The following is a 49,214-nucleotide window of genomic DNA, read 5'->3' as shown; positions in this document are numbered from 1 at the left end:
ATCCAGGAGCTGCGCCGCCAGCGCGAGCTGCGCCGCCAGCAGCAGCTGGAGCAGCAGGGCGAAGCGCCTGCGCCAAGCGCCCCCTCCAGCGGCGGCGGCAGCTCCGGCTTCGGCGGCGTCTTCGACCCCGGCAACCTCTCGGGCGGCAGCGAAGATGGTGCTGAGGCGGAGCAGGACCCGCAGGGCAATTCCTCCGGCTTCGGCAACGTCTTCGACCCAAACGCCCTGACCGGCGGCAGCGAAGACAGCAGCTCAGGCAACTGACACCAAAGCCAAAACGCGAAAAGGCGGCCAAACAGCCGCCTTTTTTGCCGGAATTGCCTGATGTCAGGCGACAGAGCCGGCCGGGTGACGGTCTGCATAATATTGTTTGCGGAATGCCTGCGGGCTGGTCTTGTACTCGCGCTTGAACCATTCGGTCAGGCTGCTGCGGGAGCCAAAACCGGTTGCGGCGACGATCTCCGCCAGCGGCAGGGTGGTGTGCAGCAGCAACTGGCGCGCCTTCTCGATGCGCAGCTTGCGGTAGGCGGCCAGCGGGCTGGTGCGGGCCTTCTGCTGAAACCGGCGCTCCAGCTTGCGCGGTGAAACACCGGCCTGCTGGGCAATGTCGCGGATCAGCAGCGGCTCTTCCAGGTTCTGCTGCATCAGGTCGAGGATCTTGACGATCAGCGCGTCGCCCCCAGCGGTCTGACGCAGCTGCAGCGAGACCTTGGACTGCTCCGACACAGGGCCAAAGGCGAGGCCCAGGTAGTCGCAGACCGCATCGGCAATAAACGGGCCGCGGTCGGCGCGCAAGAAGCCTGCAAGCACGCGCAGGGCAGCAAAGCTGCTGACGGCGGTGCTGATCCGGCCCGACGTTGTGGTCAGGGTGCCCGCCGGGGCGCAGGTGAGCTGCTCTTCCTCTGCGGCGGCGGCAAAGTTGGAATGCACGGCACTTTCAACCGGCGCATTGATCCCGGTCTCGGGCAGCAGGAAAATGGCGCTGCCGGCAAACAGGCAGCGCTGCGCCTGGCGGCAGATCCGCTGCAGGCTGGCCTTTTCTCCGGAATTCAATGGCCAGCGGCTGGCAATGCCGCCGAGGAATATGACCGTCTGCGGCTTCCAGCCGGCGGGCACCGCACGCATCTGCGAGCTGAGGTTGCGCACGGCGGTGCGGTAGCCGCTGTCGGGAAACAGATCGTTGGCGGCGCGGAAGACTTCGCAAATCATCTGGGCCGCGGCAGGAGGCTCCGACTGCGGCAGAATGATCTCGACGTCGTGGAGGCGGGCCTGTGCCGCGCTGTCAGCGGATCGCCGGGACGCTGGCACGGTCAGCGGTTCGAGACGGGACATCATTCTCTCCTCCGAGCGGGTCATGCGGGGATGCAGCGCCAGGGGGGCTGCGGGGGTGCCCCGCCGGGCAGGCCGGCGGGGCGGGATGCCTGACGGGTCAGGCTTCGCTTTCTTCGTAGTCCGACATCGGCGGGCAGGTGCAGACCAGGTGACGGTCGCCATAGGCGTTGTCGACCCGGTTCACCACCGGCCAGTACTTGTCGACACCGAGGTTGCCCGGCGGGAAGCAGGCCTGCTCGCGGCTGTAGGGACGGTCCCATTCGCCCACCAGGTCGCGCACCGTGTGCGGCGCGTGCTTGAGCGGGTTGTTTTCGGGATCGATCTTGCCGTCGATGATGTCCTGCGCCTCCGAACGGATCGACAGCATGGCATCGCAGAAGCGGTCCAGCTCGTCCTTGGGTTCGGATTCGGTCGGCTCCACCATCAGCGTGCCCGCCACCGGCCAGGACATGGTCGGGGCGTGGAAGCCCGAGTCGACCAGGCGCTTGGCGATGTCGTCCACGGTGACGTTGCCTTCCTCCGCCAGCGGACGGGTGTCGAGGATGCACTCATGCGCAACCCGGCCCGTTTCCGAGGTGTAGAGGATCTTGTAGGCCTCTTTCAGGCGCGCCGCGATGTAGTTGGCGTTCAGGATCGCCACGCGGGTCGCCTGGGTCAGGCCCTCGCCGCCCATCAGCAGGCAGTAGGCCCAGCTGACCGGCAGGATCGAGGGCGAGCCGAACGGCGCAGCCGAGACCGGACCCACGGCGGTGCCGTATTCCGGGTGGCCCGGCAGGTGCTCTGCCAGATGCGCCTTGACGCCGATCGGGCCCATGCCGGGGCCGCCGCCGCCGTGCGGAATGCAGAAGGTCTTGTGCAAGTTCAGGTGGCTGACGTCGCCGCCGATGTCACCTGGACGCGACAGGCCCACCATGGCGTTCATGTTGGCGCCGTCGATGTACACCTGGCCGCCGTGCTCATGAGTGATGCCGCAAACCTCCTGGACAGTGGTTTCGAACACGCCGTGGGTGGACGGGTAGGTGATCATGCAGCCTGCGAGGTTGTCAGAGTGTTTCTCTGCCTTCTCGCGGAAGTCCGCCAGGTCGATGTTGCCCTTGTCGTCCGCCTTGATCGGAACAACTTTCCAGCCCACCATCTGCGCCGACGCCGGGTTGGTGCCATGTGCCGAGGTCGGGATCAGGCAGACGTTGCGGTGACCTTCGCCGCGCGACGTGTGGTAGTTGCGGATGGTCAGCAGGCCTGCGTATTCGCCCTGCGCGCCGGAGTTCGGCTGCTGGGAGATCGCGTCGTAGCCGGTGATCTTGCACAGCTTGTCGTTCAGATCGGCGATCATCTGGTGGTAGCCCTGCGCCTGGTCTTCCGGGCAGAAGGGGTGCAGGTTGCCGAATTCCGGCCAAGTGACCGGGATCATCTCAATGGTCGCGTTCAGCTTCATGGTGCAGGAGCCCAGCGGGATCATCGCACGGTCCAGCGCGAGGTCGCGGTCGGCCAGGCGGCGCATGTAGCGGGTGATCTCTGCCTCGGCCCGGTTCTTGTGGAAGATCGGGTGGGTCAGATACTCGCTTTCACGCAGCGCGTAGTCGGGCAGGCGGTAGGCACGGTTCTTGACGCTATCGTCCTTCTTCTCGATGCCGAAGGCACCCCAGACGGCCTCGATGGTCTCGGCGCGGGTCTGTTCGTCGAGCGAAACGCCGATGCGGTCATCCCCCACCTTGCGCAGGTTGACGCCGCGGGCAACGGCCGCTTCCATGACGGTTTTCTGCAGCGGGCCGACTTCGACGGTGATGGTGTCGAAGAACACTTCCGGCTCCACCTTGAACCCGTGCTCTTCCAGGCCAGCGGCCAGGCGCGAGGTCTTGCGGTGCACCGACTGGGCGATGGCCTTGATGCCGTCGGGGCCGTGGTAGACCGCGTACATCGACGCGATGACGGCCAGCAGCGCCTGTGCGGTACAGACGTTGGAGTTGGCTTTCTCGCGGCGGATGTGCTGTTCGCGGGTCTGCAGCGCCAAGCGGTAGGCCTTGTTGCCGCGCGCATCGACGGAGACGCCGATGATACGGCCGGGCATGGCGCGCTTCAGCTTGTCGGTGGTCGCCATATAGGCCGCGTGCGGGCCGCCATAGCCCATCGGAACGCCAAAGCGCTGGGTGGAACCGATGGCAATGTCCGCGCCCATTTCGCCGGGCGACTTCAGCAGCGCCAGGGCCAGGATGTCGGCGGCGACAACGGCAATGCCATTGTGCTCATGGATAGCTTCGATTTCCTTGGTGAAATCGCGCACATGGCCGTAGGTGCCGGGGTACTGGAAGATCGCGCCAAAGACTGCGCCCGGGTCCAGCTCGTCCGGATCTGCAACCACCACGTCGATGCCCAGAGGCTCGGCGCGGGTCTGGATCACGGCAACGGTCTGCGGGTGGCAGTTCTTGTCGACGAAGAAGGCTGCATTGTTCGCCTTGGAGCGCGAACCGCGGTGCGCCATCGCCATGGCTTCGGCAGCAGCGGTGGCTTCGTCCAAGAGCGATGCGTTGGCAATGTCCAGGCCGGTCAGGTCGCTGACCATGGTCTGGAAGTTCAGAAGCGCCTCAAGACGGCCCTGGGAGATTTCCGGCTGATAGGGAGTATAGGCAGTGTACCAGGCCGGGTTTTCCAGGATGTTGCGCAGGATCGGCGCCGGGGTGGTGGTGCCATAGTAGCCCTGGCCGATCAGCGAGGTCAGCACCTTGTTCCTGGAGGCCACCTGCTTCATGTGGAAGAGGGCGTCGCGCTCGGTCATCGCCGGGCCCCAGTCCAGCGCCTCTTTCTGGCGGATGGCGGGCGGCACGGTGGCGTCGATCAGCTCGTCCAGGGTCTTGAAGCCGATCACCTGCAGCATGTCGGCCATCTCGCGCGGCGAGGGGCCGATGTGGCGCCGGTTGGCGAAGTCATAGGCTTCGTAATCGGTAAGTTTGAAGGCCATTACATAGGTCCTTGTCTGGGGCAATGGGCCCCGCCGGGCAATTCCGGCGGGGAGGGGATGCTTAGCCGATCAGGGCTTTGTAGCCGTCCAGATCCATCAGATCTTCCAGCTGGGACGCGTCGGAGATCTTGATCTTGTAGATCCAGGCGTCGCCTTCCGGGCTTTCGTTCAGGGCGCCGGGGTTGTCGGCCAGGGCTTCGTTCACCTCGACCACTTCGCCGTCCAGCGGCGCGTAGATTTCGGAGGCTGCCTTCACCGACTCGATGACGCCGATTTCGCCGCCTTTTTCGAACTCTTCGTCGGCTTCGCGCTGCTCAACGAAGACAACTTCGCCCAGCTGGTCGGCGGCGTGCTGGGTGATGCCCAGGGTTGCCACGTCGCCTTCGACGGTGATCCATTCATGCTCTTCAGAGTAATAGGTGGCCATTTTGACTCTCCTGATGATGTCTTAGCGTTTGTAGTTCTGAGTGACGAAGGGCAGGGCCACGATTTCAGCCGGCTGCGCCTTGCCGCGGATGATGAGGTTCACCTTGGTGCCCGGCGCGGCATGGTCTGCCGCAACATAGCCCATGGCGACCGGGCCGCCGACGGTGGGGCCGAAGCTGCCCGAGGTGATGGTGCCGAGAGTTTCGCCGCCTTCGCTTTGAATTTCCACGCCCTGGCGGGCGGGGGCACGGCCTTCGGGTTTGATGCCGACCAGTTTCTTCGACGGCCCTTCCGCCAGTTCCTTCTGGATGCGGGCGGCACCAGGGAAACCGCCTTCTTCCTTGCGGCGCTTCTGGATCGCCCAGGAGAGCGACGCCTCGATCGGCGAGGTCGTCTGGTCGATGTCGTTGCCATAGAGGCAGAGGCCGGCTTCGAGGCGCAGCGAGTCGCGGGCGCCGAGGCCTGCGGGCTCGCAGTCTTCATGCGCAAGGAACAGTTTGGAAATGCGGATGGCATCGGCTTCCGGGATCGAAATCTCGTAGCCGTCCTCGCCAGTGTAGCCCAGACGCGAGATGCGGCATTCGACGCCGTCAATTTCCGCCACGGTGGTTTCCATGAACTTCAGCTCACGGGCGGCGGGGCAGAGTGCGCCCACCACGTCCTCGGCCTTGGGGCCTTGCACGGCAACCAGCGCGCGGTCGAAGATCTCGGTCACTTCGACGCCGTCCAGGTTTGCCTGCATATGCGGGATGTCCTGGTGGCGCAGCGCCGCGTTCACCACGACAAAGTAATGGTCGCCGGCGTTGGAGACGATCAGGTCATCCATGATGCCGCCGTCTTCGTTGGTGAAGAAGCCGTAGCGCGCCTTGCCTTCCTTCAGACCGGCATAGGCCTGCGGGCAGAGCGTTTCCAGCTTCCCGCCCACGTTTTCACCGCGCAGGATCACCTGGCCCATGTGGGAGACGTCAAACAGCGCGGCCTTTTCGCGGCACTGCTTGTGCTCGCCCATGATGCCCATGGGATACTGGACCGGCATCTCCCAGCCGGCGAAGTCGACCATCTTGCCGCCAAGCTCGACGTGCAGGTCATAAAGCGGGGTGCGTTTGGGTGCGTCGGTCATCCTGTGCAGCCTTTGAGTTTGTATGGTTTCGGGGTGGGGGAGGGCGCAGGTCGCGCCCTCCCGGAGGGATTATTCGGCAGCGTGGCCAACTTCTTCCGATTTTCCGCCGGTGGCAAAGAACTCTTTCGTCAGTTTGAAGACGATCGGGCTCAGCAGCGCCAGGGCGATCAGGTTCGGAATGGCCATCATCGCGTTCAGCGTATCGGCCAGCAGCCAAATGAAGCCCAGGTCGGCGGTGGCGCCAAAGTAGATCGCGACGATCCACAGGATGCGGTAGGGCAGCATGACCTTCACGCCAAACAGGAACTCCATGCACTTCTCGCCATAATAGGACCAGCCGAGGATGGTGGTGAAGGCAAAGATCGACAGAGCGATGGCGATCAGGTAGCCGCCAAAGCCGGGCAGCGAGGATTCAAACGCCAGCGAGGTCAGCGCGGCACCGGATTCGCCTGAGGTCCAGGCGCCGGAGGCGATGATCGCCAGGCCGGTGATCGAGCAGACGATGATGGTGTCGATGAAGGTGCCCAGCATCGCGATCAGGCCCTGGTTGACCGGACCTTTGGTCTCAGCCGCGGCGTGTGCGATCGGGGCGGAGCCGAGGCCCGCTTCGTTGGAGAACACGCCGCGTGCAACGCCAAAGCGGATCGCTGCCCAGACCGCCGCACCAGCAAAGCCGCCTTCGGCTGCCGACGGGGTGAAGGCATGAGTGAAGACCAGGCCGAAGGCAGTGCCGATGGCGTCTGCGTTGACCATCAACACGATCAGGCCGGCGGCGATGTAGCTGACCGCCATGAACGGAACCAGCTTGCCCGCCACCGCGCCGATGCGGGTGATGCCGCCCAGGATCACGGCGCCGGTCAGCACCATCAGCACGATGCCGGTGATGGAGGTGTTGAAGCCGAAGTTGGTTTCCAGCACCTGCGCCACACCGTTGGCCTGCACGCCGTTGCCGATGCCGAAAGCTGCGATGGAGCCGAACACGGCAAAGGCGACGCCAAGCCAGGCCCATTTCGCGCCCAGGCCGTTCTTGATGTAATACATCGGGCCGCCGACATAGTTGCCTTCTTCGTCCTGCTCGCGGAATTTCACGGCGCAGACGGCTTCGGAGTATTTGGTGGCCATGCCGACCAGCGCGGTCATCCACATCCAGAACAGCGCGCCGGGGCCGCCAAGGAAGACGGCGGTGGCAACGCCGGCGATGTTGCCGGTGCCGATGGTGGCCGACAGGGCGGTCATCAGCGCGTTGAACGGGGTGATCTGGCCCTCGCCAGAGCCTTCACGGCCCTTGAACAGCAGGCCAAAGCCGACGCCCAGTTTCAGGATCGGCATGAATTTCAGGCCAACCTGAAGGAAGAAGCCGACGCCGAGAATGAGGACCAGCATCATCGGCCCCCAAACCACGCCGTTTACGGCTCCTACGATTGAATTTAACGCTTCCATGGGTCTCCTCCCGCTTGCGTTAAGGTTAAATGCCCTTTGCCAAGGCCATCTGACGGGCCTTTTTCAGGGCGGCAAAATCTTCATCCGCGTGGAACGAAGACCGGGTCAGCGGTGTCGCCGACACGTGCAAGAAGCCCTTGGCGCGGGCGATCTGTTCCAGCTGCGCAAACTCTTCCGGCGACCAGAAGCGGTCGATCGGGTGGTGTTTGGGGGTGGGCTGCAGGTACTGGCCCACGGTCAGGAAATCGACCTGAGCAGCGCGCAGGTCGTCCATCACCTGCCGCACATCGTCCAGGGTTTCGCCGAGGCCAACCATGATGCCGGACTTGGTAAACAGCTGCGGATTGGCGCGCTTGGCATCATCCAAGAGCCGCAGCGAGGTGTAATAGCGCGCACCGGGGCGCACACGGGGGTAGAGCCGCGGAACGGTTTCCAGGTTGTGATTGAACACATCAGGTGCGGCCTCGAACACCATCTGCGCCGCCGCGCCCTTGCCCAGGAAGTCCGGGGTCAGCACCTCGATGGTGGTGCCGGGGTTCTGGTGGCGGGTGGCGCGGATGGTCTGGGCGATATGCTCCGCCCCGCCGTCTGCCAGGTCGTCCCGGTCGACTGAGGTGATCACCACATGGCGCAGGCCCAGCTTCTTGACCGCGGCGGCAACCCGCCCCGGCTCAAACGCGTCCAGCGTGTCCGGCTTGCCGGTGGTCACGTTGCAGAAGGAACAGCCGCGGGTGCAGACCTCGCCCATGATCATCATGGTGGCGTGGCGCTTGGACCAGCATTCGCCGATGTTGGGGCAGGCGGCCTCTTCGCAGACGGTGGCCAGATCGTGCTCCCGCATCAGTTTGCGGGTGTCGTAATATTCCGCGCTTTCGATCTTCTTTTTGCGGATCCATTTCGGTTTGCGCGGGATGGCACTGTCGGCCTTATGGGCCTTTTCCGGGTGGCGGGGGCGCAGCTGGATTGTCATCTGACAATTTCCTCCGGATCAGGCGTGAATGGCTCGGCCAAGCGCATCGAGGCAGGCTTCCTTCACCGCCTCGCCCATTGCCGGGTGGGCGTGGCAGGTGCGCGCAACGTCCTCGACCGTGGCGCCTTTGGTCATCGCCAGCACCAGCTCGGCAATCAGATCGCCGCCGTGGGCGCCGCAGATATGGGCGCCAAGGATTTTGCCTTCGGGGGTCGCCAGCACTTTCACCGCCCCGTCGGTCTCGCCGGTGGAACGGGCGCGGGAATTGGCCATGAAGGCGAACTTGCCGGTGATGTATTCGGTGCCGGCCTCTTTCAGCGCTTCCTCGGTCTGCCCGACGGAGGCAACCTCCGGGTCGGTGTAGACCACGCCCGGAACGGTGTTGTAGTCCACATGGCCGTGCTCGCCAGCCAGCATCTCGACGCAGGCGACGCCGTCTTCCTCAGCTTTGTGCGCCAGCATCGGGCCAGGCACGCAGTCGCCGATGGCAAAGATGCCGGGGACGGAGGTCTGGAAGGTTTCATCCACTTCGATGAAGCCGCGGGCGTTGATGGAGATGCCGAGGCCTTCCAGGCCCAGTCCGCGGGTCACCGGGCGGCGCCCGATGGCAACCAGCACCTTGTCCGCCTCGATCTGCTCCTGGCTGTCCTTGCCGACGCGGTCCAGCGTCAGGGTCAGGCCGTTCTCGCCCTTCTCAACGGTTTTCAGCGCGCGGCCCAGCTGGAACTTCAGTCCGCGCTTGCTCAGCGCCCGCTGGGACAGCTTGGCGATTTCGCCGTCGATGCCGGGCAGGATGCGGTCGAGGTATTCCACAACCGTTACCTTGGATCCGAGGCGTGACCAGACCTGACCGAGTTCAAGCCCGATCACGCCGGCGCCGATCACCACCAGATGCTCTGGCGCGGCTTCCAACGCCAGCGCACCGGTGCTGCTCAGCACGTCCACCTCGTCGATCTCCACGCCAGGGAGGGGGCTGGGTTCCGAACCGGTGGCAATCAGAATGTTCTTGGCGGAGTAGGTGTCCTCGCCCACCTGAACTTGGCCGGGCGCCGGAATGCTGGCCCAGCCTTCGATGTGGTCAACGCCGTTCTTCTTGAACAGGAAGGCGATGCCCTTGGTCAGGTCGCCGACGATCTTGTCCTTGCGGGCCATCAGCGCGCCCAGGTCCAGGCTGGCGCCCTCGACAGCGATGCCATGCGCGGCCAGGTGGGACAGCTCGGCATATTTGCCGGAGGAGGTCAGCAGGGCTTTGGAAGGGATGCAGCCGACGTTCAGGCAGGTGCCGCCCAGCGAGCCGCGGCCTTCGACGCAGGCAACCTTCATGCCAAGCTGCGCAGCGCGGATTGCTGCGACATAACCGCCCGGTCCGGCTCCGATCACGATCAGATCATATGCGCTCATGTGGTTTCTCCTCCGAAAAGCGGTCCAGGACCGGCACGTATTCAGTCGTATACGACGTTGCGTCTCCTATAGGAAACTTTTTCCCTATTGCAAACGAAAAGTATTGATATGGAAATTTTGACCCGCGAATACATCAAAGCTAAGCTGTTTGCGGATCAGGAGAATTCGCAGAAATGGAACCAATTCCCTCAGAAGAAACAGGGCTGGGCCCCGAGACCATGGAGGCTCCGGACGGGGAAGTCCTGGGCAAAATGATTCGCGACGCCCGCAAGGAAAAGGGGCTGACGCTGGAGGAAGCGGCCAAGGCAGCGGCCATCGGGCGCTCGACATTGTCGAAGATCGAGAACAACCAGACCCGCCCCAGTTTCGAGATCATCCGCCGCCTGATGCAGACGCTGGAACTGGAAACGCCGCAGCTGTTTCTGCAGTCCGGACAAAGCGGCGTCACAGGGCGGCGGGACTTCACCCGCACCGGCGAGGGCGAGCATAAGGAAACCACCACCTACGACCATGAACTGCTGTGCAACGAGCTGACCAGCAAGCGCATGGTGCCCTATATCAGCACCATCAAGGCCCGCGATGTAACCGAATTCGACAATTGGGTGCGCCACCAGGGCGAGGAGTTCATGTTTGTGTTGAGCGGCGAGGTGATCCTCTACACCGAGCATTACCGGCCGCTGCGCATGGGGCCCGGCGACTCGGTCTACTACGACAGCGGCATGGGGCATGGCTGCGTGTCGGTCAGCAAGGAAGACGCCAAGGTGCTGTGGGTCTCGCTGGAAGTGTGACGGGGATGCCGCCCGCCGCGCTGCAGATCCGGACGGCCGCCTAACCTGCTTTTCCGGGCAGGCAGCATCGCATACACCTGCTGGAAAGGAGGCGCGCTGCCATGAAACTGGACCCGGTTGATATCTCGAAAACAGCCTCGGCCTCGGCAGCGGTGTTCGAAGCGCTGCGCAAGGCCATCGTCGAGGGGCGGCTGGCGGAGGGGGAACCGCTCCGCCAGGATGAGATTGCGCGCCATTATAAGACCAGCAGGCTGCCCGTGCGCGAAGCGATCAACCGGCTGGAAGAGCACGGGCTGGTCAGGACCCAGCGGTTCAAGGGCGCGGTAGTGGCCGGCCTGTCAGCGGATGAGGCCGCCGAGATTTTTGATTTCCGCGCGCTGCTGGAGCCGGAGATCATCCGCGATGCGGTGCCGCGGATGCCGCCAGAGCTGCTGGCCCAGGCCCGCGCCGATTTTGCCGCCTTTGACGCCTCCAAAAACCCGATGGAATGGGGGGTGCTGAACCGGGCGTTTCATGACGGGCTGTACAGTGCCAGCAGGCTGACCTTCTTCCGGGAGGCGGCCAGCAACGCAATGGACCGGATTGACCGGTATATCCGGGCGCAGCTGGTGATGAGCAACGGCATGGAGCGCGCAGGCCGCGAGCATCTTGCCATTCTGGAGGCCTGCGAGGCGGGCGATGCCCGATTGGCTTCGGACCTGACCCGGGCGCATATCCTGGAAGCCAAAGCCTCCTTGCTGGCGCATTTCCCGGCGCTTGCGGGAGCCTGACAGCCGCAGGAGACCGGGCCGGAGGCAATAAACCGAACCTGCCGCCGGCACCTACATATTTCGAAGCCTCAGCCCATCCAGCGCGGGTAATCCCGCCGCGTAAAGCACTGGCGTCGAGCCTGGCCGCCGGCATTGCCCCGGAAAGAGCCAGTGAAATGCTGCGGCACCAGAGACACCCGCTGCCATACCCGCTAGGCCCGGCAATTATTCGGGAAAAGTGCAGGATCAGCGGGGACCGCTGAGCGAACCCGGGCCCCCTGCCGGCAATCCAGCCGGGACAGGGCGCCGGCTGGCTGCTCTCCGCTTTGAAAATGCTGCTACGGCCGAACGGGCCTGAAGGGGCAGGCAGCGGTCCGGGCCATCCCCGCGCAGTCAGGCTGCGGCAAGCCGGGGGACGCCTCAGGCTGTTTTCTGCGCTTGGTTTTTCTCAAGGCAAACCAGGAACCGGATTGTTGTTCCAGAGCCGGCGTGAGGATCGCACCAGATGGTCCCGTTGTGACGCTTGGCGATTTTGGCGCAGGTCGCCAGTCCCAGACCGGTGCCGGGCTGACCGCTGCCGCGCTGCAGCCGCTTGAAAGGCTCAAAAATCTTCTCCCTGTATTCCGGCGGTACGCCAATGCCGTTATCCGCTACAGAGATCATCACGCCGGCGTCCGCGGGCTCAGCGGTCAAGGAGATCTCGGGCGTTTTGCCGCCGCTGTACTTGATGGCGTTGCCGATCAGGTTTTGCAGCAGCTGAACGATGTCCGGCGGAAAGCACAAGATGCTCAGCCCGCGGGGCTGCCATTTGATTTGGGCGCCGGATTCCGCGAGATCCTGCGCCATGACGGCGCGCAGGCTGTCGAACAGGCTCTCGACAGTGACATATTCAGCGGTTCCATTGCTGTGCGGGTTGATGTGGCTCGCCAGCCGTTCAATCAGCTCGGAGGTCTTGCGGACCGACTTCTTCATCAGCTCCAGTTGCTGGGTCACCTCGTCAAATTCACCGTTCTGGTAATCCTCCTGGATCTGGTCGCTGAGAAACTTGAGGGCCCTGAGCGGCGCCCGCATGTCATGCACCAGCACATCGGAAAACAGCCGCAGCTCATTCTGCTGTTCCTGGATCCGCCAGCGCATTTCAGCCACCTTCAGCCCGTTTGCAATCATCCGTTGGAGGGCCTCGGCGGTGATGGCGGATTTGGGTATGTAATCGCTGGCGCCGGCCAGAATGACGCTCTTGGCGATCTCCTCGTCGCCTTGACCGGTGGTCATGAACAGAACCGCCCGCGGCCAGGTTTCGGTCAGCTGCGCGATAAGGTCGAGCCCGGTGCCGTCCGGCAGCAGGTAGTCCAGAATGATCACGTCAACCGGAAGGCCGGCTTGAGACAGGGCGCTTTCCCCGCTGTCCGCCTCGACGACCTTGGCATCCGGGTGCAATTGCAGCAGCAGCCTGCGTACCAGTTTCCGGTCACCAGCGTCATCATCAATGATCAGGATGTTGAGAACCGTCATCGGGCACCTTTCTGATGTGAATTTCAGGCAGTTCAACGACGCGCCAGTAATTGTCGAGCGTGGCCATCAGGTCGACGAACATGTCGCCGGCATTGGACTTGAGAATGTAGCCGGCAACATTGTTGGCGTAGGCTGCGGAGATATCCTTTTCGTCGTCGGATGTCGTCAGGACGATAAACAGGACCTTGCGCAGAACCGGATCGGCGCGGATCTCCTCCAGCAGTTCGATGCCGTTCTTGCGGGGCATGTTGATATCACTCAGCACCACGAAGTTGGGCGGCGGCACCTGGCTCATTTCGCCGCGCAGAAATGCCAAAGCCTCGACGCCGTCTGTGAACCGCTTGATCGGATTGGCGATCCTGGCCCGGTCGAAGGCCCGGCGCAGGGCCTTGGCATCGCCGTCATCATCCTCGACAAGGATAATGTTCAGGGCTGGCCGGTTTCCGGAGGAGCTGTTGATTGTCATGCTGCGTTTTCCTTCTGCAGGTCATCCTGCGGCCAGGTAAAACGGAAGCAGGTTCCCGTGGCCCCGTCGGACTGGACCGATATCTCAGCGCCGGCCACCTCCAGATGCTTCTTCACAAAGGCCAGTCCCGTGCCGCAGCTTTCCCCATGGTCCTTCGGCTCGAGTGTCTGGAAGGTTTCAAAAATGTTGGAGCGGTATTGCACCGCGACCCCGGGGCCGTCGTCACGGACGGAAAACGTGCAAACGGTATCTTCGACGGTGGCATCGCCCCAGACATTTCCTTCTGCCTTGCCGTTGTGCTTGATGCCGTTAGCAAACAGGGCCAGAAGAATTGTCTGCAGGGGCAGCTTGCGGACAAGCAGGTCCCTGAACCGGCTGGAAAGATGCACTTTCATCCCGCTGGGGACATCCGGAAGCACCAGGATTTCAACCTGGATTTCCGCCCCGGTGGCGGAGATCTCTGGTGTGGTCACCCGGCCGATGCGCGAGTGCTGCACCAGGTCTTTCAGCCGCCTCTCCATCCGCATCGCATGGTTGCGCAGCATTCCGGCCGCAAGAATGTCGCGCTTCAGCTCCCGGAGCGCTGTCGCAAGGAGCCTGTCCAGGTTGGCCAGCGTCACCAACTTGATCTGAAACGGCGGGGAACCCGGCGGCGCTGGCACCGTGCGGGTGAAAAATGCGCCGCCAGCTTCGCCGAAGCGCTCCAGGATATTTTCCGGTGCCGCCTTGATTCCCTGCGGCTTCAGTGGCTGCCGGCCAGGATCGCTGTGGAACAGGAACATGGACTCCCCGGCGCTGCCATTCGGAGCTGGTGGCAGATTCGACACCAAGTAGAATGTATAGTGCGAGGCAATGTCCGGGCGAGCATCTGTCACCAGCATGTCCGCAGAGGTGTTGACGGCGACGGCGCCAAAAACGGCGCCTTCAGCATCCAGAACCGGGTGAAAAATGCGGATTGCCGGAGAGCCGGATACTTGTCCATGTTCTCTGTTCAGGGTCAAATGTGAATAGCAGAAGCTATTTTCGCCCGCTCTTTGGGAAACATCCTGCAAGTAGGGCTCCTCAGCTTTGGACTGCAGCGCATGCGCCAGGACGACTTCCGCCAAGCCGTCGCGCGCAATTGCCCGCACGAATTCATGCCGGCTGCCGTCATTGAGCAGGAGGCGCAGCCGGGGGCCGGTGATCAGGTCGGCGGACACCTGTTCCACTTGCTCCCGGGGCTTTTCCAAAGTCAGGCCGCTGACCGGATCCAGCTGATCGCTGCTGCTGTAACTGCGCACAATGCTGGAAATCGCCGGAAAGGAGGAGAAGGCATTCAAATCCATTTCGAGGCCGGCAAAGACCTCGGCCGCATTGTGGGAATAGATGTGATCATTGCTCAGGACCTGCTGGGTAATCAGTTTCTGAACCCGCTGCCTTGCACTAAGGTGATCGACGGTAAAGAACAGTGACAGAGAAAACCCCATGACGCAGAAGACAGATAAGGCAAATTTGGTCTTCAGTTTCATTTGCGCTCCGGAATCGGTTCGAGGACTGTGTCCCGGATGGGGCAGACAGCTCCTCAGGGCGGCAGGGCAGGCCGCCGCCCGCTGAAGCAGGCTGTTACTGCAGCAAATTGGGCGACGTCCTGGCGGTAAACTCCCGGGTGTCGTCGATCACGCTGTCCAGATCATCCATGAACACAACCAGATCTTTGCAGCTGCGTTCCAGCATCGAGACATCCGACAGCATGGCGGGGGGCACGCTTCCATCCTGACGCGCTTGCGATTTGATCACGCGCACCCCGGCCAGCGTCCTGCTCAGAAGCAGCCTGAGGTCCGGCCCGCAGCCGACGATGAAACGCTGGAAAATCCGCTTCAGCTCTTTTTCCGATGCCTTTGCGCTGGACAGCTGGCCGTACAGCGCGCGCCGCTCGATCGCGGAGGCGATGGATTTCATCAGCGAGTCCGTGGTCAGCTCATCCTTGACAATGTAATCCGCGCAGCCCCTGCGCATGGCCTCTACGGCGATATGATAATTGGTCGCGCTGGTCAGCATGATGGGAACAGCCTGAACCTGATCTTCGTGAGACACGAGCGGCCTGAGCGCATCCAGACCCGTGTCCATGCCCAAGTTGTGATCGAGGAACACCAGATCGAATTGCTCCATGTCCAGCTGCTTGCGCATTTCATCCAAGTTGGCAGCCTCGTGGAACTCAGCCGTTATCCCGGCCTTGCGGCACAGCTTGTTCAGGCGCAGCCTGTCAATCTCATCATCATCGACGGAGAGTATGTTGAGATTGACAGGCTGCAGAACCGGCGGAGCACCCTTGTTGGAAAACTGATTATTTCTCATCCTGTTACCTTTTAAAACCAGACTGGCCCCGGACTGGATGCCCGAACACTCATCTTTGTGGATACTTGAGGCGGTCTATTTTCCGTATGGGTATATTGTCTTGGCCATTTGGTTAAGGAAAACTGAGCGCCAGGAGGGGCTTCCGGGATTTTGCGTTAATCATACGTTGGGCAGGTGATATTTGCGGAGGCCTTGCGATTGGCGGTGCCGGGCGGTCAGCCTGGGGCGCTTGGACTGGTTAACTTGCTGGAAGGTTGATGCGGGGGCGTTTGGCCTGGGCGGCGCCGGCTGAATGCCAATTCCGTCCTGGCGCAGACGGAGAGGGCGGCGCGCAGCTTGACTATTCTGGCGTCGGCGCTGCCGGGGGCTGCGGTACCGGCGCCGGTTTAGCGCACGTTTTTGCCTTGGCTCTGGAATGAAGCATCGGCGCGGAGCGGCAGCGGCACGAAATAGCGCTTGAGAAGTTAGGCGATCCCATGCCGCGCTGTCCGGGCCTTGCTCTGCCTGAGACATTGGTGCACGGCCCGGTTTTGCATTATTGAAGCCTTCGAAGCCACGGCTAAAGTTGCTCGGCGTGAGTTTCCCGGCAGAATAGGTGCCGCCCGGTTCCGCCTTGGTTTCTGTTCAGGCCTGATGCCGAAATGACCTCTCGGCCCCAGAGTTGAGAACCGCTGTTTCCGCGTTTCCGGAGGAAGACGGGCCGTTCGGCAGGCTATGCGCTGGCCAGGCTCAGAAATCCTCCCACTTGCCTGCCCCGCCGGTGCCCGTTGCTGCCGGCCGTTCAGCGCCATCCGCCGGCACGCTGGCCTCATCGTTCCAGAAATCTTCTGGTGCTTCCGCGGCCTGCGGCATGGCCTTTTGCATCACCTTGTGCGGTGCCGGCTCAGGGCGGGAGGCGTGCTGCCCCTTGATCGTGAAGTGCGACACCAGCTCAACAAGCTTGCTTGAATCCGTGTTCAGCATGTGGCCGGCCGCGGTGGCCTCCTCCACCATCGCCGCGTTCTGCTGCGTCACCTGGTCCAGCTGGGTGACGCCGGTGTTGATCTCGTTGAGGCCGGTCGACTGCTCTGCGGCGCCCTCGGCAATGCCGGAGACCAGCTGCGAGATGTGGGTAACCCGTTCGACGATGCTTTGCAGCGCCTCGCCGGCCTTGCCGACCAGATCCACCCCGCGCTCGACCTGTTTGGAGCTGTCGCTGATCAGCGTCTTGATCTCCATCGCCGCGTCCGAGGAGCGCTGCGCCAGCGCCCGCACCTCGCTGGCGACCACGGCAAAGCCCTTGCCGGCCTCGCCCGCCCGCGCCGCCTCAACCCCTGCATTCAGGGCCAGCAGGTTGGTCTGGAAGGCAATGTCGTCGATCACCGAGATGATCTGGCTGATGTGGTTCGAGCTCTGCTCGATCTCGGTCATGGCGGCAACGGCGTTTCCTACCACGGAGCCGCTGGACTCGGCTTCGGCCCGCGCCTCGGCCATGGTCGCCTCAACACTGCGGGCGCCTTCGGCCGCGGATTTCACCGAGGCGGTCAGCTCATCCAGCGCCGCCGCGGTTTCCTCCAGCGTGGCGGCCTGGCTCTCGGTGCGGTGCGAGAGGTCATCGGAGGCCTGGCTGATCTCGGCAGCGCCATTGCGGATGCTGCCAGCTGCCTCGATCACCTGCTGCACGGTTTCCTTCAGCGTTTCCAGGGTGAGGTTGTAGTCATGGCGCAGTTGTTCGTGGTCCTTCGGGAAGGCCTCGGTGATCGGCTGTGAAAAATCGCCGGCAGACAGCCGCACCAGCCCGGCGCTCAGGCTTTCGACCACAAACTGCTGCTGTTTCTGCTGCTCGCTGCGGCGCTCTTCGGCGAGGCGCGCCTGTTTCAGGTCGGCCTGCATCGACACCAGAGTTTTGCCGATCTTGCCGATTTCGTCACTCCGCTCAGCGGCTTCGATGCTGGTGTCCAGTTCGCCTGAGGCGACAGCCTCCATATGCGCGCAGATCTTGTTGATCGGGCGGGTGATCGACCGCGCGAACAGCCAGCCAAGGCAGGAGACCGCCGCAGCCAGGGACAGGGAGACCAGCAGCATGATCTGACTCTGGCGGACCGCGGGCGCCAGAATTTCCTCCCGGTCCAGTTCGGCTACGATCGCCCAATTCAGATCGCGGTAGCTAAAGGGCGCGGTGACAGCTGCAACCGTGCGGCCATCCGGCTTTGGGACGGCCGGGTGAAACAATCCATGCTGTTGTCCCCCCGCGCCTTCGGCGCCATCCTGAGAGGCGCTGCCAGCAAAGGCAGCCTCGATGTAGGGCAGGCTGGGCAGTTCTTCCAGCACGCCGTGGCGGCCGTCGAGGCGCGATTGGGTGCGGGCCTTGAAGTCGCCGCCGATCAGGTAAACATCCAATGTCTCCAGCTCGCCGCCGAAATTGGTGGTGATCCTGGCGATCTCGTCAATGGCCACCTGCAGGGCGAAGACCCCCGCAAACCGGCCGGCCTCATCGATGATCCGGGTTGCTGCAAATCCAGCCGGGGCGTCCGCACTGGGCTCATAAGTTTCGATATCGGAGAAATAGACGCGACCGGCTTCCCCTGCTTCTGCCAGCCGGAACGCCTTGGCCAAACCGGTTTCGCGGTAAGGGCCGGAGACCATGTTGGTGGCGTAGTCGCTTTCCTTGGTGACCGAAAAGACCACATCCCCGGCCGGGCTGATCAGGAAGATGTCATAAAAGCCCATCCGCTCCATCACTTTCTTGAAGGAGGGATGATTGCGCTCGAAGTGGATATCATAGGGGGAGGCTGCGGATGCGAACATCGACAGGTTCTGCACCTCGCCCTGGCCTTCGCCGCCCCTGGTGGACCAGGTCGCCGTCAAATCCTTCATCGCGCCGGCCGTGGAGGGAACCGAGGCGACTGTCAGAATGGCGGCCTCAATCCCCTCGAAATAGGATTGCAGGGCCAGTTCCCGGTCTTCCACCAGCGACTGCATGAACACTTCGCTGTTATGGAGCACCCCGCGCCGGAAATTGCTGGTACTCACGGCAATCAGGACAGCTGTCAGGAGCAGTGCAGTGCTGACGATCAGCAGCGGCAGCTTGAGGGCGATCTTCATGGATTTAAAAAAATTCAATTTAACCTCCAGCGGAGCGGCATCCGCGGGGGGGGCCGCGGTCAAATGCCAGTGATGCGATTTTATCCGGACTCAACGCTAGATAGATTTTTTATCGGTTAATGACCCTGCTCTTTTACGATAGTGTTTTAATTTTCCCTCGCGTCATCTTCAGGTTGAATTCCGTCCCGTGTGCTGCAGTCCGGGGCCGTGATGGCCTGGGCAAGAGTAACCCCCCGGACAGTCTGGCTCTTAACGTTTGCGGCGCCGCCGGCCAAAGCGTTACGGCGGAGTGCTGCCGGTTCAGTGGCCGGCAAATGGTTAACGGGGCAGGCGGGCCGAATCGATTCCGCAGTGGCGGTGCGGTACTGGAAACGCGGCCTGGTAACAGAGGATTTCCCCGCGTTTACGGTGCTTTCCCGGAAAGTGGCCGAGGGTGTTCGGGTTTTTCTGGCAATGCGCAGGCTTTTTTTGCCATGGTTAAGCATCAATAACCGGGGGGGTTAGGGAATTGTTAACGCTGCCGCATTCTGTCCATAAGTTCGTCCCTTCATGGCAGTTTTGGGCCTCATTCCAGCCGCACGACTGAATGACGATGCGTCTGTGGGAAGCTGGAGTGGGTAATGAAACTACTAATTGCTGCGATGGCGGCATGCCTGTCCCTGGGCATGCCCATCGGCGCGGCTGCGAGTGATACGCAGTCAGGCGTCACATCAATTGAAGGGTGGGAGGCCGTTGGACGGCTGAACATTGCTAACAGGAACATGTGCACAGGTGCGCTGGTGGCGCCGGATCTGGTGCTGACGGCTGCGCATTGCCTGTTCGACCCGCGGACAGGGGCACGGGTCGCGCCGGCTTCGATCTGGTTCGAGGCCGGATTGTCAGGACGCCAGGCGGTTGCCCTGCGGCAGGTGGTGAAGGCGGTGATGCATCCGCAGTACCGCTACCAGCCTGCGGGCACGCATCAGATCGGCAGCGATCTGGCGGTGCTGAAGCTGGACCGGCCGATCAGCGGCAGCCAGATCCAGCCGCTGGCCATGTCGCAGGGCGCGGAGCGCGGCGATGTCCTGGGCGTTCTTTCTTACACGCGCAGGCACGCCACCCGGCCGAAGCTGGAGCCGTCCTGCAGTGTGCTAGCGCGGCAGAGCCGGACCCTCGTGATGTCCTGCCTGGTGGACTTCGGCGCCTCGGGGTCGCCGGTGCTGGAGATGCGCCCGGGCCTGCCGCCGCGGCTGGTGTCGGTGATCTCGGCCAAGGCGGCGATGGGCAAGCGCCGGGTCTCGATCGGCACGGCCCTGGACGCGTCGCTGCGCGACCTGATGCGGCGTGCAGGCTAGCAGCGGGCGCCGACCTGCCGCTGCTTCGGCCTGGCCGGATCAGGGCTCGCGCAGGGCCTCGCGGGATTTGTACAGCGGCTTCAGCAGGTACTGCAGCACGGTCTTGGCGCCGGTCTGCAGCTCTGCGGTGGCGCGCATCCCAGGCCGTATCTCGATGGACTGCTGGCGTTCTGTGAAGCCGGACTTGTCGACCCGCACCGTCACCCGGTAATAGGGCTCGGCGCGCGGGTTGCGTTCGTCTTCAAAGGTATCGGCGGAGACGAAATCCACCTTGCCGCGCAGCGAGCCATAGATGGTGTAGTCATAGGCCGACAGCTTGATGGTGGCGTCCTGTCCGGGCTGCACGCTGGCGATGTCCTCGGGCTTCACCCGTGCCTCGACAAACAGCTCCTCGCCCAGCGGGATGATCTCCAGGATCTCTTCGCCGGGGCGGATCACGCCGCCGATAGTGGTCACGGCCAGGCTGTTGACGATGCCGGCCATGGGGGAGGTGATGATAGTGCGGTTCAGCTGGTCCACCGCCAGCCTCTGCTCCTGGCGCAGAGTGGTAAGGTCGCGCAGGGTTTGGGAGTATTCCTCGGCCTGATCCAGCTCCGCCTGGGTGCCGATCTCGTTGTATTTGGCGCGGGCATCGGTGGCGGCCTTGCGGGCCTTGTTCACCTCGATCAGCGCGACGATCTTCTGCTTGTAAAGCTGCTCCATATTGGCAAGCTCGGCGTTCAACTGATCCATGATCTGCCGGGCGCTGTCGCGGCGGCTGGTGAAGTCGGTCTGCCGGGCGGTCAGCAGGCCGCGTTCCGAGGCCAGGATGCCGGGGGAGCGCTGCGCCAGCATCTCGGGTACTGTGAATTCAAAGGCGCCCTTCATCTGCGCTTCCAGCCTGTGGCGCTTGATCTCCAGCGCGTCGATCTGGTTCTGCAGCTCGTCGGCGGCGGCGCGGAACTTGGTGTCCTGCAGTTTGGCCAGCACCTGGCCGGCGGAGACGATATCGCCCTGGCGCACATGCAGCTCCGCCAGGATGCCGCCCTCGAGGTTCTGCACGATCTGCGCACGTGAGGAGGAAACCACCTGGCCCTCGCCGCGCACGATCTCGTCGATGGAGGCAAAGGCGGCCCAGATCAGGAAGGTGGCGACAGCGGCCAGCGCCAGATAGATGATCCGGCTGGCGCTGCGCGGCGTCCCGGTATCGCCGTAGGGGTCGTGAAGAGCCATGCTCATTTGCCTTCTCCGGCGGCCAGATGGGCCAGAACCTGATCGCGCGGGCCGTCCACCACCATGCGGCCCGATTGCAGGATCAGGGTGCGGTTGGTGAGCGCCAGGATCGGCATCCGGTGGGTGGCGATCACCGCGGTGCGGCCGTCCAGCCAGGTTTCCAAACGGCTCACCAGGGTGCGCTCCAGCGTCTGGTCCAGCGCCGCGGTGGGTTCGTCCAGCAGCACCACCGAGGGGTCCTGCAGCCACAGCCGCGCCCAGCCGATCGACTGGCGCTGGCCGATCGAGAGGCCATGGCCGCCGTCGCTGATCTCCAGATCCAGCCCCTTGTGGTGGTTGCGCACATGGGCGCCGAGGCCTGCGAACTCGAGCGCCTCCATCAGCCGGTCATCGTCGCGCTCCAGCTGGTTGAGGTTCAGGTTGTCGCGCAGCGAGCCGGCAAACAGCCGCACATCCTGGCTGAGGTAGCCGATGTTCGCCCGCAGGTCGCGCGGGTCGATCTGTGCCATGTCAGTGCCGTCCAGCAGGATGCGGCCCCGATCGGGCGCATAGAGGCCCGACAGCAGTTTGAGCAGGGTCGACTTGCCCGATCCGTTCACCCCCAGCACCGCAATCCGCTGGCCCGGAGTGATCGCAACCGCCTGCACATCCACGGTGGGGGCAGCGTCATCCTCATAGCGGAACAGGATCTCACGCAGTTCGAACCGGCCGTCGATTTTCTGGCGGCGCAGGTAGGTGCGCTCTTTCTCTTTCTCCTGCGGCGCCTGGGCGATGGCGTCCAGCCCTTCCAGCGCCGCCTTGACGTTGCTCCAGCGCGCAAGAGTGGCGGCGAACTGGGTCAGCGGCGCCAGGGTGCGGCTGGTCAGGATCCCGGTGGCGATGATGGTGCCGACGGTGAACTGACCGGCAAACACCAGCAACGTGCCCAGCACCACAGCGGTGATATAGGTGGCCTGCTGCACCCCTTGCGACCAGTAGGTGAGGGCGCTGGAGAGCTTGCGCTGCTCGGTCGCGGAATGCGACGATAGCGTGTTCAGCTCGTCCCACAGCCGCAGCACCCGCTCCTCGCCGCGCTGGGTCTTCACGGTGTCCAGTTCGGTCACCACCTCATGCAGCAGCCGCCCCGCCTTGGCGTTCGCCCCCTGGGTCTGGCGGGTATAGGCGATCATCTTTTTCTGCATGAAGTAGGCAGGCAGCAGCATCAGGATGCCGCCGGCGATGATCACCCAGACCACCGGCCCGGCGATGGAGGCGACCAGCAGCAGGAACACGGCGATAAAGGGGATATCCGCCAGGGTGGAGATGGTGGAGGAGGTGAAGAACTCCCGCACCGAGCCGAAATCCCGCATCGCGGCAAACAGGCCAGAGGGCGGCAGCGGCTTCTTGTCGGAGCGCATGCCGATCAGGCGCCGCATCAGGTTGTGCTGTACCGACAGCTCGATCTGGCGGCCGGCCGCATCGGTAAGGCGCGCGCGCGCCAATTTCAGCATCGCCTCCAGCGCAATCGCTAGGAAGGCGCCCACCGCCAGCACCCACAGGGTCGCGTGCGACTGATGCGGCACCACCCGGTCGTAGACCTGCAAGCTGAACAGCGCGACGGAGACCGCCAGGATGTTGGCCACCAGCGAGCCCAGCATGATCTCGCCCACCTGGCGGCGGTACTTGGGAAACTCGCTCCAGAACCAGTGGCCGGGGTCGATCTGCGGCGTGTGCTTGGCCGCCATCTGGCTGAGCGAGGGGCGGGCGGACAGCACGGTGCCGGTGAAATAGGGGCTGAATTCACCCAGCGGCACCTCGGTGCGGTTGTCCGGGCAGGAGGTGTCATAGATCGTCAGTGCATCCTCGGCCTGGCTCAGCACCAGCACGCATTGGCCGCCTGACATGATGGCCAGTGCCGGCCATAGGGCAGGGGCGAGAGCCTGCTTTTCCAGGATCTTCGGCTGCAGCCCGGTGGAATGTACCGCCTTGGCCAGCGTGTGCAGCGACAGGTCGCCCGGCGTTTCCTGCCACAGGAAGGCGGCAACGTCGCTCACCGGCACCTCGCTGCCCTTCAGGGCGGCCAGGGTGGCAATCAGGCTGGCGCGGTGCTGAATGCGAGCGGCTGCGCCTTCCAGCAGGGAGCCGACTTCCCGCGGGGCGTCCTGCGGCTGGGACTTCGCCTGTGGCCGGGTCTTGGCCTTGGCCGCGGGAGCCGGAGTGTTGGCTGCCGGCTTGACCTCCGGTGCCGGGGCCCGGACACCCGAAGCGGGCACCGCCCGCAGCACCGGCTTCTTGCCGGAGGCGGGCAGGGGGCGGGGGGGCTTTTGCGTCGTGTCGGTCAAATCTTGTCCCCATCGGCCAGCAGCCCCAGGTCGCGTGCCAGCTGCAGCTGGATCAGCACCACCTCGTATTTCGCGTCGATAAAGGCCTGTTCGCGGCGCGCCAGCTCCTCATAGACCTGGATCACGTCCATCACCGGGCGCTGGCCCGCCTCGAATTGTTTTTGGAAAAGCTCATAGGTTTCACGGCTGCGGCGCACCAGGGCAGCTGTCTCGGCCTCCTGGCGGCGGTAGGAGGCGATCTGCTGAATCTGGCGGCTGTAGGTGCGGCGGGCGGCTTCCTCCGCTTCGCCCACCTGGCGCGCGGCGGCCTCCTTGGAGGCTTCCAGCGCCTGGATGGCGGCAGGAGTGCCCAGCCCCAGCGGCTGGCCGACACCTAGGGTAATCCCGGCGCCTGAGCCGTCAGTGGTAACGTTCCCCGCGGCTGAGATCTGCGGCAGCAGGCCTGCGCGCCCGGTCTTGGCCTGGGCAATGGTGCGCTCTGCCTCGGCGCCGGCCTTGAGCACGGAGAGGAACTGCACCTGCTCTGGCGGAGTGCCGATGTCCAGATGCGCGGGTTTCTGCGGGAAGGTCTGGCCGGTCATCGCCTGCAATTCCGCGCGTGCGGTGGCAGCAGCATCCTGGGCGGTGGCGGTAGCGGTGCGGATGCCGCTGATCTTGCTGTCCACGACATTGAGATCGGCGCGGTCCGACACGCCGCCGTCAACGCGGCCCTGCACGATCCGGCGGAAGTCCTGCATCCGGCGCAGGGCGCGATTGCCATAGGCAGCCTTCTCGTCACCGCGCAAGGCGGTGGCATAAAGGCCGATCGCGGTCTCCACCCGGCCGTTCATGTCCTCTGACAGGTTCACCGCAGCAACCTCGACATCGGCGGCGGCGAAAGCCCGCTCAGCCTTGCGGCGGCCGTTGTCGAACAGCACCTGCTCGATCAGCAGACCCGCCACCAGATCGCCCAGATCGGTCAGGCTGACCGAAGGCCCCAGCGTCGGCAGCCAGTTCTTGGACGCCGCCTCGGCTCTCAGCTTGGCGCTGATCAGCTCTGCCTCTGCAGCGCGGGAGGAGGCAGCAATGGCGGCCGCAGCGACCTGGCCGTAGGCGCTGTCGCCGGCCAGCAGCGAACGCCGCTCCATCAGCTGCTGGATCACCTCAGAGGAGGTCTCGCCCGATTGCGCGAAGTTGCTTTGCGGGGCGCTTCCAGCCGCGGTGTCCGGGCCGCCGGACAGCGGTGACTGGGCGCAGGCCGACAGGCTGCACATCACTGCGATGGCGCAAAGAAAGCGTCCCGGTTGCATCCTGCCCCTTGCCCTTGTGTCTAAGGCTTTTGTTGTGTTGGGCCCGGCGGCAACACCTGCCGGGCCGGTAGATCAGATCACGGTGTTGACGTCTTCATCGACAAGGATCGTGGTGCCGTCGTTGCCCAGCGTATAGACATTGTAGGTCTCGCCATCGATGGTCTCGGTGCCCGTTGCGGCCGCCCCGGTAATGGTGAGTGTGTCATCCGACTCGCCGTGCACGGTCAGGGTGTCGGAGTTGCCAGACAGCGCGTTGATGTCCGCTTCGGTCAGGGTCAGGTCGACACCATCGGCATGGACCAGGTTCAGCTCGTCAATGTTGAACTGCGGCAGGCCCGCGTGGTCCAGCACGGTTGCATCGGCGCCGTCCTCAAGGACCACCATGGTGCCGGAGCTGTTGCCCGCGTCATCGACCCGGTTGACCACCAGATGCGACCCATCCGGCACATCCGCATCAAAGTCGAACAGGGTCCGGCCGCCGCCAAGGTCGGTTTCGGTGCCGGTGACATCCGAGACGCCGCCGCCGCTGGTCAGCTCATGCGCGGTGTCGCCGGTTTCGAAATCATCGCTGAAAAAGCCGCTTACACCGGTGCCGGTGCTGATGACGTCGCCGACGTTCGGCGCATCATATTCGGTGTCGATGCCAAAGGTTTCCGTCAGGGTTTGGGTGTTGCCGGCCGGGTCGGTGGCGGTGATTTCCGCGCTGACGGTGGTGTCGCCTTCGGGCAGGTCATCGGCCTCGAAGGCCGCGCTCCAATTGCCATCCGCGTCCACGGTTGCAGTCCGGGTCACGCCGCCGATGGTCACTTCGACGTCAGATCCCGCCTCGACCGTGCCGGTCATGGTCAGCCCGGCGGCGCGTTCCGCGATATTCAGCACGTCGTCATCGGTCTGGTCGCTGTCTGCGGTGAAGGGGGACACCTCGGTGTCGATGGTCAGGGTGTCGCTGATTTCCGAGGTGTTGCCTGCGGCGTCCGTGGCCGTGACGGTGATGTCCGCATCATAGCTGCCCTGGGCAATATCGGAGGCGGCGAAGTCCACACTCCAGTTGCCATCGGCGTCAACCGTGGCGGTTTCCGTGGCATCGCCAAGCTGCACCACCACAGTCGAGCCCGGCTCCACCGTGCCGGTCAGCGTCACGCCGTCGCTGCGCTCGGATTTGTTGACAACGTTGTCACCTTCGATGCTGCCGGAGTCCAGGGTGAGCGGGTCGACCAGCGTGTCCACGCGCAGGTCGGCGGTGGCCGTTGCTGTATTGCCGGCCTCGTCGGTCGAGGTCACGCTGACGGTGGTGTCATATTCGCCGGCAGGCAGCGAGCCCGCTTCGAATTCTGCTGCCCAGTTGCCGTCCGCGTCTACTGTCGCTGTCCGGGTCACGCCTTCCACGGTCACGCTGACCGTGGCCCCTGCCTCGCCGGTGCCTGTCAGGGTCAGACCCGCCGCAGCTTCGGAGCCGTTGACCAAATCGTCGCCGCCGGCCTGGCCGGAGTCGATCTCCACCTCGGTAGTGGTGTCGACGCGGATGGTGCCAGTCACGCTGTCGGTATTGCCGAAGCTGTCGGTTGCGGTGACGGTGACCTCTGAATCATATTCGCCGGAGACAATCTCCGATGCGGCAAAATCCGCGCTCCAGGTGCCTTCATCGGTTGCGGTGACGGTGCGGGTGACGCCTTGGAAGGTCACTTCGACAGTGGAGCCGGCTTCGGCGGTGCCGGTCAGGGTGACGCCATCGGCGGCTTCCGCTGCGTTGATCATGTCGTCGCCGCCGGCCTGGCCTTCGTCCAGGGCGACGTCTGCCACGGTGTCGATCACAACCGCCGGGCCGTCGAGGTCGAACTCGGTGCCGTCCGGGTCGATGACGTAAACCGTTGAATCGTAATTGCCGTCTTCCGGCAGGTCATCCACCGGGAAGGTGACGCCCCAGGTTCCGTCATCGTCTACAGTTGTGGTCGCCGTCGAGGTGCCGACCGTGACGGTGACTTCCGAACCCGGCATACCGGTGCCGGTGATTTCGACAGGGTCCGTTGTCGAGCCGGACACGGGATAAGTTGCATCGGGGTCATCAACGGTCGGGTAAATTCCGCTCGGCGGAGTCGGGGTGCCGCCGCCGCCATCCCCGCCGCCATCGCCGCCGCTGGCAATCACTGCGGCGCCGACCACGCCCGCGGCCGCCCCCGCAGCGCCCAGGCCGCCGAACAGCGGCGCGGCGAGCGGAGCAACCACCGGCTCGATCCGGTCGACATCCAGGAACACCATCTCGTCATAGGCGCTCCACTTGCCAGTCAGATCGAGCGGCTCGTATGTGGCAAAAAGCATGCCGCTGGATTTGTCCTCCAGCACCACCTCGATGAACTCGCCTTCAGAGCTCAGAAACAGGTTCTTGCCGCCGGCCGCACCGTAGGAATAGTAGTTCTCGAGCACCAGTTCCTGGCCGTTGGCCAGAGTGATGTGCAGGTCGCTGCCGCGGCGGGCATAGCTTTCGACGTCTGCCGGGCTGAGGTTCAGCGAAATATCCTTGGCCGCTGCAGCATCAATGCCCGCAGGTGTGCCTTCGGAGAAATTTCCATGCTGTGTAGTGCCCGCCATATCGCGGGTAATAAATGCGACCGTGCTCATTGTTTTACCGCCCATCTGTACGTGGCGGCGCCTGAATATGGCGCGCGCTGCGTGGTTCCGTTGCCTGTACTTTCGCCCAGCGGCCGTCTTTTGCGGCCATTTTGAGGCCATACTGTGACGATTTCTCGTGGCCTGTCCAGTGTAGGGGCGCCGCCGTTGCGGTAATTAAGGTGCTAACCGTGTCCTGGCTGCCGCAGAAATTTAATGATTTTTGACAGGGGCGGGGGTGCGGCAAAACCGTGCTGCCGCAGCGGATCCGGCTGCGGCGGGTCTTGAAACGCAGGTAAATTGTTCCCGATTTCGCCCTGGGGCTGGGTTTGCGTTCCGTCTGTCGCCCACTGGTGGAAATGCGCACGGAAACCCTTGAAATGCCGCGGTGCAGAAGGGGCCGCCGGAAGGGCTGGTCGCTTCGATGTGAAGAAAATTTCCCGCAAAAGTTTCTGGCAATTAATTAAAAGTACACCACTTTCAGATAGGAAGAAGGATGTAATTGGTGTAAGCTCGAGAGTAAGTTAAGACGACGCCGACAGCCCTGGTATCCGGGCACAGGCCGCCGCAAAGAGCGGCCAGCAGGACGTATAACGCCAGCAGCGGCGCCGAGCAGAAATCAGAACTCAACACTGACGCGGACACCTATGCCCACGTGCTGGGCACCCGTCTGTCCGTGCGCGAAGGAACGCCAGGAGGAACGGCGCCAGTTAACCAGGAGGCTTGATCCACGATGAAAGACATTGCCGAACTTTTTGCAGAGCAGTACGGCGAAACCCGCGAGCAGGAAATGCCGCTGCAGGACTATTTGAACGCCTGCCGCGACGATCCAAGCCTGTACGCGAACGTCGCCGAGAGGATGCTGAGGGCAATTGGCGAAGAGGAGCTGGTGGACACGTCCAAGGACGCGCGGCTCGGGCCAATCTTTCAGAACCGCACGATCAAGCGATACAGCGCTTTCCACGATTTCTACGGCATGGAAGACACCATCGAACGGATCGTCGGCTACTTCCGCCACGCCGCGCAAGGCCTGGAGGAGCGCAAGCAGATCCTCTACCTGCTGGGACCGGTCGGCGGCGGCAAGTCCTCGCTGGCGGAACGCCTGAAGCGCCTGATGGAGGATCAGCCGATCTATGTGCTGAAGGCCGGCAATCAGATCTCGCCGATTTTCGAAAGCCCCCTGGGCCTGTTTGACCCGGTGCGCATGGGCAAGGTTCTGGAAGAGGAATACGGCATTGCCCAGCACCGCTTGCCGGGGCTGATGTCGCCCTGGGCGGTGCAGCGGCTGGATGAATTTGACGGTGATATCAACAAATTCTCGGTCGTGCGCATGCATCCGTCGCGGCTGCGCCGGATCTGTGTGGCCAAGGTGGAGCCGGGCGACGAAAACAACCAGGACATCTCCACTCTGGTCGGCAAGGTCGATATCCGCCAGCTGGAGCACTTCAGCCAGGATAACCCGGATGCCTACAGCTTCTCCGGCGGCCTGAACCGGGCGACCCAGGGCATCCTGGAATTTGTCGAGATGTTCAAGGCGCCGATCAAGATGCTGCACCCGCTGCTGACGGCGACCCAGGAAGGCAACTACATGGGCACCGAAAGCTTCGGCGCCATTCCCTTCAGCGGCCTGATCCTGGCGCACTCGAACGAGAGCGAGTGGCAGTCCTTCAAGAACAACAAGAACAACGAGGCCTTTATCGACCGGGTGTCGATCGTCAAGGTGCCCTATTGCCTGCGGGTCTCGGATGAGACGTCAATCTACGAGAAGCTGATCGAGAACAGCGAGTTGCGCAATGCGCCCTGTGCGCCGGAGACGCTGAAGATCCTGTCGCGCTTCTCGGTGCTTACCCGTCTGAAGCCGCATGAGAACTCGAACCTCTATTCCAAGATGCGGGTCTATGACGGCGAAAGCCTGAAGGACACCGATCCCAAGGCCAAGACGGTGCAGGAATACCAGGACCGGGCCGGCGTGGATGAGGGCATGAACGGCATCTCGACCCGCTTTGCCTTCAAGGTGCTCTCCACCACCTTCAACTTCGACACCAACGAGGTGGCGGCGGACCCGGTGCATCTGATGTATGTGCTGGAGCAGATGATCAAGCGCGAGCAGTTCCCGCAGGAGATGGAACAGAAGTATCTTGAGTTCATCAAGACCGAGCTGGCGCCGCGCTACGAGGAGTTCATCGGCAACGAGATCCAGAAGGCTTACCTCGAAAGCTATACTGAGTACGGCCAGAACGTCTTTGACCGCTACATCGCCTATGCCGATGCCTGGATCGAGGAACAGGACTACAAGGATCCGGATACCGGCCAGCTCTATAACCGCGAGGTGCTGGATGCGGAGCTCAGCAAGATCGAGAAGCCGGTCGGCATCGCCAATCCCAAGGACTTCCGCAACGAGGTCGTGAAATTCGCCCTGCGCCACCGCGCCAACACCGGGTCCAATCCGGCCTGGAACTCCTACGAGAAGCTGCGCGACGTGATCGAGAAGCACATGTTCTCCCAGGTCGAAGAGCTGCTGCCGGTGATCTCCTTCGGGTCCAAGAAGGACAGCAAGACCGAGAGCAAGCACCAGGAGTTCGTCGAGCGGATGCGCGGCCATGGCTATACCGACCGTCAGGTCCGGCGCCTGGTCGAATGGTACATGCGCGTCAACAAGGCGGGCTAAAGAGGAGCGCTGTGGAACATGCATCATTTCATCGACAGGCGCGCCAATCCGAAGGGCAAGAGCCTCGGGAACCGCCAGCGGTTCCTGCGGCGGGCCCGGGAGAATATTAAGGAGCGCGTCGATCAGTCGGTCCGGGGGAAGTCGATCCAGAGCGGCAGCGGCGTCCCGGACGAAGGCGAAAAGGTCACGATCCCGTCACGGGGGCTGAAGGAGCCGCGGTTCTTCCATTCCTCCAAGGGCGGGCTCCGCCGCCACGTGCTGCCCGGCAACAAGGATTTTGTTGTCGGCGACACCATCAAGCGGCCCCAGGGGGGCGCGGGCGAGGGCGGCCGCAAGGCCTCCGAGGACGGCGACGGCGAGGACGAGTTTTCCTTCACCCTGACCCAGGAAGAATATCTGGAAATCCTGTTTGACGGGCTGGAACTGCCGGACCTGGTGGAAAAGGCCACGGTGGAGACCGAAACCATTGGCATCCGCCGCGCCGGCCTGACCACGGCCGGGACGCCCAACAACCTCAACCTGGTGCGCACCATGCGCAACTCGCTGGGGCGCCGCATCGCGCTGCAGCGGCCCTCAACGAAGTCCCAGCGGGAACTGGAAGAGCAGATTGCCGAACTGGAGGCGCTCGATGACCGCACCCCGCCGCAGGAGGCATTCCTGGAGGAGCTGAGAAAGCGGCTGGAAGGGATCATGCGCAAGCGCAAGGTGGTCGGCTATATCGACCCGCTGGATCTGCGCTATGACACCTTTGTGCCGGAAAAGATCCGCAATTCCCGCGCTGTGGTGTTCTGCCTGATGGATGTCTCCGGCTCGATGCAGGAGCGCGAGAAGGATCTGGCAAAACGGTTCTTCCTGCTGCTGCACCTGTTCCTGGAGCGCTGTTATGAGCACACCGAGCTGGTGTTCGTGCGCCATACCCATCACGCGCAGGAAGTGGATGAGGAAACCTTCTTCTACGCCCGTGAAACCGGCGGCACCATCGTGTCGACGGCGCTGGAGAAGATGAAGGAGATCATCGACGAACGCTATCCGCCGGATGAGTGGAACATCTACGGCGCCCAGGCCTCCGACGGGGAGAACTTCGGCAATGACTCGGCGCGCTGCAAAAACCTCCTGCTGAACGACCTGCTGCCGGTCAGCCAGTTCTATGCCTATGTGGAGATTGTCGACGAGGCGGCGGAAATGCTGCTCAACAATCCGGAAGCAGGCGAAGACCTGTGGCAGAACTACCGCGAAGTGAAGAGCCTGGCCCCGCATTTCGAAATGCAGCGGGTGTCGCAGCCCGGCCATATCTATCCGATTTTCCGGGAGTTCTTCCTCCCCAAGGTGAAAGGGGTGCAGAATGCAGGCAGCTGAAAAGGCGCGCGAGCCGCTGTTCGACGGGCCGGAATGGACCTTTGAGCTGATGGAGAAGGCGCGCGACGCGATCGAGCAGATCGCGCTCGAAGACCTCGGCCTGGATGTCTACCCCAACCAGATCGAGATCATCTCTGCCGAGCAGATGCTGGATGCCTATTCCTGCGTCGGCCTGCCGCTGATGTATCAGCACTGGTCCTTCGGCAAGCATTTCGCCCGCGACGAGGCGCTGTACCGGACCGGCCGCCAGGGGCTGGCCTATGAGATCGTCATCAACTCCAACCCCTGCATCAGCTACAACATGGAAGAAAACACCATGGCGATGCAGACGCTGGTGATGGCGCATGCGGCCTTTGGGCATAATCATTTCTTCAAGAACAACTACCTGTTCCAGCAATGGACCGATGCGGCAGGCATCCACGACTATCTGGCCTTTGCCAAGAATTATATCGCCGCCTGCGAGGAGCGTTACGGGCTGAGCGCCGTGGAGGAGGTACTGGACGCCGCCCATGCGCTGCAGTCCCAGGGCGTGTTCCGTTACGGGCGCCCGCCCAAGCCGACCAGCGAGGAACTGATCGCGATGCAGAAGGTGCGCGAGGGCTACGAAAGCGGCCAGAGCGTGCTGGACATCTGGACCGATAGCACCCTAGGGCGCGACAAGCTGGAGGCCGCCGAGGATGCGTCCTACAGCGCGCGCCGCAAGCAGATGAACCTGCCGCAGGAAAACCTGCTGTATTTCCTGGAGAAGCACAGCCCGGTGCTGGAGCCCTGGCAGTGCGAGATCCTGCGCATCGTTCGGATGCTGGCGCAGTATCTCTATCCGCAAAAGCAGACCAAGGTGATGAACGAGGGCTGCGCAACCTTCGTGCACTACTACATCATCAACAAGCTCTATGAGGAAGGCCAGATCACCGAAGGCGCCTATATGGAGATGCTGCACAGCCACACCAATGTGGTTATGCAGCCGGAATTCGACGATCCGCGGTACTCGGGCATCAACCCTTATGCGCTGGGCTTTGCGATGATGCAGGACATCCGCCGCATCTGCCAGGACCCGACCGATGAGGACCGGGAATGGTTCCCGGATTTCGCGGGCAACCCGGATTGGCGCGGCGTGCTGCGCGATGCCTGGGCGAATTACCGCGACGAAAGCTTCATCCAGCAGTTCCTGTCGCCGAACCTGATCCGCAAGTTCAAGCTGTTCACCCTCACCAATGACGCGGACCTGCCCAATCTGGTTGTCAGCCAGATCCACAACCGTGCGGGCTACAAGGCGATCCGGCGCGACCTGGCCAAGCAGTACGACCTGGCCTATCTGGAGCCGGATATTCAGGTGACGGACGCGGACTTGCGCGGCGACCGGGAGCTGAAGCTGACCCACACGGTGCGCGATGGCATCCATCTGGATGAAGAGGACCAGGAAGAGGTCCTCAAGCACCTGCGCCGCCTTTGGGGCTACGGTGTCAGGCTGGATGCTGTCGAAACTGTCGGCGAAGACTGATCCTCATGCGCGGGCCTGGCCCTTTTGCTGGGGCAGGCTGAGCGCCGCAGGGCAAGCCGCATGCGAAAATGAAAACGCAGGCCCGGGAGCCTGCGTTTTGCGGTCTGGCATTCGGCCGGGGATCAGAATTCCACCACGGCGCGGATGGATTTGCCCTCGTGCATCAGGTCGAAACCTTCGTTGATCTGATCCAGGGTCAGCTTGTGGGTGATCATCGGGTCGATCTCGATCTTGCCGTCCATGTACCAGTCGACGATCTTCGGCACGTCGGTGCGGCCGGAAGCGCCGCCGAAGGCGGTGCCTTTCCAGACCCGGCCGGTGACCAGCTGGAACGGGCGGGTCGAAATTTCGGCCCCGGCCGGCGCCACGCCGATGATGATGCTTTCGCCCCAGCCCTTGTGGGCGCATTCCAGCGCGGTGCGCATCACCTGAACGTTGCCGGTGGCGTCAAAGGTGTAGTCAGCGCCGCCGCCGGTCAGTTCGACCAGATGCGCCACCAGATCGCCCTCGACCTCGGCCGGGTTGACGAAGTCGGTCATGCCGAATTTCTCGGCCATTTCCACCTTGCCCGGGTTCAGGTCAACACCGACGATCTGGTCGGCACCGGCCAGCCGCAGGCCCTGGATCACGTTGAGGCCGATGCCGCCGAGGCCGAAGACCACCGCGCGGGAGCCGATTTCCACCTTGGCGGTGTTGATCACCGCACCGATGCCGGTGGTGACGCCGCAGCCGATGTAGCAGACCTTGTCGAACGGCGCGTCCTCACGGATTTTCGCCAGCGCGATTTCCGGCACCACGGTGTGGTTCGCGAAGGTCGAGCAGCCCATGTAGTGATGGATCGGGGTGCCGTCCTGCATCGAGAACCGGGTGGTGCCGTCCGGCAGCAGGCCCTGGCCCTGGGTCGAGCGGATTGCCTGGCACAGGTTGGTCTTGGGGTTGAGGCAGTATTCGCACTCACGGCATTCGGGGGTGTAGAGCGGGATCACGTGGTCGCCGGGCTTCAGCGAGGTGACACCTTCGCCAACCTCGACCACGACGCCTGCGCCTTCATGGCCCAGGATTGCCGGGAAGATGCCTTCGGGGTCATCGCCCGAGCGGGTGAATTCATCGGTGTGGCACAGGCCGGTTGCCTTGATTTCCACCAGAACCTCGCCCGCCTTGGGGCCTTCGAGGTTCACCTCCATGATTTCCAGCGGTTTGCCGGGGGCAACCGCAACGGCGGCGCGGGTCTTGATCATGTGACTGGTCCTTCGTCCATATTCTCCGGGGCCGGGCCGCCGCAGGGCGGGTCCGGGGTGAATGCGTTGCCAGCGGCAGGGCCGCGGGCCGGAATGACCCAGCGTTACATTTGCAGGCCGGCGCACGCAAGCATTGCCTCGGCACCCTAACAGTCCCGGCAGGCAGGGCTTTGCCCCGAATGCGACAGCTGAGCGGCGGTCCGCGCCATCTGTTCAGGAAGAAAAAACCGCGTTTTCCAGCAGCTTGCCCGCAGGCTTCCAGTTTTGGGAAGGAATCTTGCTGCGGGGCCTTGACCTTCCCCTGACTGGAACCCTCATATGGCCTAACATAGGATAAAGCCTGCAGGTCTCCCATGTCAGAAAACACCCGTATATCACTGCAAATCACCAACCTGAGCTGCGCTGGCTGTGCCGGGCGCGCCGAACGTGCCCTGGCAGCGGTCGAAGGGGTCGAGACGGCCTCGGTGAACCTTGCAAACGCAACCGGCCAGGTCGAGGCCGCGCCGGAGGTGCAGCTGGTTCAGCTGACGGATGCGCTCAAATCCGCGGGCTACCCGGCGGCGGAGTCGGAAATCACCTTGGCTCTCAGCGGTATGAACTGCGCGTCTTGCGTGGGCCGGGTGGAGCGGGCGCTGCTGGAGGTGCCGGGGGTGTTGGCGGCAAGTGTCAACCTGGCCAATGAAACCGCGCAGGTCCGGTTTCTGACCGGCGCGGCCCGCGCAGCCGATCTGGCCCGCACGGTGACAGAGGCAGGCTACCCGGCACGCCTGAGCAGCGGTGCCGCGGATGAGGCGGAGCAGGCGAGCCAGCGCAAGGCGGATGAGATTGCCGCGCTGGCCCGGCAGGTGCTGATCGCCGCGCTGCTGACCCTGCCGGCCTTCCTGATCGAGATGGGCGGCCACACGATCCCGGCGCTGCATCACTGGGTTGTGGCCAATATCGGCATGCAGAACAGTTACTTGCTGCAATTCGCGCTGGCCACCCTGGTGCTGGCCGGGCCGGGGCGGCAGTTCTACAGCAAGGGTTTCCCGGCGCTGTTCCGGGGGGCGCCTGACATGAACGCGCTGGTGGCGCTGGGCACCTCCGCCGCTTACGGGTTCTCGGTGATCTCCACCTTCGCGCCCGGGCTGCTGCCCGCAGGCACTGCCAATGTTTATTACGAGGCCGCCGCGGTGATCGTGGTGCTGATCCTGACCGGCCGGTTCCTGGAGGCGCGCGCCAAGGGGCGCACCGGCGCGGCGATCCGCAAGCTGGCCGGGCTTCAGCCGAAAACCGCCATGGTGGTTGCCGGCGGCGAAGCGGTAGAAACCCCGGTCGAGGAGATCGGGGCAGGGGACCTGATCCGGGTCCGCCCGGGCGAGCGTATCGCTGTGGACGGCGAGATTGTGTCGGGCAGCTCCTACATCGATGAGAGCATGATCAGCGGTGAGCCGGTGCCGGTGGCCAAATCCCGCGGCGATGAGGTGACAGCGGGCACCATAAACGGCAACTCCGCGCTGGAATTCCGCGCCACCCGCGTCGGCCGCGACACCGTGCTGGCGCAGATCATCCGCATGGTAGAGCAGGCCCAGGGCGCCAAGCTGCCGGTGCAGGGGCTGGTGGACCGGATCACCCTGTGGTTCGTGCCCGCGGTGATTGCGGTTGCGGCGCTGACGGTGCTGGCTTGGTCCCTGTTCGGCCCGGCGCCCTCCTTGCCGCTGGCCTTGGTGGCTGGGGTTTCGGTGCTGATCATCGCCTGCCCCTGTGCGATGGGGCTGGCAACGCCGACCTCGATCATGGTGGGCATCGGCCGCGCCGCCCAGATGGGGGTGCTGTTCCGGAAAGGCGACGCGCTGCAGCGGCTGCAGGAAGTCCGGGTAGTGGCGCTCGACAAGACCGGCACTTTGACCGAGGGCCGCCCGGCTCTGACCGAGCTGATCTGCGCCGAGGGTTTTACCCGCGAGGAAGTTCTTCGCCTGGCTGGCGCGGCGGAGGCGCAGTCGGAACACCCCATCGCCCGCGCCATTACTGCAGCGGCGGGTAAGAGGCTGCCCAAGGCGGACGCCTTTGAGGCGATCCCGGGCTATGGCCTGCGGGCGCAGGCCGAGGGGCGCGCGGTTTTGGTTGGCGCGGCCCGGCTTATGGCCCGCGAAGGCATTGCGCTTGGCGCGCTGGCGGCGGAAGGTGAAAGGCTCGCGGAACGCGGCGAAACCCCGCTGTACGCGGCCATTGACGGGCAGGCGGCGGCGGTGATTGCGGTGGCTGACCCGATCAAGCCGGGCACCCCTGCGGCGATCAAGGCGTTTCACGATCAGGGGCTGAAGGTGGCGATGATCACCGGCGATGCGGCCGCGACGGCGCAAGCGATTGCCAGGCGGCTGGGCATTGACGCGGTGAAAGCCGAATGCCTGCCTGCGGACAAAGTCAAGACGCTGCAGGAGCTGCAAGCGGAGCATGGCGCGCTGGCTTTCGTCGGGGATGGCATCAATGACGCGCCGGCGCTGGCAGCGGCGGATGCAGGCATCGCCATCGGCACCGGCACCGACGTTGCCATCGAGGCGGCAGATGTGGTGCTGGTTTCCGGCGATTTGCGCGGGGTGGTGAATGCGCTGACCGTCAGCCGCGCCACCATGCGCAACATCCGCCAGAACCTGGGCTGGGCCTTTGGCTATAACGTGCTGCTGATCCCGGTGGCCGCCGGGGTGCTCTATCCCTTTGGCGGGCCGCTGCTGTCGCCGGCATTGGCCGCGGGCGCGATGGCGCTGTCGAGCGTGTTTGTGCTGTCCAATGCCCTGCGCTTGCGCCGCCTGAAACCTGCCATAGATGAGGAGCAGGCCGTATCTGCGGCCAAGGAAGCCGGCAAGCAGGAGGCGCGCGCATGAACATCGGGGACGTATCCAGCCGCTCAGGCCTGCCCGCCAAGACAATCCGCTACTACGAGGACATTGGCCTGATCAAGCCGCACCGCAGCGCTAACGGCTACCGCTGCTTTGCCGAGACCGATCTGCACAAGCTGGCCTTTCTGGGCCGTGCCCGGGCATTGGGCTTCACCATCGAGGACTGCCGCACCCTGATGGCGCTTTACGAGGACGAAAGCCGCGCGAGCGCCGATGTGAAACAGCTGGCGCAGGAGCATCTGGCCAAGATCGAGGAGAAGATCGCGGATCTTCAGGCGATGCACGACACGCTTGGCGAGCTGGTCAACAGCTGCGCTGGCGACAGCCGTCCGGACTGTCCGATCCTCAAAGACCTGTCTGGCGAGGGATGATCTGAGCAGCAAAGAGGGCGGGGCGCTCCCGCGCCCGCGGCGGCCCTGACGGGCCGCCTTGCGGCCTTGGGCATGGCTTCGGGCCTGCGGCCCGAAGCAGGCGGCCTCAGGCGGGCCGCAGCTCCAGGATCTCGCGGGCCTGCTGCCAGGTGGCGACGGGGCGCTCGTATTTTTCACACAGCTCTGCCGCCCGTTTCACCAGCGCCGCGTTGGAGGGCGCCAGGGTGTCCCGGTCGAGCCGCATGTTGTCCTCAAGCCCGGTGCGGGTATGGCCGCCCGCGGCGATGGACCATTCGTTGACCAGGATCTGCCCGGCTCCGACGCCGGCGCCGCACCACTGGGCCTCCGGCGCCAGCCGCTGCATGGTCTTGACGTAGTAGTCGAACACGTCCTTGTCGACGGGCATCGCGTTCTTCACCCCCATCACGAACTGCACGTAGAGCTTGCCGGGAATGCGCCCCTCCCGGTTCATCTTCACCGCCTGGTGAATGTGCGACAGGTCAAAGGCTTCGATCTCCGGCTTCACCTCGTGAGCGCGCATTTCCGAGGCCAGCCAGTCCACCAGATCAGGGGAATTCTCATAGACCCGGGTTGGGAAGTTGTTGGAGCCCACCGACAGCGACGCCATGTCGGGGCGCAGGGGCAGCATTCCGCCGCGCTCCCGGCCAGCGCCGGAGCGGCCGCCGGTCGACAGCTGGATGATCATGCCGGGGCAGTGTTTCTGCAGCCCCTCCATCAAGCGGGCGAATTTCTCTGGGTCCGAGGTCGGCGTCTGGTCGTCGTTCCTCACATGGCAATGGGCAATCGAGGCACCGGCCTCAAAAGCCTCATGGGTGCTTTCGATCTGTTCTTCGATGGTGACCGGCACCGCCGGGTTGTTTTCCTTGGTCGGCACCGAGCCGGTGATGGCGACGCAGATGATGCAGGGTTTGCTCATGGAATTCCCCTTCAGATATCGAAAAACACGGTCTCATTTTCGCCCTGCAGGCGGATTTCGAAACGGTAGACAGGCGTGCCGCCGCGCAGCTCACGCTTGGCGATCAGGGTGACCCGGCGGCGCTCCCACTCTATCACATTCAGCACCGGGTCGGCAGCATTGGCCTCTGCCTCGTCTTCGAAATAGATCCGGGTGTTCAGTCCCACGTTGATGCCGCGCGCCACGATCCACAGGCTGATATGCGGTGCCATCATCTGCCCGTTACGGCCCATGACCGGCCCGGGTTTCACGGTGTCAAAGCCCCATTCGCCGGTTTCGAAATCGGTGATCACCCGGCCCCAGCCGCGAAAACCCTCCTCCACCCCGCCTGTATGCTCCGGGTGGGCATAGACGCCGTCTGCATTGGCCTGCCAGGCCTCCAGCAGCACGTCCTTGACCGGCGAACCGGTGCCGTCTGTCACTATGCCTTCAACCCGGATGCGCTCGCCCTTGGCGTTGGGCCCGGCAATGTCCCAGCCAAGCTCCTGATCGTAGATCTCGAACCCCGCCGCGCCGGGGGCGAGGCCGATATGGACATATGGCCCGGCGGTCTGAGAGGGGGTTTCCTTCAGATAGTCCAGCTTCTGGCGCATCAGTTCCCCTCCAGCCGGTTTTCGAACAGCGTGGACCGCCGCCCGCGCAACACGATGTCAAAGCGGTAGGCGATGGTGTCGAGCGGAATGGTGGCGTTCAAGTCGAGCCGGGCCACCAGCATCTCCACCGCCTCCGGGTCCGGTATGGTGTTCACGATCGGGCAGCGGGCAATCAGCGGGTCGCCCTCGAAGTACAGCTGGGTGATCAGCCGCTGGGCAAAGCCGGAGCCGAAGACCGACACGTGGATATGCGCAGGCCGCCAGTCGTTCACCCAGTTGCGCCAGGGGTAGGCGCCGGGCTTCACGGTGCGGAAATTGTAGCAGCCGTTTTCATCCGTCAGGGTGCGGCCGCAGCCGCCAAAGTTCGGGTCCAGCGCGCCGAGGTAGGTGTCCTTCTTGTGCCGGTAGCGGCCGGAGGCATTGGCCTGCCAGATCTCCACCAGCGTGTTCGGCACGGGACGCGCGTTTTCGTCCAGCACCCGGCCATGCACGATGATGCGCTCGCCGATCGGGCTTTCGCCGGGCTGGGCGAAGTTCGTCAGCAGGTCGTTGTCCGTGGCATTTATGTCGTTGTGCCCGAACACCGGGCCGGTGATCTCGCTGGCGGTGTTTTCCAGGCTGATCAGCGGAAACTGCGGCGAGCGGGTGACCGAGGTCTTGTAGTCCTGCGACAGGGCTGGCGGGTGCCAGCACCGGTCGCGCTGATAGAACTCCCCCTGTTTCGGCGGCGTGTTCATGCAGGCTCCTCTCCTTCGGCTGCCATTGCGGCATAGGTTTCCTTGGCAAGCTTCAGCGCCTGATTGGCGCGCGGCACCCCGGCATAGATGGCCACATGCTGGAACGCTTCCATCACGTCATGCTGGCTGGCGCCGGTGCGGGCGGTGGCGCGGATGTGCATCGGGATCTCGGCAAAGTTGCCGGTGGCTGCCAGCAGCGCCAGTGTCAGCATCGACCGTTCCCGCAAGGAGATCCGGTCCGACGCCCAGACCGTGCCCCAGGCGGCCTCAGTAATCAGCTCCTGAAACGGCTGATCCAGCGCGGTCTTTGCGGCCTCGGCACGGTCCACATGGGCATCGCCCAGCACCTTGCGCCGTATTTGCATGCCGCGGTCGTAACGGTCTTGCGTCATTGCAGCCTCCCTTTGCGGGGAGTATCGCATACCGGGGATGATCTGTATAATTCTCAATCAGACATAAAATAATACCCGTACTGATATGCGTCTCTCGTCATCTTTGAAGCTGCGCCATCTTGAAGTCTTCGTCGAAGTCGCCCGCAAGATGAGCGTGACCCAGGCGGCTGAAGCGCTGGGCATGAGCCAGCCGGCGGTTACCCGGGCATTGCGCGAGCTGGAGGAGGTCTGCGGCAAGCCATTGGTAGAGAAGCACGGCCGCGGCATCCGGCTCAGCAGTTATGGCGAGCTGTTCCGGGACCATGCTGGGCGCAGCCTGGCGCTGGCGCGGGACGGGGTGGCGCTGCTGCAGGGGCTGGGGGAGGCGGAGGGGCCGCTGGTCTCCATCGGGGCGCTGCCGACCGTGGCCGCCGATCTGGTGCCGGACACGCTGGCGCAACTGCGCGCAGGCAGCGCGCCGGGGCGGTTCCTGGTGATGTCCGGCGGCAATCAGTATCTGATCGACCAGCTGCGCCGCGGCAGTCTGGATGTGGTGGTCGGCCGGCTGCCCGCGCCCGAGACCATGGCCGGAGTGGAGTTTGATCCGCTGTATCGCGAGCGGGTCGCCGTGGTGGTCGCGAAAGGTCACCCGCTGGCCGGCGTTGCCCATTTGCCGCCGGGGGTGTTTGAGGACTATCCGGTGCTGATGCCGTCGGAAGGCTCAATCATCCGCCCCTTTGTCGAGCGGATGTTTCTGGAACAGGGCTTGGCGCTGCCGCGGTTCCCGGTCGAGACGGTCTCCCCGTCTTTCGGGCGGCGGTTTGTTCTGGCCCATCAGGCGGTCTGGATCATCAGCCACGGTGTAGTGCGGCCCGAACTGGAGGCTGGCACCATGACAGCACTGCCGTTGAACACGGACAGCACATTGGGCCCCGTGGGCCTGTGCACCCGCCGAGAGCACCAGCTGAGTGCCGCCGCGCAGCGGTTTTGCGCCGCGTTGCGCAGCCATTGTGCGGCTTTGGGGCTTTCGTGACGCTACCGCTGGCCGGGCTGCGGCAAAGCAGGCGTTTCCCTCGCTGCCGCGATGTATTATATAATTCATCAAATGGAATATTTGCATTTGATGTGAGATGAGCGAAGCGGGGGAAAGGTCATGGCCTTAAGCAGACGGAATTTCGGCCTGGCGGCTGCGGCGGGGCTGGCGGCGGCAGCGGCGCCTGGATGGGCGCTGTCCAGCATCAGGCTGGGTGCCAAGCAGATTGAAACGCTGTCGGACGGCCACCTTACCTTGCCGCCGGAGTTTATCTTTGGCGGGCTGGACCCGGAGGCGCTGCAACCGCTTCTCCAGCAGTACGGGATTGCCTCCGGACCTTTGAAGCCAGAAGTCAACGTCACCCTGCTGAGGGACGAGGGCCGGGTGGTGCTGTTCGACGCGGGCTCCGGGCCCGGGTTCCAGGACAGTGCTGGCAGGCTGCCAGGGGCGCTGGAGGCCATCGGGGTTGCCCGGGAGGAGGTGACCCATGTGGTGTTTACCCATTGCCATCCGGATCACCTCTGGGGGGTGCTGGACGATTTCGACGATCTGCTGTTTCCCGAAGCTGCGTTCCTGATGGGGCAGGGCGAATGGGAGTATTGGTACGACCCGGATACTGCCGCCAGCATCGGCAGCAGCCGCGCTGCCATGGCCGCCGGAGCCCGCCGCCGGATGGAGGTGCTGGAGGACAGGGTGCAGCTGTTCACCGATGGTGCGGAAATCCTGCCCGGCGTTGCCGCCCGGGCCACCCCGGGCCACACGCCGGGGCATATGTCGTTCGAAATCCGCAGCGGCAGTGAAAGCGTCCTGATCCTGGGCGACGCGGTTGGCAATCATCACGTCAGCTTTGCCGAGCCTGCCTGGCCCATAGGCTCCGACCAGGATCCGCAGGCCGCCGCAGCAACGCGCCTGCGCCTGCTGGACCAGCTGGTCTCAGACCGGATGCGGCTGATTGGCTACCATTTGCCTGGCGGCGGTATCGGGCGGGCAGAACGATCCGGCAGCGGGTACCGTTTCGTGCCTGAGGCCTAGGGCAAGGCTCTTTTTCCGCGCCACCGCTTGGTCAGGTTTGGCGCTTTCCGGCCGGACTTGGGGTCTCCGCCGCAGACTTTCACGGCGCGGCCGTTCCCTGTCCCGGCGGGGCAGGGGGGGCAGGTTGGCAGAACTTCGAAATTGCATCTTCGAGTCAGTGCCGCGGCTGGCGCCGCGCCTGGGCGTTTTTTCTTTGGTTTTTTGAACTGCCTTGTGTTGAGCAGATTTGCCGCTGTTTTGGGCTTGAGCCTGGGATCCGCCCATGCAGGTTCGGCTGCGGCCTGCCTGTAAGGGCGCTGAATTTGCGGAGATAATCCCGCCGCTATCCTGAGGAATAGAATTTGCACGTATTCCGTGTGAGATGCCCGTTTTTACTCGGGGCTGCTTGAGCTGCAGGGCATGAGCTGTAAATCACGCTCTCAGGCCGCTTTCAGCGCGACAAGGATTTAAGCTGACGTGGGTCAATTATGTTGAGGCGAGTGAATGCGGCACCCGGCTTTGCGGGCTGGTACTGATCTGAGCGTTTAAATTTTTACAATCAATAATTGCAAAGCAAATTTAGTCAATGCAATATGATGGTAGTTTAACATCGGTTGTAACAAGCGTTTAGTGGGGTTGGCGGATGACTGTCTTTCTCAAGATTTGCCGGTTTGGGGCTTTTGGCGTTTTTCGCGCGGACGGGGTGAGCGTGCAACTGGGGGCCAAGCACCAGGCGCTGATGGCGCTGCTGTCCACGGCCGACGGAGGGATCCGGACACGTGCGTTTCTGGAGAAGACACTGTGGTGCCTGGCGCAGCCGGAACAGGCCAAGGCAAGCCTGCGCACTGCACTGTCGACGCTGCGGCGGCATCTCGGCCCGGAGGCGGCCAAACTGCTGTTTGCCAACCGGGAGCGGGTCATCCTGGACCTGACCCGGGTGGAGCTGGACGGCTGTACGGGCAGTGCAGAATTCATGGAAGGCTTTGAGCTGCCGCATGAATCCGCCTTTAATGCCTGGCTGGCGGAAACCCGTGCGGAGTTTGCCCGCGGGGCTGCGCAGCCGGCGCCCGATGCCGGCGTCTCCCCGGGGCGTGTGATCCTGGACAGGCTGCTGCCCTCGATTGCGGTGCTGCCTTTTGTCCACCGGTCGCCGGGCGATGCGGATGCGCCGCTTGGATCGCTGATGTCCGAAGAACTGTCGCGGCACCTGTCGCGCAGCTGGGCTTTCTCGGTGACCTCCTATCTTGCTTCACGCCAATTCGACCCGGAAACCGTGCGCCCGGCCGAGGTGTCTTCGGTTGCGGGGGTCGACTATCTGGTGTCGGGGACAGTCACCAGCGAAGGCGGCCGGTACCGCGCCGAAATAGACCTGCATGATGCGGTCCGGGAGAAGGTGATCTGGTCGCGCAATTTCGAAGGCAGCAAGAGCAGCCTGATGGAGGGGCGCAGCTCGGTGCTGCGCAACGCCACGCTGCAGATCGGCCAGAGTGCCGCGGGCGAGGCGGTGCGGCTGGCCGGGTTCAAGCCGCTGAAGGCGCTGGAAAGCCACGTGCTGCTGATGGCGGCAATTTCGCTGATGCAGGAAATGGATGTGCAGAAATTCCAGCGGGCGCATGAAATCCTGTCCCATCTGCTGGAGCGCGAGCCGAAACATGCGCTGCCGCTGACCTGGATGGGGTTCTGGCATGTGATGCGGGTCGAAAAGGGGCTGTCGCCGAACCGCGAGGAGGACAGCCGCCTCGCCAGCGGGATGGCGGAGGCGGCTATTGAAGCGGCGCCGGGATTTTCGCTGGCCCACACGCTCAAGGGGCTGATCTCCAGCCACCTGACCTTCCGGTTCGACCTGGCACAGGATGCCTATGACCTGGCGCTGCGCGACAATCCGAACGAAGCCCTGGCGCTGCTGCTGAAAGGGGCGACGCTTGCTTATCAGGATATGCCGGATGAGGCGGTGCAGATGACCGACGCGGCCCGGCAGCTGACCCCTCTGGGCCCGCAGCGCTACTACTTCGACGCGATTTCGGCACTGGCGCATTTGGCGGCCCGCAACTATGGCCGCGCGATCGAACTGGCCGACCGCTCGCTGGCGGCCAAAGGCGCCTTCCCGGTGCCGCTGCGCTCCAAGGCGATTGCCCTGCAGATGTCCGGTCGGGGCGACGAGGCCAAGACCGCGGTGCAGGAACTGCTTGAGGCCGCGCCGAAATTCTGCCTGTCGCAATTCCAGCGGGACAACCCGGCCGCAATGAGCCCGGCCGGGCCGGAATGGGCCTCTGCCTTGCGGCAAGCCGGCGTGCCGGACTAGCACCGGTCCGGCACCCCCGTATGCCTGCTGCCGGGTGACGCCTGGTAATGCGTATTCGGGGCATTTGCCGAAAGGCCGGGCCGCACATGTTAGCACCCGTTGGTAACTGGCGGCGGGCTGGGGCAATCAAGACCGGTAACGGGCAGAGTAGGGAGGGGGCGTGAGCGAAAATCTGGCATTTGAACGTCGTTTCTCTGATTTCGGACCTGCTGTGCAGCCCGAGGAGCGGACACAGGAAATCCTGGATATTGTGGAAGATTTCATGCACCGCTGGGGGTACTCGGTCCGTAATCTGATCGGCGCAGAACTGACGGTCGAGCATCTTGGCAGCAGTGCGGAGGGGGGCGCGGACCTGATTTTCCGCATGGCAGCGCTAGACTATTTCGAGATTGTCCTCCGCGGCCGCAATGGTGCCGTCAGCTATGGCGGCTGGCTCACTGGCACATTGCCGGTTTCGGTTTCCGGCGAACAGGTCAATGGCCGCCCGGTTCTGCTGACCACCCGCCGTGAGGGCGGCGAGATCCGCCATGAGTTCGACCCGCTGACCGGCTACCGTCCGGTGATGGAAACCGCGAACCTGCCACTGCATGCTGTGTGGCGGCTCTCGGACGCCATCTAGCCTCAGGGCCCAAGAAAACAGTGGCAATCCAACTCCGGCGCCGCGGCCTTAGCTGCCGGCCGGTAAAATGCAACTGATTTTCCCTGCTCTGCTCATGCTTCTTTTAGATTCTTCCCGCCCTTCTAACGAATAGACGCGGGCAATTGCGTGGCAGCGGCCCTGCACCGTTGAATGCCTGGCCTGACCATCGCGGCAGTGGGGCGGCCCGCTGACTGGCCCGGGCTCAGATGTATGCGGGCGGATAACTTGGGTGAGACTATGACTACTACAAATGACGTTCAGGCACAGCGCCGTTTCCGGCTGTTTTCCAGCATAGGCGCCAAGATCACGCTTATTCTGATGGCAATGGGCGCGGCCTCCGCCGTTGGCGGTGTGCTGGTCACCCTCGTGTTCTCCCAGACCGGCCGTCAGATGGAAGTTCTGACCCAGGAGAAGGTGCCCCAGCTGGAGCTGAGCAGCCGGCTGGTGAATGCCGCAGGCCGCACCAAGAATACGATGATCGGCGTTTTGCAGGCCGGATCGGCTGAGACGCTGGCCCAGGCCGAGGAAGAGGCCGCTGCCGCCATTGCAAATCTCGACGCAACCGTTTCCGGGCTGCCCGCGGATGAGCAGGCCCTTTTTGCGCCGGAGGCGTCTGCCGCCGCGGAAATGCTCAGCAATCTGATTGCGGCGCGCAAGGGGGCCTTCCGCAACCAGGCCTGGATCGACACTCAGACGGCCAGCCTGCAAACCCTCAGCCAGGCGGTGCAGGATAAGCTTGTTGTGGTCGCCTCCGAGGCCCGCGACAGCCTGATGGACGGCGGCGAAGAAACCATCATCCAGGTCGATGAGGTCCTGAACAACCTGGTGGAGCAGCAATTCGGAGGCCTGCAGACACTGCTGGAAGCGCGGGCGGACATCAGCATCCTGTCCGGCGCGGCGCTGGCGCTGGGGCATGTGCGCGATGTGCCCACCAAAAGGGCGCTCAAGAAAATGGCCAATGACGCGCTGAAGCGGCTGGAGCCGGTGATGGGGCGGCTTGAGGACCTGGGCCTGGATGCCTTCCGGGTGAAAAAGGTCAGCGAAGGTGTCGAGCTGTTCCGCTATACGCTGACGGCCAGCCGCAAGGAGCTGAAAGACAGCCGCAAGGAGGTGCTGGCTGCCCGCAATGCCAGTGTGCGCCCGCTGACCCAGGCGATGGAGCGTATGGTGTTCACCCTGTCGGTTGCGGCCACCCAGGCCAGCGACGACAACCGCACTGCAATTCAGGGCCTGCTGGACAACCAGGTCGGCGTCCTGCAGCAGCTGCTGGAAATCAATAGCTGGATCAGCGCCTTCCAGGTTGCGGCGCTGGACATGGCTGCTGCGCATGACATTCCCACGGCCCGTGCCGCCGCCGGGCCGCTGCAGGAGGCCGCCGAGGAGCTGGCGGGCTATACCGGTTTCAATGATGGCGTCTTTGAGAAGGAGCTGAAGGGGATGGTGGCGCTGGCTGACCCTTCCCAGGGCCTGCCGGTGTTCAAGGTCGCAGCCCTGGAGGCCGCTGCCGAAGCCGCGGCGGCGTCGCGGGCTACGGTGGAGGCGGTGCTTGAATTTTCTCACAAGGCGACCTCTCTGGGAGCTGAAAGCCAGCTGGAGATTGCCTCGATCGCGGACGGGCTTGCCGCAGATGTGACCGCAGCGCAGCGGCAGCTGCAGATCCTGGCGGCAGTGGCGGCGGGGGTGTTCCTGGCGGCTCTGGTCCTGACCCGGATCCTCATCCTGCGCCCGCTGGCCGACATCAGCGGCACCACTGAACGGTTGGCCGCGGGCAACCTGCGTCCGGTGACCGGTTACGAGCGCTCCAGCGATGAGATCTACCGCATCGCCACGGCGCTGTCGGTGTTCCGCGACGGGCTGGTGGAAAAGGCAGAGGTGGAGGCTGCAGCCGAGGCTGAGCGCAACGCGCGCCTTACCGAGCAGGCGGCCGCCGTGACGGCTATCGGCAGCGGCTTGGAACGGCTGTCCCAAGGCGATCTGACCTACCGCATCCGCGGCGAGATGGGGGAGGGGTATGCCAAGCTGCGCGATGATTTCAACGTGGCGCTGGAGAAGCTGGAGGCCTCCGTGCGCAGCCTCAGCGCCAGCGGGCAGTCGATCGCCGGCGGCAGCACTGAAATATCCTCGGCGTCCCGCAACCTTTCCGAGCGTTCGGAGCACACAGCGCAGACCCTGGCCGGAACGGCGGCTGCGGTGAACCAGCTTTCGGTGTCCATCGCCGGCACCGCCCAGGCCTCCGGCGAAGCCTCAGCCTCGGTCGAGGCGGCGCGCCAGAACGCCAGCGAAAGCATCGAAGTGGTGAAGCGGACCTACGGCGCGATGGAGGCGATCAAGGAAAGTTCCGAAAAGATTTCCCGGATCATCGGCATGATCGAGGCGATTGCCCAGCAGACCAACCTGCTGGCGCTGAATGCCGGCGTCGAAGCGGCCCGTGCGGGCACTGTCGGCAAAGGTTTTGCCGTCGTCGCCTCGGAAGTCCGGACCCTGGCGCACCGGTCCAAGGAGGCCGCCACGGAAATCGCTGCGCTGGTGGACGAAGCCGGCCAGAACGTCGAACTCGGTGCGGATCTGGTCGAGCAGACCCGCACGGCGATCACCGAAATCTCCGCCTCTGTCGCCAGCGCGGCCGACCTGATGAAGTCCATCTCCCAGGCGTCCTCGGAGCAATCTGGCAGTCTCCAAGAGATCAATACGGCAATGGCCAATCTCGACGACGCAACGACCCGCAACGCGGCATTGTTCGAGGAGGTCACCTCCTCCAGCCTGGGCCTGTCCAAGGAAGCTCAGGCCATGGCGGGAGCCATCGGCACCTTCCGCACGCAGGCCGCAGGCACCGGACGGGACGCCAGCGGACTGGAGCACGAAGAGGACTGGCGGCTGCAGGCCTAAGGCGCTTGGTGGGCTCAATAGTAGAGCCCCCCCAACTGAACTGGTCCCCCCTATGTTTAGGAAACGGAGGACCAAGAATGGCAAACAAGCGACCGAAGCCCGAAGAGATTGTCTCAAAGTTGCGGCAGGTTGAGGTTCTGATGGGGCAAGTGACCTGCCCCCCACTGGTCCCTCGTTCATAACGAGAGTCTTCGGGTTTGGTTTTGATAGTCGTCGGTTTCGGGCTGGGCAAGCGCGCCGGGCGCGGAGCCCTCAAATTGCTCAGGCGTCCGGCGCGCTTCGGACGGTGTTTTGTTCCCGAGCGATGAGTGCGGCCTGACGGTGTTGTAATCGTAACGCCAGAGCGCCAGCTTCCGGCGGGCGTCGTCCACCCGGATAGGTTCGGCTGCATCAAACACCTCGAAGGAGTGCGGCCATTCAGCGTCAAAGGGCTCGATTTGACGGTCTTCCTTCTCCTGCAATGGAATTCGGGCGTCGAAGCTGAAAGGGTTCCCGCAGACAAAACCGCCGGAGGGAATTTCTCCACCGCCACCGCTCGTCAGCGGGTCGATAGCGGTTCTAGGCTGGGATGTTGGCGCTGGGATCTTGGGTGAGCGGGTCGCTGGCGGTCAGGGAACTACCGAACCGCCCCAGAAACCGGGCCGTCTCCAGGCCGCTCACCCAAGATCCCAGCGCCAACATCCCAGCCGAAACATCCCAGCCTGTCGCTATCGACCCGCTGACGAGCGGTGGCGGCGGAGACCCGATGGTGACGGATCTCCGGTGGTGTGGGTGGTTAGACGGGGGCGTCTTTGAATTCGTCGGTCGGAACCAGCAGCAGGAACACCATCAGAGCTAGGTTCGCTGGCGGGACGAGGACCAGAAGGGACCACCATTGATTTACTCCGGTGTCTCGCGTCCGGCGAACACCGAAGGCAAGAAGAACCGCTGCAACCACGCCCATCGCCCGTGACGTGCTCTCCTGAAATGTCCTCGCTTTGAGGTTAGCCTGTTCTCCAACCGAGGAGACAGACGATGAAGAGAAGCCGGTTCAGCGAAGAGCAGATCATAGGCATTCTGAAGGAGCACCAGGCCGGAATGGGCGCGAAAGAGTTGTGCCGCAAGCACGGCATCAGCGATGCGACCTTCTACAAGTGGCGGTCGAAGTATGGCGGCATGGAAGTTTCGGACGCCCGGCGGCTGAAGGCGCTGGAGGCAGAGAACGCCAAGCTGAAGAAGATGCTGGCGGAGCAAATGCTTGATGTCGCCACACTCAAGGAAATGCTGGGAAAAATGTATGGTCCGCCCCGCGGTTGCAAGTCGCGTGGTGACGTTATG

At 63.7% G+C, this 49,214-nt stretch carries 36 protein-coding genes and 2 pseudogenes; 15 read left to right on the top strand and 23 right to left on the bottom strand.

Annotated features, from left to right (window positions below):
* Positions 1 to 264 (top strand): annotated as a pseudogene (locus ACFMBG_RS21770) (ABC transporter permease); the annotation flags it as partial.
* Between the two features lie 63 nt (positions 265 to 327).
* Here ACFMBG_RS21770 and ACFMBG_RS21765 read toward each other — a convergent pair.
* The 7 genes from ACFMBG_RS21765 to lpdA form a co-directional block, all read right to left on the bottom strand.
* Positions 328 to 1,332 (bottom strand): helix-turn-helix domain-containing protein, encoded by a 1,005-nt coding sequence (locus ACFMBG_RS21765; RefSeq protein ID WP_421056770.1) that lies wholly within the window; start codon positions 1,330 to 1,332, stop codon positions 328 to 330.
* A 97-nt stretch (positions 1,333 to 1,429) separates the two neighbouring features.
* Complete coding sequence (gene gcvP, locus ACFMBG_RS21760; protein WP_421056769.1) at positions 1,430 to 4,288, bottom strand: aminomethyl-transferring glycine dehydrogenase; 2,859 nt, start codon at positions 4,286 to 4,288, stop codon at positions 1,430 to 1,432.
* 61 nt (positions 4,289 to 4,349) lie between these two features.
* Positions 4,350 to 4,715: a glycine cleavage system protein GcvH gene (gene gcvH / locus ACFMBG_RS21755; RefSeq protein WP_421056768.1), complete on the bottom strand. Its 366-nt coding sequence runs from the start codon at positions 4,713 to 4,715 to the stop codon at positions 4,350 to 4,352.
* 21 nt (positions 4,716 to 4,736) lie between these two features.
* Complete coding sequence (gene gcvT / locus ACFMBG_RS21750; protein ID WP_421056767.1) at positions 4,737 to 5,834, bottom strand: glycine cleavage system aminomethyltransferase GcvT; 1,098 nt, start codon at positions 5,832 to 5,834, stop codon at positions 4,737 to 4,739.
* Between the two features lie 69 nt (positions 5,835 to 5,903).
* Positions 5,904 to 7,274: an alanine/glycine:cation symporter family protein gene (locus ACFMBG_RS21745; RefSeq protein WP_421056766.1), complete on the bottom strand. Its 1,371-nt coding sequence runs from the start codon at positions 7,272 to 7,274 to the stop codon at positions 5,904 to 5,906.
* Positions 7,275 to 7,299: 25 nt separating this feature from the next.
* The gene (gene lipA / locus ACFMBG_RS21740; protein WP_421056765.1) at positions 7,300 to 8,244 is read right to left on the bottom strand and encodes a lipoyl synthase; all 945 of its coding nucleotides are present in this window, start codon (positions 8,242 to 8,244) and stop codon (positions 7,300 to 7,302) included.
* Positions 8,245 to 8,262: 18 nt separating this feature from the next.
* Entirely contained in the window at positions 8,263 to 9,645 is a 1,383-nt protein-coding gene (gene lpdA / locus ACFMBG_RS21735) for a dihydrolipoyl dehydrogenase (RefSeq protein WP_421056764.1), read from the bottom strand.
* A 173-nt stretch (positions 9,646 to 9,818) separates the two neighbouring features.
* Between lpdA and ACFMBG_RS21730 the strand changes: the two genes are divergently transcribed.
* Positions 9,819 to 10,433, top strand: coding sequence for a helix-turn-helix domain-containing protein (locus ACFMBG_RS21730; RefSeq protein ID WP_421056763.1), 615 nt, complete (start codon positions 9,819 to 9,821; stop codon positions 10,431 to 10,433).
* Positions 10,434 to 10,534: 101 nt separating this feature from the next.
* Positions 10,535 to 11,203, top strand: a complete 669-nt coding sequence (locus ACFMBG_RS21725) for a GntR family transcriptional regulator (protein ID WP_421056762.1) — start codon at positions 10,535 to 10,537, stop codon at positions 11,201 to 11,203.
* Positions 11,204 to 11,602: 399 nt separating this feature from the next.
* On the opposite strand, the gene ACFMBG_RS21720 is transcribed toward ACFMBG_RS21725, so the two are convergent.
* The 5 genes from ACFMBG_RS21720 to ACFMBG_RS21700 all read right to left on the bottom strand — a co-directional run bounded on the left by ACFMBG_RS21720 (position 11,603) and on the right by ACFMBG_RS21700 (position 18,578).
* The gene (locus ACFMBG_RS21720; RefSeq protein ID WP_421056761.1) at positions 11,603 to 12,694 is read right to left on the bottom strand and encodes a sensor histidine kinase; all 1,092 of its coding nucleotides are present in this window, start codon (positions 12,692 to 12,694) and stop codon (positions 11,603 to 11,605) included.
* On the bottom strand, positions 12,666 to 13,160 hold the full coding sequence (locus ACFMBG_RS21715) for a response regulator (RefSeq protein ID WP_421056760.1): 495 nt from the start codon (positions 13,158 to 13,160) through the stop codon (positions 12,666 to 12,668). The genes ACFMBG_RS21720 and ACFMBG_RS21715 overlap by 29 nt, the downstream gene beginning before the upstream one ends.
* A complete protein-coding gene (locus tag ACFMBG_RS21710; protein WP_421056759.1) occupies positions 13,157 to 14,668 on the bottom strand; it encodes an ATP-binding protein in 1,512 nt (503 codons plus the stop codon). Before ACFMBG_RS21710 ends, ACFMBG_RS21715 begins: the two co-directional genes overlap by 4 nt.
* Before the next feature lie 94 nt (positions 14,669 to 14,762).
* Complete coding sequence (locus ACFMBG_RS21705; protein ID WP_421056758.1) at positions 14,763 to 15,494, bottom strand: response regulator; 732 nt, start codon at positions 15,492 to 15,494, stop codon at positions 14,763 to 14,765.
* A gap of 729 nt (positions 15,495 to 16,223) precedes the next feature.
* Positions 16,224 to 18,578, bottom strand: a complete 2,355-nt coding sequence (locus tag ACFMBG_RS21700) for a methyl-accepting chemotaxis protein (RefSeq protein WP_421056757.1) — start codon at positions 18,576 to 18,578, stop codon at positions 16,224 to 16,226.
* 620 nt (positions 18,579 to 19,198) lie between these two features.
* Here ACFMBG_RS21700 and ACFMBG_RS21695 point away from each other — a divergent pair.
* Positions 19,199 to 19,912 carry a trypsin-like serine peptidase gene (locus tag ACFMBG_RS21695; protein ID WP_421056756.1) on the top strand — a complete coding sequence of 238 codons (714 nt, stop codon included), beginning with the start codon at positions 19,199 to 19,201 and terminating at the stop codon, positions 19,910 to 19,912.
* A 39-nt stretch (positions 19,913 to 19,951) separates the two neighbouring features.
* Here the strand turns inward: ACFMBG_RS21695 and ACFMBG_RS21690 are convergent, their stop codons facing one another.
* The 4 genes from ACFMBG_RS21690 to ACFMBG_RS21675 form a co-directional block, all read right to left on the bottom strand.
* A complete protein-coding gene (locus ACFMBG_RS21690) occupies positions 19,952 to 21,130 on the bottom strand; it encodes an HlyD family type I secretion periplasmic adaptor subunit (RefSeq protein WP_421056755.1) in 1,179 nt (392 codons plus the stop codon).
* On the bottom strand, positions 21,127 to 23,445 hold the full coding sequence (locus ACFMBG_RS21685; protein WP_421056754.1) for an ATP-binding cassette domain-containing protein: 2,319 nt from the start codon (positions 23,443 to 23,445) through the stop codon (positions 21,127 to 21,129). Before ACFMBG_RS21685 ends, ACFMBG_RS21690 begins: the two co-directional genes overlap by 4 nt.
* Complete coding sequence (locus tag ACFMBG_RS21680; protein ID WP_421056753.1) at positions 23,442 to 24,734, bottom strand: TolC family protein; 1,293 nt, start codon at positions 24,732 to 24,734, stop codon at positions 23,442 to 23,444. Before ACFMBG_RS21680 ends, ACFMBG_RS21685 begins: the two co-directional genes overlap by 4 nt.
* A gap of 72 nt (positions 24,735 to 24,806) precedes the next feature.
* Positions 24,807 to 27,350 (bottom strand): Ig-like domain-containing protein, encoded by a 2,544-nt coding sequence (locus tag ACFMBG_RS21675; protein ID WP_421056752.1) that lies wholly within the window; start codon positions 27,348 to 27,350, stop codon positions 24,807 to 24,809.
* 721 nt (positions 27,351 to 28,071) lie between these two features.
* Between ACFMBG_RS21675 and ACFMBG_RS21670 the strand changes: the two genes are divergently transcribed.
* From ACFMBG_RS21670 to ACFMBG_RS21660, 3 genes are read left to right on the top strand one after another with little or no spacing between them, the layout of a single operon-like run.
* A complete protein-coding gene (locus ACFMBG_RS21670; RefSeq protein WP_421056751.1) occupies positions 28,072 to 30,006 on the top strand; it encodes a PrkA family serine protein kinase in 1,935 nt (644 codons plus the stop codon).
* 18 nt (positions 30,007 to 30,024) lie between these two features.
* Positions 30,025 to 31,362 carry a YeaH/YhbH family protein gene (locus ACFMBG_RS21665; RefSeq protein WP_421056750.1) on the top strand — a complete coding sequence of 446 codons (1,338 nt, stop codon included), beginning with the start codon at positions 30,025 to 30,027 and terminating at the stop codon, positions 31,360 to 31,362.
* Complete coding sequence (locus ACFMBG_RS21660) at positions 31,349 to 32,863, top strand: SpoVR family protein (RefSeq protein WP_421056749.1); 1,515 nt, start codon at positions 31,349 to 31,351, stop codon at positions 32,861 to 32,863. The genes ACFMBG_RS21665 and ACFMBG_RS21660 overlap by 14 nt, the downstream gene beginning before the upstream one ends.
* 122 nt (positions 32,864 to 32,985) lie before the next feature.
* Here the strand turns inward: ACFMBG_RS21660 and ACFMBG_RS21655 are convergent, their stop codons facing one another.
* The gene (locus ACFMBG_RS21655) at positions 32,986 to 34,098 is read right to left on the bottom strand and encodes an S-(hydroxymethyl)glutathione dehydrogenase/class III alcohol dehydrogenase (protein WP_421056771.1); all 1,113 of its coding nucleotides are present in this window, start codon (positions 34,096 to 34,098) and stop codon (positions 32,986 to 32,988) included.
* 356 nt (positions 34,099 to 34,454) lie between these two features.
* On the opposite strand from ACFMBG_RS21655, the gene ACFMBG_RS21650 reads away from it, so the two are divergent.
* Both ACFMBG_RS21650 and cueR read left to right on the top strand, forming a co-directional pair.
* Positions 34,455 to 36,962 carry a heavy metal translocating P-type ATPase gene (locus ACFMBG_RS21650; RefSeq protein ID WP_421056748.1) on the top strand — a complete coding sequence of 836 codons (2,508 nt, stop codon included), beginning with the start codon at positions 34,455 to 34,457 and terminating at the stop codon, positions 36,960 to 36,962.
* On the top strand, positions 36,959 to 37,348 hold the full coding sequence (gene cueR, locus ACFMBG_RS21645; protein ID WP_039181103.1) for a Cu(I)-responsive transcriptional regulator: 390 nt from the start codon (positions 36,959 to 36,961) through the stop codon (positions 37,346 to 37,348). Before ACFMBG_RS21650 ends, cueR begins: the two co-directional genes overlap by 4 nt.
* Positions 37,349 to 37,454: 106 nt before the next feature.
* On the opposite strand, the gene ACFMBG_RS21640 is transcribed toward cueR, so the two are convergent.
* From ACFMBG_RS21640 to pcaC, 4 genes are read right to left on the bottom strand one after another with little or no spacing between them, the layout of a single operon-like run.
* Entirely contained in the window at positions 37,455 to 38,285 is an 831-nt protein-coding gene (locus ACFMBG_RS21640; RefSeq protein WP_421056747.1) for a 3-oxoadipate:acetyl-CoA acetyltransferase, read from the bottom strand.
* A gap of 11 nt (positions 38,286 to 38,296) precedes the next feature.
* Positions 38,297 to 38,917, bottom strand: a complete 621-nt coding sequence (gene pcaG, locus ACFMBG_RS21635; protein WP_421056746.1) for a protocatechuate 3,4-dioxygenase subunit alpha — start codon at positions 38,915 to 38,917, stop codon at positions 38,297 to 38,299.
* On the bottom strand, positions 38,917 to 39,654 hold the full coding sequence (gene pcaH, locus ACFMBG_RS21630; RefSeq protein ID WP_421056745.1) for a protocatechuate 3,4-dioxygenase subunit beta: 738 nt from the start codon (positions 39,652 to 39,654) through the stop codon (positions 38,917 to 38,919). The genes pcaG and pcaH overlap by 1 nt, the downstream gene beginning before the upstream one ends.
* The gene (pcaC, locus tag ACFMBG_RS21625; RefSeq protein WP_421056744.1) at positions 39,651 to 40,046 is read right to left on the bottom strand and encodes a 4-carboxymuconolactone decarboxylase; all 396 of its coding nucleotides are present in this window, start codon (positions 40,044 to 40,046) and stop codon (positions 39,651 to 39,653) included. The genes pcaH and pcaC overlap by 4 nt, the downstream gene beginning before the upstream one ends.
* Positions 40,047 to 40,131: 85 nt before the next feature.
* Here pcaC and pcaQ point away from each other — a divergent pair, with 85 nt between their 5' ends.
* From pcaQ to ACFMBG_RS21600, 5 genes are all read left to right on the top strand, one after another.
* Complete coding sequence (gene pcaQ, locus ACFMBG_RS21620) at positions 40,132 to 41,058, top strand: pca operon transcription factor PcaQ (protein ID WP_421056743.1); 927 nt, start codon at positions 40,132 to 40,134, stop codon at positions 41,056 to 41,058.
* A gap of 120 nt (positions 41,059 to 41,178) precedes the next feature.
* Complete coding sequence (locus ACFMBG_RS21615; RefSeq protein WP_421056742.1) at positions 41,179 to 42,090, top strand: MBL fold metallo-hydrolase; 912 nt, start codon at positions 41,179 to 41,181, stop codon at positions 42,088 to 42,090.
* A 622-nt stretch (positions 42,091 to 42,712) separates the two neighbouring features.
* The gene (locus ACFMBG_RS21610; RefSeq protein WP_421056741.1) at positions 42,713 to 44,371 is read left to right on the top strand and encodes a transcriptional regulator; all 1,659 of its coding nucleotides are present in this window, start codon (positions 42,713 to 42,715) and stop codon (positions 44,369 to 44,371) included.
* 160 nt (positions 44,372 to 44,531) lie between these two features.
* Complete coding sequence (locus tag ACFMBG_RS21605; RefSeq protein WP_421056740.1) at positions 44,532 to 44,990, top strand: hypothetical protein; 459 nt, start codon at positions 44,532 to 44,534, stop codon at positions 44,988 to 44,990.
* 258 nt (positions 44,991 to 45,248) lie between these two features.
* Positions 45,249 to 47,897, top strand: a complete 2,649-nt coding sequence (locus tag ACFMBG_RS21600; protein WP_421056739.1) for a methyl-accepting chemotaxis protein — start codon at positions 45,249 to 45,251, stop codon at positions 47,895 to 47,897.
* A 176-nt stretch (positions 47,898 to 48,073) separates the two neighbouring features.
* On the opposite strand, the pseudogene ACFMBG_RS21595 reads toward ACFMBG_RS21600, so the two are convergent.
* Together ACFMBG_RS21595 and ACFMBG_RS21590 are read right to left on the bottom strand one after the other, a co-directional pair.
* Positions 48,074 to 48,298 (bottom strand): annotated as a pseudogene (locus ACFMBG_RS21595) (integrase core domain-containing protein); the annotation flags it as partial.
* A gap of 374 nt (positions 48,299 to 48,672) precedes the next feature.
* Positions 48,673 to 48,840: a DUF805 domain-containing protein gene (locus ACFMBG_RS21590; RefSeq protein ID WP_421056738.1), complete on the bottom strand. Its 168-nt coding sequence runs from the start codon at positions 48,838 to 48,840 to the stop codon at positions 48,673 to 48,675.
* Positions 48,841 to 48,911: 71 nt separating this feature from the next.
* Between ACFMBG_RS21590 and ACFMBG_RS21585 the strand changes: the two genes are divergently transcribed.
* A partial coding sequence (locus tag ACFMBG_RS21585; RefSeq protein ID WP_421056737.1) for a transposase occupies positions 48,912 to 49,214 on the top strand: 303 nt, incomplete at its 3' end.

Origin of the sequence: Leisingera coralii, from assembly GCF_049056525.1 — a bacterium.
Lineage (GTDB): Bacteria > Pseudomonadota > Alphaproteobacteria > Rhodobacterales > Rhodobacteraceae > Leisingera > Leisingera coralii.
Note: the sequence above shows the minus strand (reverse complement) of the source record. Positions and strands in the feature narration are given on the sequence as shown.

Coding starts and splice junctions, on each gene's coding strand:
- gcvH (WP_421056768.1), bottom strand. CDS start 4,715: ATGGCCACCTATTACTCTGAAGAGCATGAATGGATCACCGTCGAAGGC.
- ACFMBG_RS21665 (WP_421056750.1), top strand. CDS start 30,025: ATGCATCATTTCATCGACAGGCGCGCCAATCCGAAGGGCAAGAGCCTC.
- pcaC (WP_421056744.1), bottom strand. CDS start 40,046: ATGACGCAAGACCGTTACGACCGCGGCATGCAAATACGGCGCAAGGTG.
- ACFMBG_RS21710 (WP_421056759.1), bottom strand. CDS start 14,668: ATGAAACTGAAGACCAAATTTGCCTTATCTGTCTTCTGCGTCATGGGG.
- pcaH (WP_421056745.1), bottom strand. CDS start 39,654: ATGAACACGCCGCCGAAACAGGGGGAGTTCTATCAGCGCGACCGGTGC.
- ACFMBG_RS21650 (WP_421056748.1), top strand. CDS start 34,455: ATGTCAGAAAACACCCGTATATCACTGCAAATCACCAACCTGAGCTGC.
- ACFMBG_RS21700 (WP_421056757.1), bottom strand. CDS start 18,578: ATGAAGATCGCCCTCAAGCTGCCGCTGCTGATCGTCAGCACTGCACTG.
- ACFMBG_RS21725 (WP_421056762.1), top strand. CDS start 10,535: ATGAAACTGGACCCGGTTGATATCTCGAAAACAGCCTCGGCCTCGGCA.
- ACFMBG_RS21670 (WP_421056751.1), top strand. CDS start 28,072: ATGAAAGACATTGCCGAACTTTTTGCAGAGCAGTACGGCGAAACCCGC.
- ACFMBG_RS21690 (WP_421056755.1), bottom strand. CDS start 21,130: ATGAGCATGGCTCTTCACGACCCCTACGGCGATACCGGGACGCCGCGC.
- ACFMBG_RS21590 (WP_421056738.1), bottom strand. CDS start 48,840: ATGGGCGTGGTTGCAGCGGTTCTTCTTGCCTTCGGTGTTCGCCGGACG.
- lpdA (WP_421056764.1), bottom strand. CDS start 9,645: ATGAGCGCATATGATCTGATCGTGATCGGAGCCGGACCGGGCGGTTAT.
- gcvT (WP_421056767.1), bottom strand. CDS start 5,834: ATGACCGACGCACCCAAACGCACCCCGCTTTATGACCTGCACGTCGAG.
- ACFMBG_RS21675 (WP_421056752.1), bottom strand. CDS start 27,350: ATGAGCACGGTCGCATTTATTACCCGCGATATGGCGGGCACTACACAG.
- ACFMBG_RS21615 (WP_421056742.1), top strand. CDS start 41,179: ATGGCCTTAAGCAGACGGAATTTCGGCCTGGCGGCTGCGGCGGGGCTG.
- pcaQ (WP_421056743.1), top strand. CDS start 40,132: ATGCGTCTCTCGTCATCTTTGAAGCTGCGCCATCTTGAAGTCTTCGTC.
- cueR (WP_039181103.1), top strand. CDS start 36,959: ATGAACATCGGGGACGTATCCAGCCGCTCAGGCCTGCCCGCCAAGACA.
- ACFMBG_RS21640 (WP_421056747.1), bottom strand. CDS start 38,285: ATGAGCAAACCCTGCATCATCTGCGTCGCCATCACCGGCTCGGTGCCG.
- ACFMBG_RS21660 (WP_421056749.1), top strand. CDS start 31,349: ATGCAGGCAGCTGAAAAGGCGCGCGAGCCGCTGTTCGACGGGCCGGAA.
- pcaG (WP_421056746.1), bottom strand. CDS start 38,917: ATGCGCCAGAAGCTGGACTATCTGAAGGAAACCCCCTCTCAGACCGCC.
- ACFMBG_RS21720 (WP_421056761.1), bottom strand. CDS start 12,694: ATGACGGTTCTCAACATCCTGATCATTGATGATGACGCTGGTGACCGG.
- ACFMBG_RS21745 (WP_421056766.1), bottom strand. CDS start 7,274: ATGGAAGCGTTAAATTCAATCGTAGGAGCCGTAAACGGCGTGGTTTGG.
- ACFMBG_RS21610 (WP_421056741.1), top strand. CDS start 42,713: ATGACTGTCTTTCTCAAGATTTGCCGGTTTGGGGCTTTTGGCGTTTTT.
- gcvP (WP_421056769.1), bottom strand. CDS start 4,288: ATGGCCTTCAAACTTACCGATTACGAAGCCTATGACTTCGCCAACCGG.
- ACFMBG_RS21600 (WP_421056739.1), top strand. CDS start 45,249: ATGACTACTACAAATGACGTTCAGGCACAGCGCCGTTTCCGGCTGTTT.
- ACFMBG_RS21730 (WP_421056763.1), top strand. CDS start 9,819: ATGGAACCAATTCCCTCAGAAGAAACAGGGCTGGGCCCCGAGACCATG.
- ACFMBG_RS21715 (WP_421056760.1), bottom strand. CDS start 13,160: ATGACAATCAACAGCTCCTCCGGAAACCGGCCAGCCCTGAACATTATC.
- ACFMBG_RS21705 (WP_421056758.1), bottom strand. CDS start 15,494: ATGAGAAATAATCAGTTTTCCAACAAGGGTGCTCCGCCGGTTCTGCAG.
- ACFMBG_RS21695 (WP_421056756.1), top strand. CDS start 19,199: ATGAAACTACTAATTGCTGCGATGGCGGCATGCCTGTCCCTGGGCATG.
- ACFMBG_RS21680 (WP_421056753.1), bottom strand. CDS start 24,734: ATGCAACCGGGACGCTTTCTTTGCGCCATCGCAGTGATGTGCAGCCTG.
- lipA (WP_421056765.1), bottom strand. CDS start 8,244: ATGACAATCCAGCTGCGCCCCCGCCACCCGGAAAAGGCCCATAAGGCC.
- ACFMBG_RS21765 (WP_421056770.1), bottom strand. CDS start 1,332: ATGTCCCGTCTCGAACCGCTGACCGTGCCAGCGTCCCGGCGATCCGCT.